At 73.5% G+C, this 55,296-nt stretch carries 57 protein-coding genes, 1 tRNA gene and 2 pseudogenes; 28 read left to right on the top strand and 32 right to left on the bottom strand.

Features of this window, described 5'->3' with window-relative positions:
• Positions 1-806: 806 nt before the first annotated feature.
• The 3 genes from ACFT41_RS16835 to ACFT41_RS16825 all read left to right on the top strand — a co-directional run bounded on the left by ACFT41_RS16835 (position 807) and on the right by ACFT41_RS16825 (position 4,167).
• The gene (locus ACFT41_RS16835; RefSeq protein WP_377588690.1) at positions 807-1,898 is read left to right on the top strand and encodes a mechanosensitive ion channel family protein; all 1,092 of its coding nucleotides are present in this window, start codon (positions 807-809) and stop codon (positions 1,896-1,898) included.
• A gap of 318 nt (positions 1,899-2,216) precedes the next feature.
• Entirely contained in the window at positions 2,217-3,608 is a 1,392-nt protein-coding gene (locus ACFT41_RS16830) for an MFS transporter (RefSeq protein ID WP_377588689.1), read from the top strand.
• A gap of 139 nt (positions 3,609-3,747) precedes the next feature.
• The gene (locus ACFT41_RS16825) at positions 3,748-4,167 is read left to right on the top strand and encodes a globin (protein WP_377588688.1); all 420 of its coding nucleotides are present in this window, start codon (positions 3,748-3,750) and stop codon (positions 4,165-4,167) included.
• Between the two features lie 48 nt (positions 4,168-4,215).
• Here ACFT41_RS16825 and ACFT41_RS16820 read toward each other — a convergent pair whose 3' ends face one another.
• From ACFT41_RS16820 to ettA, 4 genes are all read right to left on the bottom strand, one after another.
• Positions 4,216-4,800, bottom strand: a complete 585-nt coding sequence (locus ACFT41_RS16820) for a YbjN domain-containing protein (RefSeq protein ID WP_377588687.1) — start codon at positions 4,798-4,800, stop codon at positions 4,216-4,218.
• A gap of 131 nt (positions 4,801-4,931) precedes the next feature.
• Positions 4,932-5,747, bottom strand: a complete 816-nt coding sequence (locus ACFT41_RS16815) for a hypothetical protein (RefSeq protein ID WP_377588708.1) — start codon at positions 5,745-5,747, stop codon at positions 4,932-4,934.
• A gap of 92 nt (positions 5,748-5,839) precedes the next feature.
• The gene (locus tag ACFT41_RS16810; RefSeq protein WP_377586803.1) at positions 5,840-6,295 is read right to left on the bottom strand and encodes an acyl-CoA thioesterase; all 456 of its coding nucleotides are present in this window, start codon (positions 6,293-6,295) and stop codon (positions 5,840-5,842) included.
• A gap of 2 nt (positions 6,296-6,297) precedes the next feature.
• A complete protein-coding gene (ettA, locus tag ACFT41_RS16805; RefSeq protein ID WP_377586802.1) occupies positions 6,298-7,974 on the bottom strand; it encodes an energy-dependent translational throttle protein EttA in 1,677 nt (558 codons plus the stop codon).
• A gap of 216 nt (positions 7,975-8,190) precedes the next feature.
• Between ettA and ACFT41_RS16800 the strand changes: the two genes are divergently transcribed.
• The 4 genes from ACFT41_RS16800 (at position 8,191) to otsB (ending at position 12,997) form a co-directional block, all read left to right on the top strand.
• The gene (locus ACFT41_RS16800) at positions 8,191-8,469 is read left to right on the top strand and encodes a hypothetical protein (RefSeq protein ID WP_377586801.1); all 279 of its coding nucleotides are present in this window, start codon (positions 8,191-8,193) and stop codon (positions 8,467-8,469) included.
• Entirely contained in the window at positions 8,466-8,852 is a 387-nt protein-coding gene (locus ACFT41_RS16795; protein WP_377586800.1) for a hypothetical protein, read from the top strand. Before ACFT41_RS16800 ends, ACFT41_RS16795 begins: the two co-directional genes overlap by 4 nt.
• 141 nt (positions 8,853-8,993) lie before the next feature.
• Positions 8,994-10,394 carry a trehalose-6-phosphate synthase gene (locus tag ACFT41_RS16790; protein WP_377586799.1) on the top strand — a complete coding sequence of 467 codons (1,401 nt, stop codon included), beginning with the start codon at positions 8,994-8,996 and terminating at the stop codon, positions 10,392-10,394.
• Positions 10,391-12,997 (top strand): trehalose-phosphatase, encoded by a 2,607-nt coding sequence (otsB, locus tag ACFT41_RS16785; RefSeq protein WP_377586798.1) that lies wholly within the window; start codon positions 10,391-10,393, stop codon positions 12,995-12,997. The genes ACFT41_RS16790 and otsB overlap by 4 nt, the downstream gene beginning before the upstream one ends.
• 82 nt (positions 12,998-13,079) lie before the next feature.
• Here the strand turns inward: otsB and cobA are convergent, their stop codons facing one another.
• The 3 genes from cobA to cobC are packed head-to-tail and all read right to left on the bottom strand — an operon-like array spanning position 13,080 to position 16,692.
• Positions 13,080-14,348 carry a uroporphyrinogen-III C-methyltransferase gene (gene cobA, locus ACFT41_RS16780; protein ID WP_377586797.1) on the bottom strand — a complete coding sequence of 423 codons (1,269 nt, stop codon included), beginning with the start codon at positions 14,346-14,348 and terminating at the stop codon, positions 13,080-13,082.
• On the bottom strand, positions 14,345-15,496 hold the full coding sequence (locus ACFT41_RS16775; protein WP_377586807.1) for a nicotinate-nucleotide--dimethylbenzimidazole phosphoribosyltransferase: 1,152 nt from the start codon (positions 15,494-15,496) through the stop codon (positions 14,345-14,347). Before ACFT41_RS16775 ends, cobA begins: the two co-directional genes overlap by 4 nt.
• A complete protein-coding gene (gene cobC, locus ACFT41_RS16770) occupies positions 15,496-16,692 on the bottom strand; it encodes an Rv2231c family pyridoxal phosphate-dependent protein CobC (protein ID WP_377586796.1) in 1,197 nt (398 codons plus the stop codon). The genes ACFT41_RS16775 and cobC overlap by 1 nt, the downstream gene beginning before the upstream one ends.
• A gap of 121 nt (positions 16,693-16,813) precedes the next feature.
• Here cobC and ACFT41_RS16765 point away from each other — a divergent pair, with 121 nt between their 5' ends.
• Positions 16,814-18,946: a transglycosylase domain-containing protein gene (locus tag ACFT41_RS16765; RefSeq protein ID WP_377586795.1), complete on the top strand. Its 2,133-nt coding sequence runs from the start codon at positions 16,814-16,816 to the stop codon at positions 18,944-18,946.
• Positions 18,947-18,988: 42 nt separating this feature from the next.
• Here ACFT41_RS16765 and ACFT41_RS16760 read toward each other — a convergent pair whose 3' ends face one another.
• Positions 18,989-20,404, bottom strand: coding sequence for a cobyrinate a,c-diamide synthase (locus ACFT41_RS16760; protein WP_377586794.1), 1,416 nt, complete (start codon positions 20,402-20,404; stop codon positions 18,989-18,991).
• 212 nt (positions 20,405-20,616) lie between these two features.
• On the opposite strand from ACFT41_RS16760, the gene ACFT41_RS16755 reads away from it, so the two are divergent.
• On the top strand, positions 20,617-21,438 hold the full coding sequence (locus ACFT41_RS16755; RefSeq protein ID WP_377586793.1) for an SURF1 family protein: 822 nt from the start codon (positions 20,617-20,619) through the stop codon (positions 21,436-21,438).
• Between the two features lie 13 nt (positions 21,439-21,451).
• On the opposite strand, the gene ACFT41_RS16750 is transcribed toward ACFT41_RS16755, so the two are convergent.
• On the bottom strand, positions 21,452-22,042 hold the full coding sequence (locus ACFT41_RS16750) for a hypothetical protein (RefSeq protein WP_377613906.1): 591 nt from the start codon (positions 22,040-22,042) through the stop codon (positions 21,452-21,454).
• Between ACFT41_RS16750 and ACFT41_RS16745 the strand changes: the two genes are divergently transcribed.
• Positions 22,017-22,358 (top strand): hypothetical protein, encoded by a 342-nt coding sequence (locus ACFT41_RS16745; protein ID WP_377613905.1) that lies wholly within the window; start codon positions 22,017-22,019, stop codon positions 22,356-22,358. The two genes, ACFT41_RS16750 and ACFT41_RS16745, sit on opposite strands and share 26 nt — an antisense overlap.
• 340 nt (positions 22,359-22,698) lie before the next feature.
• On the opposite strand, the gene ACFT41_RS16740 is transcribed toward ACFT41_RS16745, so the two are convergent.
• From ACFT41_RS16740 to ACFT41_RS16730, 3 genes and pseudogenes are all read right to left on the bottom strand, one after another.
• Positions 22,699-22,905, bottom strand: a complete 207-nt coding sequence (locus ACFT41_RS16740; RefSeq protein ID WP_043966249.1) for a hypothetical protein — start codon at positions 22,903-22,905, stop codon at positions 22,699-22,701.
• A 77-nt stretch (positions 22,906-22,982) separates the two neighbouring features.
• The gene (locus ACFT41_RS16735; RefSeq protein ID WP_377586806.1) at positions 22,983-24,380 is read right to left on the bottom strand and encodes a dipeptidase; all 1,398 of its coding nucleotides are present in this window, start codon (positions 24,378-24,380) and stop codon (positions 22,983-22,985) included.
• Positions 24,373-25,220, bottom strand: a pseudogene (locus tag ACFT41_RS16730) (uridine kinase); the annotation flags it as partial. The pseudogene ACFT41_RS16730 and the gene ACFT41_RS16735, both read right to left, overlap by 8 nt.
• On the opposite strand from ACFT41_RS16730, the gene ACFT41_RS16725 reads away from it, so the two are divergent.
• Positions 25,155-25,556 carry a rhodanese-like domain-containing protein gene (locus ACFT41_RS16725; protein WP_377586805.1) on the top strand — a complete coding sequence of 134 codons (402 nt, stop codon included), beginning with the start codon at positions 25,155-25,157 and terminating at the stop codon, positions 25,554-25,556. The pseudogene ACFT41_RS16730 and the gene ACFT41_RS16725 overlap by 66 nt on opposite strands.
• A 68-nt stretch (positions 25,557-25,624) precedes the next feature.
• On the opposite strand, the gene ACFT41_RS16720 is transcribed toward ACFT41_RS16725, so the two are convergent.
• The 4 genes from ACFT41_RS16720 to ssb all read right to left on the bottom strand — a co-directional run bounded on the left by ACFT41_RS16720 (position 25,625) and on the right by ssb (position 30,672).
• Positions 25,625-26,689: a hypothetical protein gene (locus tag ACFT41_RS16720; protein ID WP_377586791.1), complete on the bottom strand. Its 1,065-nt coding sequence runs from the start codon at positions 26,687-26,689 to the stop codon at positions 25,625-25,627.
• Positions 26,690-26,864: 175 nt separating this feature from the next.
• On the bottom strand, positions 26,865-28,427 hold the full coding sequence (locus tag ACFT41_RS16715) for a cobyric acid synthase (RefSeq protein ID WP_377586790.1): 1,563 nt from the start codon (positions 28,425-28,427) through the stop codon (positions 26,865-26,867).
• A 13-nt stretch (positions 28,428-28,440) separates the two neighbouring features.
• Positions 28,441-29,568, bottom strand: a complete 1,128-nt coding sequence (locus ACFT41_RS16710) for a cobalamin biosynthesis protein (protein ID WP_377586789.1) — start codon at positions 29,566-29,568, stop codon at positions 28,441-28,443.
• 210 nt (positions 29,569-29,778) lie between these two features.
• Positions 29,779-30,672: a single-stranded DNA-binding protein gene (ssb, locus tag ACFT41_RS16705; RefSeq protein WP_377586788.1), complete on the bottom strand. Its 894-nt coding sequence runs from the start codon at positions 30,670-30,672 to the stop codon at positions 29,779-29,781.
• Positions 30,673-30,910: 238 nt separating this feature from the next.
• Here ssb and ACFT41_RS16700 point away from each other — a divergent pair, with 238 nt between their 5' ends.
• The 3 genes from ACFT41_RS16700 (at position 30,911) to ACFT41_RS16690 (ending at position 32,586) form a co-directional block, all read left to right on the top strand.
• Complete coding sequence (locus ACFT41_RS16700) at positions 30,911-31,186, top strand: hypothetical protein (RefSeq protein ID WP_377613904.1); 276 nt, start codon at positions 30,911-30,913, stop codon at positions 31,184-31,186.
• 98 nt (positions 31,187-31,284) lie between these two features.
• Entirely contained in the window at positions 31,285-32,388 is a 1,104-nt protein-coding gene (locus tag ACFT41_RS16695) for an alpha/beta hydrolase (RefSeq protein WP_377586787.1), read from the top strand.
• A 125-nt stretch (positions 32,389-32,513) separates the two neighbouring features.
• Positions 32,514-32,586: transfer RNA gene (locus tag ACFT41_RS16690), tRNA-Arg, on the top strand.
• A gap of 3 nt (positions 32,587-32,589) precedes the next feature.
• Here the strand turns inward: ACFT41_RS16690 and ACFT41_RS16685 are convergent.
• Positions 32,590-32,856 (bottom strand): hypothetical protein, encoded by a 267-nt coding sequence (locus tag ACFT41_RS16685; RefSeq protein WP_377586786.1) that lies wholly within the window; start codon positions 32,854-32,856, stop codon positions 32,590-32,592.
• On the opposite strand from ACFT41_RS16685, the gene ACFT41_RS16680 reads away from it, so the two are divergent.
• The 4 genes from ACFT41_RS16680 (at position 32,831) to ACFT41_RS16665 (ending at position 35,241) form a co-directional block, all read left to right on the top strand.
• Positions 32,831-33,169 (top strand): hypothetical protein, encoded by a 339-nt coding sequence (locus ACFT41_RS16680; RefSeq protein ID WP_377586785.1) that lies wholly within the window; start codon positions 32,831-32,833, stop codon positions 33,167-33,169. The genes ACFT41_RS16685 and ACFT41_RS16680 overlap by 26 nt on opposite strands.
• A 170-nt stretch (positions 33,170-33,339) precedes the next feature.
• Positions 33,340-33,912, top strand: coding sequence for a hypothetical protein (locus ACFT41_RS16675; RefSeq protein WP_377586784.1), 573 nt, complete (start codon positions 33,340-33,342; stop codon positions 33,910-33,912).
• Positions 33,878-34,270 (top strand): DUF4430 domain-containing protein, encoded by a 393-nt coding sequence (locus ACFT41_RS16670; RefSeq protein WP_377586783.1) that lies wholly within the window; start codon positions 33,878-33,880, stop codon positions 34,268-34,270. Before ACFT41_RS16675 ends, ACFT41_RS16670 begins: the two co-directional genes overlap by 35 nt.
• Before the next feature lie 515 nt (positions 34,271-34,785).
• The gene (locus tag ACFT41_RS16665; protein ID WP_377586782.1) at positions 34,786-35,241 is read left to right on the top strand and encodes a hypothetical protein; all 456 of its coding nucleotides are present in this window, start codon (positions 34,786-34,788) and stop codon (positions 35,239-35,241) included.
• A gap of 30 nt (positions 35,242-35,271) precedes the next feature.
• Here ACFT41_RS16665 and ACFT41_RS16660 read toward each other — a convergent pair whose 3' ends face one another.
• Positions 35,272-35,613: a hypothetical protein gene (locus ACFT41_RS16660; RefSeq protein ID WP_377586804.1), complete on the bottom strand. Its 342-nt coding sequence runs from the start codon at positions 35,611-35,613 to the stop codon at positions 35,272-35,274.
• A 35-nt stretch (positions 35,614-35,648) separates the two neighbouring features.
• Positions 35,649-35,903, bottom strand: a complete 255-nt coding sequence (locus ACFT41_RS16655; protein WP_377586781.1) for a hypothetical protein — start codon at positions 35,901-35,903, stop codon at positions 35,649-35,651.
• A gap of 43 nt (positions 35,904-35,946) precedes the next feature.
• On the opposite strand from ACFT41_RS16655, the pseudogene mprA reads away from it, so the two are divergent.
• From mprA to ACFT41_RS16640, 3 genes and pseudogenes are all read left to right on the top strand, one after another.
• Positions 35,947-35,991, top strand: a pseudogene (mprA, locus tag ACFT41_RS16650) (MprA protease, GlyGly-CTERM protein-sorting domain-containing form); the annotation flags it as partial.
• Positions 35,992-36,157: 166 nt separating this feature from the next.
• Positions 36,158-37,042 (top strand): helix-turn-helix domain-containing protein, encoded by an 885-nt coding sequence (locus ACFT41_RS16645; RefSeq protein ID WP_377586780.1) that lies wholly within the window; start codon positions 36,158-36,160, stop codon positions 37,040-37,042.
• The gene (locus ACFT41_RS16640; RefSeq protein WP_377586779.1) at positions 37,039-37,236 is read left to right on the top strand and encodes a DUF397 domain-containing protein; all 198 of its coding nucleotides are present in this window, start codon (positions 37,039-37,041) and stop codon (positions 37,234-37,236) included. The genes ACFT41_RS16645 and ACFT41_RS16640 overlap by 4 nt, the downstream gene beginning before the upstream one ends.
• A 179-nt stretch (positions 37,237-37,415) precedes the next feature.
• On the opposite strand, the gene ACFT41_RS16635 is transcribed toward ACFT41_RS16640, so the two are convergent.
• The gene (locus tag ACFT41_RS16635) at positions 37,416-38,837 is read right to left on the bottom strand and encodes a glycoside hydrolase (RefSeq protein WP_377586778.1); all 1,422 of its coding nucleotides are present in this window, start codon (positions 38,835-38,837) and stop codon (positions 37,416-37,418) included.
• Between the two features lie 97 nt (positions 38,838-38,934).
• Here ACFT41_RS16635 and ACFT41_RS16630 point away from each other — a divergent pair, with 97 nt between their 5' ends.
• Positions 38,935-39,363, top strand: coding sequence for a hypothetical protein (locus ACFT41_RS16630; protein ID WP_377586777.1), 429 nt, complete (start codon positions 38,935-38,937; stop codon positions 39,361-39,363).
• A 660-nt stretch (positions 39,364-40,023) separates the two neighbouring features.
• Here ACFT41_RS16630 and ACFT41_RS16625 read toward each other — a convergent pair.
• The 9 genes from ACFT41_RS16625 to ACFT41_RS16585 form a co-directional block, all read right to left on the bottom strand.
• Complete coding sequence (locus ACFT41_RS16625) at positions 40,024-40,788, bottom strand: dihydrofolate reductase family protein (protein WP_377586776.1); 765 nt, start codon at positions 40,786-40,788, stop codon at positions 40,024-40,026.
• A 109-nt stretch (positions 40,789-40,897) separates the two neighbouring features.
• Positions 40,898-41,368, bottom strand: coding sequence for a GNAT family N-acetyltransferase (locus ACFT41_RS16620; protein ID WP_377586775.1), 471 nt, complete (start codon positions 41,366-41,368; stop codon positions 40,898-40,900).
• 122 nt (positions 41,369-41,490) lie between these two features.
• Positions 41,491-42,237 carry a lysophospholipid acyltransferase family protein gene (locus ACFT41_RS16615; RefSeq protein ID WP_377586774.1) on the bottom strand — a complete coding sequence of 249 codons (747 nt, stop codon included), beginning with the start codon at positions 42,235-42,237 and terminating at the stop codon, positions 41,491-41,493.
• Positions 42,238-42,348: 111 nt separating this feature from the next.
• Positions 42,349-44,409, bottom strand: a complete 2,061-nt coding sequence (locus ACFT41_RS16610) for a glycogen debranching N-terminal domain-containing protein (RefSeq protein WP_377586773.1) — start codon at positions 44,407-44,409, stop codon at positions 42,349-42,351.
• Positions 44,409-44,783 (bottom strand): SCP2 sterol-binding domain-containing protein, encoded by a 375-nt coding sequence (locus ACFT41_RS16605; RefSeq protein WP_377586772.1) that lies wholly within the window; start codon positions 44,781-44,783, stop codon positions 44,409-44,411. Before ACFT41_RS16605 ends, ACFT41_RS16610 begins: the two co-directional genes overlap by 1 nt.
• A 166-nt stretch (positions 44,784-44,949) precedes the next feature.
• A complete protein-coding gene (locus ACFT41_RS16600; RefSeq protein WP_377586771.1) occupies positions 44,950-45,366 on the bottom strand; it encodes a CBS domain-containing protein in 417 nt (138 codons plus the stop codon).
• A 91-nt stretch (positions 45,367-45,457) separates the two neighbouring features.
• Positions 45,458-46,483, bottom strand: coding sequence for an aspartate-semialdehyde dehydrogenase (locus ACFT41_RS16595; protein ID WP_377586770.1), 1,026 nt, complete (start codon positions 46,481-46,483; stop codon positions 45,458-45,460).
• Positions 46,484-46,561: 78 nt separating this feature from the next.
• The gene (locus tag ACFT41_RS16590) at positions 46,562-47,908 is read right to left on the bottom strand and encodes a M16 family metallopeptidase (RefSeq protein WP_377586769.1); all 1,347 of its coding nucleotides are present in this window, start codon (positions 47,906-47,908) and stop codon (positions 46,562-46,564) included.
• Positions 47,905-49,197 (bottom strand): M16 family metallopeptidase, encoded by a 1,293-nt coding sequence (locus ACFT41_RS16585; protein ID WP_377586768.1) that lies wholly within the window; start codon positions 49,195-49,197, stop codon positions 47,905-47,907. Before ACFT41_RS16585 ends, ACFT41_RS16590 begins: the two co-directional genes overlap by 4 nt.
• Positions 49,198-49,749: 552 nt before the next feature.
• Between ACFT41_RS16585 and ACFT41_RS16580 the strand changes: the two genes are divergently transcribed.
• The 3 genes from ACFT41_RS16580 to ACFT41_RS16570 all read left to right on the top strand — a co-directional run bounded on the left by ACFT41_RS16580 (position 49,750) and on the right by ACFT41_RS16570 (position 51,819).
• A complete protein-coding gene (locus tag ACFT41_RS16580) occupies positions 49,750-50,877 on the top strand; it encodes a 3-deoxy-7-phosphoheptulonate synthase (RefSeq protein ID WP_377586767.1) in 1,128 nt (375 codons plus the stop codon).
• A gap of 378 nt (positions 50,878-51,255) precedes the next feature.
• Positions 51,256-51,510, top strand: coding sequence for a hypothetical protein (locus tag ACFT41_RS16575; protein ID WP_377586766.1), 255 nt, complete (start codon positions 51,256-51,258; stop codon positions 51,508-51,510).
• Between the two features lie 111 nt (positions 51,511-51,621).
• Positions 51,622-51,819 (top strand): hypothetical protein, encoded by a 198-nt coding sequence (locus ACFT41_RS16570; protein WP_377586765.1) that lies wholly within the window; start codon positions 51,622-51,624, stop codon positions 51,817-51,819.
• A gap of 86 nt (positions 51,820-51,905) precedes the next feature.
• Here ACFT41_RS16570 and ACFT41_RS16565 read toward each other — a convergent pair whose 3' ends face one another.
• From ACFT41_RS16565 to ACFT41_RS16555, 3 genes are all read right to left on the bottom strand, one after another.
• On the bottom strand, positions 51,906-52,445 hold the full coding sequence (locus ACFT41_RS16565) for a DUF1360 domain-containing protein (RefSeq protein ID WP_377586764.1): 540 nt from the start codon (positions 52,443-52,445) through the stop codon (positions 51,906-51,908).
• 71 nt (positions 52,446-52,516) lie between these two features.
• On the bottom strand, positions 52,517-52,852 hold the full coding sequence (locus ACFT41_RS16560; RefSeq protein WP_377586763.1) for a hypothetical protein: 336 nt from the start codon (positions 52,850-52,852) through the stop codon (positions 52,517-52,519).
• Positions 52,852-53,163, bottom strand: coding sequence for a DUF6158 family protein (locus tag ACFT41_RS16555; protein WP_377586762.1), 312 nt, complete (start codon positions 53,161-53,163; stop codon positions 52,852-52,854). Before ACFT41_RS16555 ends, ACFT41_RS16560 begins: the two co-directional genes overlap by 1 nt.
• 121 nt (positions 53,164-53,284) lie before the next feature.
• Here ACFT41_RS16555 and ACFT41_RS16550 point away from each other — a divergent pair, with 121 nt between their 5' ends.
• From ACFT41_RS16550 to ACFT41_RS16540, 3 genes are all read left to right on the top strand, one after another.
• Entirely contained in the window at positions 53,285-53,713 is a 429-nt protein-coding gene (locus tag ACFT41_RS16550; RefSeq protein ID WP_377586761.1) for a hypothetical protein, read from the top strand.
• 50 nt (positions 53,714-53,763) lie between these two features.
• Positions 53,764-54,090, top strand: a complete 327-nt coding sequence (locus tag ACFT41_RS16545; protein ID WP_377586760.1) for a DUF3817 domain-containing protein — start codon at positions 53,764-53,766, stop codon at positions 54,088-54,090.
• A gap of 191 nt (positions 54,091-54,281) precedes the next feature.
• Positions 54,282-55,265, top strand: coding sequence for an NlpC/P60 family protein (locus ACFT41_RS16540; RefSeq protein ID WP_377586759.1), 984 nt, complete (start codon positions 54,282-54,284; stop codon positions 55,263-55,265).
• The last annotated feature ends 31 nt before the right edge of the window (positions 55,266-55,296 follow it).

Here is a 55,296-nt window from a genome sequence, read left to right as displayed (position 1 = left end):
ACGCCGGCGTCGGCGGGATCACCGACGTCCGTTGCGCCAATCGTCCCTGATAAGGCCCCGGATTGCACGTACTAATGTCTGACACCGCCCAGGCATCACCCGGAAACGGACAGATCCGGTCCCTGAGCAGGGCGGGAGCCCTCAACATCTCTCGATGTTCTACGCCCCTTTTCACGCTCGGTTGGGCCGGATCCGCGCCCGATGATCATGCACTCACATTGAAGCCGATTGCTGGATTTGATCAAGTCGACCCAAGATCACTAGGGTGCCTGCCGTGAAGCGGGAAGCCACCTCGAAGCGCTGGCCGCGGATCCCCCTGCCCCTCGCCGTGATGGCGTGCTCAGGAACGCTGGCCGCCCCTGCGGCACGGGCGGTGAAGATCCAGGTTCAGGCGGACTCGGGACAGCCCGCCCCGGACGCTGCGGCAGTGGTCCACCTGCTACGGCTGAGCAGCGGAGATGACGCAAGGCTTCGCCGAACGCCGCGATGACCTGGTCGACTGGTCGGCGGCGGCTGCTGTCATCGGTTCTCTCGGTACGCCGTGCGCCGGGGCCTGACCGGCCGAAGGCCGCACGCGCGCCCCGGCGCACGGCGGCGGGCCGCAGGCCCGCCCTTGACCGGGAAGCTGATCACCGATCGGTACTAGCCTGAGCTGTGGGAGACCTGGCGGTCGGCTGCGGGCTGGGCTGGCCCAAGGGAAGGAACCTTCCACTACCTGCGCCACTTCTTCGCCACGACGCTGACAGCAACGGCGTCGAGCGCGCCCCGCCGCCGGCCGGTCGCGGGCGGTGAGGTACGAAGGCAGGGTGAGCGCCCCCAGCCTGTTCCTCGCCGCCCTCCCCGCCGCCGTGGCCGACACTGTGCCCGCCGCCGTGGCCCCCGGCGCTTCCCCGAGCGCCTCGCCGGGCGCGGACTGCCAGGGCAGCACCTCCTGCGAGTGGCTGTACGAGACGAGTGGCTCGGCCTGGTTCGCGGAGGGCAGCTACTGGATCCTGCTCAAGCCGCTGCGGGTGCTGCTGATCCTCGCGTTGGCCTTCCTCGCCCGGTGGGCGCTGCACCGGATGATCAAGCGACTGGTCCGGACCACCGCCGACGGGGTGCCCACACTGCTGCGCCCGCTGCGCGAACGGGTGCCGACCACCGCCCACGAGCCCGGGGAATTCATCCCCGAGCGGCGCCGGCAGCGGGCCGAGGCCATCGGCTCGGTGCTGCGCAGCATGGTCACGGCGTTCGTCTTCGGCATCGCGCTGCTGATGATCCTGCGGGAGTTCAGCTTCGACCTGGCGCCGCTGCTGGCCAGCGCGGGCATCGCCGGCGTGGCGCTCGGCTTCGGCGCGCAGAGCCTGGTCAAGGACCTGATCGCCGGCCTGTTCATGCTGGTCGAGGACCAGTACGGCGTGGGCGACACGGTGGACCTGGGCGAGGCGACGGGCGTGGTGGAGTCGGTCGGCCTGCGGGTCACCACGGTCCGCGACGGCCGGGGCGTGCTCTGGTACATCCGCAACGGCGAGATCGTCCGGGTGGGCAACAAGAGCCAGGGGTGGGCGCTGGTCGTGGTGGACCTGCCGATCGGGTTCGCCGGCACCGAGGAGGCAACGGCGGTGCTGCGGACGGCCGCCGCGTCGGTGGCCCTGGACCCGGAGCTGGCGCCGGAGATCGTGGACGAGCCCGACGTGCTGGGCGTCGAGCAGATGACCGTGGACGGCGCGGTGATCCGTACGGTGGTGAAGACCACCGCGGACGGGCAGTTCGCGGTGGGCCGGGAGCTGCGCCGGCGGCTCGCGGAGGCGCTGGAGAACTCGGGCATCACCGCCAAGATCGCCGCCGCCCGCCTCTACCCGGGCATCCCGCTGCGGGCCACGGACGACACGGCGACCGGCCAGGGCGGGGCCACCTGATCCTCTTCCACCACCACCGCTGCCGGGTGACCACCACCGCAGCCAGCTGCGCCGCCGCCGCAGCCACCGAGAACCGTCGATGACCTGTGGTTTCGCTGGCCGAGAATCCAGGGGTCGCGGACCGCGCAGCCCCTCGGGTATCGTCCGTTCGTTCAGTCGGAGATGCGACGATCAATCCGTTCGCCCTAGCTAGTTGTCAGACGATCGGGCAGAATCCGGTACGCACGCCACCTGCCGGAGCGTGATCACGTCTCGCTGATCCGTAGATCTGACGACGGTTCCCGGTCAGGCCATCACGAGTGGCCAACCGTGGGAACGATGGAGGCCACGGTGTCCGACGAGCGACCCTCCCAGGAAGGGCCGGCCACCTTCCGCGAGGTGTTCGCCCAGCAGGAGTACAGGGCGGTCTTCACCGCCAGCGCGCTCTCCTGGATCGGCGACTTCATCGCCAAGGCCGCTGTCACGGTTCTGGTCTACCGCGAGACGCACTCCGTGGCCTATTCCGCCGCCGCGTTCGCGGTCAGCTTCCTGCCCTGGTTGATCGGCGGCCCGCTGCTGGCCACGCTGGCCGAGCGCTACCGCTACCGCTCGGTGATGGTGGCGTGTGACCTGATCCGGATGGTCCTGATGGTGCTGGTCGCCATCCCGGGCAACGAGCCGTGGCTGATCCTCTGCCTGCTCTTCGCGACCACCCTGGCCAACCCGCCCAGCCAGGCCGCCCGGTCGGCGCTGATGCCGCTCATCCTGACCGGCGACCGACTGGTGGTCGGGCTCTCGCTCAACAGCAGCACCGGCCAGGCCGCCCAGGTGCTCGGCTATCTCATCGGCGCGGCCCTCGCCGCGTTCGACCCGACCCTCGCCCTGCTGGTCAACGCGGCCACGTTCGCCCTCTCGGCGGTCCTGGTCCGCTTCGGCGTCCAGGATCGGCCGCCGGCGATGACCAGCGCCCACCGCAGCCACCTGCTGCGGGAGACCGGCGACGGCTTCCGGATCGTCTTCGGCACCCCGGTGCTGCGGGCGATCGCCCTGCTGGTCTTCAGCGCCATGCTCTTCTCCATCGTGCCGGAGGGGCTGGCCGCCGCCTGGGCCCGCGAGGGCGTCGACGACGGCCTGGACAGCGGCGCCGCCCAGGCCGTGATCATGGCCGCCAACCCCGTCGGCTTCATCCTGGGTGGGCTGTTGGTCGGCAGGGCGGTCGCCCCGGCCCGCCGGCTCGTGCTGATCCGGCCGCTGGCGGTGCTCGCCCCGCTCGTCCTGGTGCCGTCGCTGCTCGACCCGCCGCCGCTGGTGGTGGCGCTGCTCGCCGGCCTGTGCGGCTTCGCGGTCGCCGGGCTGCTCCCGGTCGCCAACGGCCTCTTCGTCCGCGCGCTGCCCAACGGCTACCGGGCCAGGGCGTTCGGCGTGATGGCCACCGGTGTCCAGGTGATCCAGGGCCTCGCGGTGCTGGCCACCGGCCTGCTCGCCGAGCGCTTCCCGATCCCGGTGGTGGTCGGCGGGTGGAGCGCGGCCGGCGTACTGCTGATGCTGCTCACCGCCGCAGCCTGGCCGACGCGGGCGGCGATCGACGCGGCGGTCGAGGCCGCCGGCAACGCCGATGCGACGGCACCGGCCGGCCCCGGCGAGCCCCGGCCCCGGCCCGCCGCCCCGGGCGACGGACCCGAGGGGGGCACGCCCGGCGAACGCGGCCGGGCCAGCCAGGCGGTGAGCTGACCCACCCACAGCCCTCGCGACCCACCCACAGCCCCCGCGACCCGCGCCGGACCGCCGCGACCCGCGCTGTGACGAGGTCGGCAGCGTACCCGGCCGGTACGCCCCCGTCGGTTCCGGCCACACCTGGCAGGATGGAACGGTGAATCCCACCGGTGAGTCCGAGCGTGCCGCGACCCTCTTCGAGGCCGTCGGCGGCGAACCCACCTTCCGCAAGCTGGTGGACGAGTTCTATGCCGGGGTCGCCACCGATCCGCTGCTGCGGCCGATGTATCCGGAGGAGGACCTGGGCCCCGCCGCCGACCGGCTGACGCTGTTCCTCATGCAGTACTGGGGCGGCCCCAACACCTACTCCGCCCAGCGGGGGCATCCCCGGCTGCGGATGCGGCACGCCCCGTTCCGGATCGGTGCCGCCGAGCGGGACGCCTGGCTGCACCACATGCGCCGGGCCGTGGACCGGCTGGAGCTGTCGCCGGAGATCGCCACCGCGCTCTGGGACTATCTGGAGCGGGCCGCGTACTTCATGGTGAACGTCATGGAGGACCCGGCCGGCCCGGCCTGACGCCGCCGCCCGGGTCGCCGTCGGCGGCCCGGGCGGGGATCGCCCGGATCAGAGCAGGGCGCCCTCGTCGTGCAGCCAGTCCACGAAGGTGGTGGCCACCGCGGCCCCGCAGTCGAGCATCTCCACCAGCAGCGCGTCGTGCGCCCCGGCCCCGAGCGGCACCTGGAGCTCCGCGTAGATGGGCAGCTGCCCCCGCTCGGTGGGGTCGCCGATGTAGGCCTTGCAGAACCGGCGGGTGTGGTTCCACTCGTTGACCACCCGGTAGGCCCGGTCGGCCCAGTCCGGTGGGACCGTCGCGTGCGGACGGGCCCGCATCACCAGGATCTCGTCCTCGGGCCCCTCCAGGGTGACCAGCACCGCGTGCCGCTCCCACATGGCCAGCAGGTTGCCGTCGCCGTCGGCCAGGTAGCGCACGTCCAGCAGATCGAGCGCGTCGCAGACCCGGCGAAGGGTGACCGGCACGATGGTGGCCGACATGTCGGCGATCATCGGCCGGTCGACGGACGGGCAGTCGTCGCCCGGTTGACGTGGGGCCGGTGGTCCGACCCGGACGGTGCTGTCCACTGTGATCCCGCTTCGAGTTTCCGGTTCGCCGCCAATGGCGGGACCGGGGCGCCATGACCACCACGGCATCGCTCGCGCACCTCACTCCCCAGCGGATCCAGCCGCCTACGGTGCGTTGGATCCGAGGATGGACGGTACCCGGACAGCCGGGTTGTGGCATCCCCCCAACGACAGCCCCGGCCCAGAAGAATGACCACCGGTCATACTTTCGGATGACTCCCGAGCGGCATAATGCCGAGATCCGCGACCTTCTGCGACCACACGGCTCCGTATGGTCCCACCAGACCGACCCATCGGCCGGCCGTCCTCACCTGAACATCGCCGTCCCCGGAACCCGCACCGGGGCTCACGGCGGCCCCGCTGGCGCTGCCGCGGCGGCCCAGGAAGCCCATCCGCACCAGCCCCTGGACCAGCCGCTGGGCGATCTCGACCGGGGGGCCGGGCGGGTCGTCCGGGGTGACCATCACCGCGACGTGGTCGAGCAGCGCGTCCCGCAGCGCCCGCTGCCCCACCGCCCGGCCGGCCACCCCGTGCGCGGCGGCCTCCCGCAGCGTGCCGGCCGCCGCCTCGGCGATCCGCCACAGTTCCCCGGCCGGCAGCAGCTCCACCGACCGGCTCGCCGGCGGCGGCAGCGGCCAGCGCCACTGCGCGTCCCGCCGCGTGGGCAGGTCGCCCACGCCGGACGACAGCGCGGCCAGCAGGTCCCGGGCGGCCACCGTGACGTCACCGCAGCCCGTCCCGGCCACCGTCCGCACGGCCAGCACGCCCCACGGCAGCCGGGCCCAGAGCGCCGTCCGGCCGGCCGCCGCGCCCGGCTCACCCACCGGCGTGGGAGCCGACCCGTCGCCGGCTGCGGGCCGATCCCCGGCGGGGGAACCGGGCGGGGTCGCCGGTCCAGCCGGGCGCAGCCGGACCGGCGCGGCCGGGTCGAGCCGCACCAGCCGGGCCAGGAACGCGCCCGCGTCGGCCACCCCGGTCAGCCCGTGCCCGCCGGCCGGGCCAGAGCCGCCGGTCAGCCCGTGCCCGCCGGCCGGGCCAGGGCCCGTAGCGGCCGGATCAGGGCCGCCGGCGGCCGGGCCGGGGCGCTGTGGGCGCGCCGGGGCGTCGCTCACGCCGGCCCCCCGGCCGCGCCGCCGGGGGCGTACGACAGCAGGAAGGCCCGCTCCTCGTCGGTGATCCGCCGGGGCCGCTGCGCGGTCAGGTCGAACGGGACCAGCACCGAGCGGGCGGTGCTGGCGAGGGTGTCGCCGTCGTACAGCTCGTAGGCGACGGTGAACCGGGACGCCCGGATCTCCTCCACCCACAGCTCGATCCGGACGGTGGGGGCGGCCTCGGCCGTGGCGCGGCCCAGCGCGTAGTCGACCGGGCGCAGGTAGTCGACCTCGTGCCGGCGGATGACGACCCCGTCGGCGAACGAGCCCACCCCCCACGCCCGGCCGCCGGCGAACATCAACGCCACCCGCGCCTCCTCGTAGAGGGTGAGGAAGCGCGAGTTGTTGACGTGGCCGTACGCGTCCAGGTCGGACCAGCGCAGGGTGCAGTGGTAGACGAAGCGGTCCGCCATGTTCAGTCGCGGGTGAGCTTGCGGTACGTCACCCGGTGCGGGCGGGCCGCCTCGGCCCCGAGCCGGTCGACCTTGTTCTTCTCGTACGCGTCGAAGTTGCCCTCGAACCAGAACCACTTCGCCGGGTTCTCGTCGTCGCCCTCCCAGGCCAGGATGTGGGTGGCGACCCGGTCCAGGAACATCCGGTCGTGGGAGATGACCACGGCGCAGCCGGGGAACTCCAGCAGCGCGTTCTCCAGGCTGGACAGCGTCTCGACGTCCAGGTCGTTGGTCGGCTCGTCGAGCAGGATGACGTTGCCGCCGATCTTCAGGGTCAGCGCCAGGTTGAGCCGGTTGCGCTCGCCACCGGAGAGCACCTTGGTCGGCTTCTGCTGGTCGGGCCCCTTGAACCCGAACGCGGCGATGTAGGCCCGGGACGGCATCTCGACCTTGCCGACCATCAGGTAGTCGAGCCCGTCGGAGACGACCTCCCAGACCGTCTTGTCGCCGTCCAGGCCCTGCCGGTTCTGGTCGACGTACGACAGCGAGACGGTGGGGCCCACCCGGACCTCGCCGCCGGTCGGCTGCTCCAGCCCGACGATGGTCTTGAACAGGGTGGTCTTGCCGACGCCGTTGGGGCCGATGATGCCGACGATGCCGTTGCGCGGCAGCGAGAAGGACAGATCGTCGATCAGCAGCCGGTCGCCGAAGCCCTTGCTGAGGTGGTTGGCCTCGATCACCGTGCTGCCCAGGCGCGGGCCCGGCGGGATCTGGATCTCCTCGAAGTCCAGCTTGCGGGTCTTCTCCGCCTCGGTGGCCATCTCGTCGTACCGGTCGAGGCGGGCCTTGGACTTGGTCTGCCGGGCCTTGGCGTTGGAGCGGACCCACTCCAGTTCCTCGGTGAGCCGCTTCTTCATCTTGGCGTCGCGGCGGCCCTCGACGGCCAGCCGGGCGGCCTTCTTCTCCAGGTAGGTGGAGTAGTTGCCCTCGTACGGGTAGGTCCGGCCGCGGTCCAGCTCCAGGATCCAGTTCGCCACGTTGTCGAGGAAGTACCGGTCGTGGGTGATCGCCATGACGGTGCCGGCGTACTTGGCCAGGTGCTGTTCCAGCCAGGAGACGCTCTCCGCGTCCAGGTGGTTGGTGGGCTCGTCGAGCAGCAGCAGGTCGGGGGCCTCCAGCAGCAGCTTGCACAGCGCGACCCGGCGCCGCTCGCCACCGGAGAGCTGGGTGACGTCGGCCTCCGGCGGCGGGCAGCGCAGCGCGTCCATGGCCAGTTCGAGCTTGGAGTCGATGTCCCAGGCGTCGAGGTGGTCCAGCTCCTCCTGGAGCCGGCCCATCTCCTCCATCAGCGCGTCGGAGTAGTCGGTGGCCATCTGCTCGGCGATGGCGTTGAACCGGTCCAGTTTGGCCTTGGTCTCGGCGACCGCCTCCTCGACGTTGCCGAGCACGGTCTTGCTGTCGTTGAGCGGGGGCTCCTGGGCGAGCATGCCGACGGTGTAGCCGGGCATCAGCCGGGCATCGCCGTTGCTCGGCTTGTCCAGCCCTGCCATGATCTTGAGGAGGCTGGACTTGCCGGCACCGTTCGGGCCGACCACACCGATCTTGGCCCCCGGCAGGAAGTTCAGCGTCACGTTGTCGAGCACGACCTTGTCGCCGTGCGCCTTGCGCGCCTTTTCCAGGACGTAGATGAACTGGGCCACGGTGCGGGCTACCTCCGTTGGTTGCTGATCTCGACGCTTCAGGGATGCGGGCGCGGGCTCCGTGGGCCGCTCGCCGCCGCCGGCCGGGAGCCGGCCACGACGCACGCCACCGGCAATCCTGACAGGTACGCCGGGCTGCGCCCACATCACCCCGCCCGGGCAGTACGTCGGCGCGCCACCTTGCCCCAACCGGTATAACCAGCTAGCTTTCGCGGTATGACCAAGAAGATCGCCATCAGCGTCCCCGACGACGTGGCGGAGCGACTGGCCGAGGAGCCGAACGTCTCGGCGTTCATCACCGAGAGCGTCCGGCAACGGATGGCCGGGGAGCGCACCCGTCGGGCACTGCGGCAGGTCGGCTTCCGGCTGACCGAGGCGGGCCTCACCCAGGCCGGGCAGCGGCTCGACGAGGCACAGGCGAAGATCACGCCCGAGCTGCGGGCCAAGGCGGCGGCGCTGCTGGGCGAGGCTTCGCGCGGACGGCTGGCCTCGTGAGCGAGGCCGGCCTGGTGCTCGACACGCCCTGCCTCCTCGCCTACTCCGAAGGGACCGAGGCGGTCGGCGAGCAGATCGCCAAGGTCGCGGACAAGCTCCAGGTCGTGGTCGTCCCCGCCCTCTGCCTGGCCGCCGCGTACCGGCAGGTGACCAGCGACGGCTGGCCGCTCCTGGACATCCTCGGCGACCTCGAACAGGTGGTCGTCACGCCCGTCGAGCACGACATGTGCGCGGTCCTCGGGGGCTGGTCGCGAGCCCTGGGAAGCATGGACCTGGCGCAGGCGGCGATGGAGGCCGCCCGCGCGACGACGCCGATCATGACGGACCGGCGCGAACCCCTGGGCGAGATCCTGCCCAAGGAGTGGCCGATCATCGATCTGTGAGCCGGGCGGGGCGACGTGATCACCTTCACGGTTCGGCCTGCGGGGGAAGGGTAGGTAACTCCGGCACGGGGCCCCAGACGCCGCAGCTACGCTCAGTACGCTCATCGCGGTGGACCCGTCAGCACCCGGAGGTGGCCGAACGTGACCGTCCGTAGTTCCTTTGTCGTAGTGGCGAACCGACTACCGGTCGACGAGGTGAACACCCCCGAGGGGCGGCAGTGGCGACGCAGCCCCGGTGGCCTCGTCACCGCCCTGCACCCCGTCCTCGCCGAGCACCAGGGGACCTGGGTCGGCTGGGCCGGCGGCACCGGCCCCGCCCCCGAGCCGTTCGACCTGGAGGGCATCGGGCTGCACCCGGTGCCGCTGAGCGCCGACGAACTGGAGCGCTACTACGAGGGCCAGTCGAACGCGACGATCTGGCCGCTCTACCACGACGCGGTGGAGACACCGGCGTACAAGCGGCGCTGGCGCGAGGCGTACCGGCTGGTCAACGCGCGGTTCGCGGAGGCCGCAGCGGAGGTCGCGGCCGACGGCGCGACGGTCTGGGTGCAGGACTACCAGCTCCAGCTCGTCCCCGCGATGCTCCGTGAGCTGCGCCCCGACCTGCGGATCGGCTTCTTCCTGCACATCCCGTTCCCGCCGATCGAGTTGTTCATGCAGATGCCGTTCCGCACCGAGATCCTGCGCGGGCTGCTCGGGGCGGACCTGATCGGCTTCCAGCAGCGGCTGGCCGCGCAGAACTTCGTCCGGCTGGCCCGGCACCTGCTCGGGCTGCGCTACGAGGGGCAGATGATCCAGGTCGACGGCCGCCAGGTGAAGGCGGGCGCGTTCCCCATCTCCATCGACACCAAGGAGATGGAGCGGCTGGCCGAGGACCCGGCGATCCAGGCCCGGGCCAAGCAGATCCGCGAGGAGCTGGGCAACCCGAAGACGATCATTCTGGGCGTCGACCGGCTCGACTACACGAAGGGCATCGAGCTCCGGCTCAAGGCCTTCCGCGAACTTCTTGCTGACGGAAAGTTGACAGTTCCGGACGCGGTTATGGTGCAAGTGGCCACGCCGAGCCGGGAACGGGTGGAGCACTACCAGGCCCTACGGGTCAAGGTCGAGCGCGAGGTTGGCCGGATTAATGGCGAATTCGGCAGGGTCGGCGTGCCGGCGGTGCATTATCTGCATCAGTCGTACAGTCGCAGTGAGTTGGCGGCGATGTACGTGGCCGCCGACGTGATGATGGTGACCCCGCTGCGAGACGGAATGAATCTGGTGGCCAAGGAGTACGTGGCATCGCGCGCCGACCAGGGCGGCGCGCTCGTGCTCAGTGAGTTCGCCGGCGCCGCGACAGAGCTGCGCCAGGCGTTCCTGTGTAACCCGCACGACCCGGACGCGGTCAAGGACGCGTTGCTCAAGGCCGTGCACGTGGAGAAGCCCGAGGCCCGTCGCCGCATGCGGGTCATGCAGCGCCACCTACGTACCCACGACGTGGGGCACTGGGCGAAGTCGTTCCTCACCGAGCTCGGTGTGCCTGATTCGGAGGTTGCGTGAACACGTCCGTCCACGACGGGGCGGCCCCGGCCGCGGGAGTGCTGGATCCGGAGCTGCGGTCGGCCATCGGGCGGATAGCCCGCGTTCCGCAGCTCCTCGTCGCCTGTGACTACGACGGCACCCTCGCGCCGATCGTGGAGGACCCGAGCAAGGCCGTGCCGCTGCCCGAGTCGGTCGCCGCCGTCCGCGCGCTCGCCGCGCTGCCGCAGACCACCGTCGCCGTGGTCTCCGGCCGGGCGCTGCGCGACCTGGCCGCGCTCTCCCGGCTGCCCAGCGAGGTGCACCTGGTCGGCAGCCACGGCTCCGAGTTCGACATCGGCTTCGTCGAGCGGCTCTCCCCCGAGCTGATCGCCGTGCGCACCCGGCTGCGCGACGCGCTGCGCGAAGTCGCCGCCGCCCACCCGGGCGTCCGGCTGGAGCGCAAACCCGCCAGCGTCGCCGTGCACACCCGCGGGGTCGACCCGCAGATCGCCGCCGCGGCGATCGACGCGGTCCGCACCGGCCCCGCCACCTGGGACGGCGTCACCGTCACCCAGGGCAAGGAGGTCATCGAGCTGTCCGTGGTGGCGACCCACAAGGGCACCGCCGTCGACCAGCTCCGCACCCAGCTCTCGGCCAGCGCCGTGCTGTTCATCGGCGACGACGTCACCGACGAGAACGCGTTCGGCAACCTGCACGGCCCCGACATGGGCATCAAGATCGGCCCTGGCGAGACGAAGGCGGACTACCGGGTCGGCGAGCCGATCGAGGCCGCCCGGGCGCTGGGCCTGCTGCTGGAGACCCGGCGGCACTGGCTGTTCGGGGAACGGGCCGTCCCGATCGAGCGGCACTCGATGCTCGCCAACGGGCGTACGGTCGCGTTGCTCACCCCCGAGGCCAAGGTCACCTGGCTCTGCCACCCCAAGCCCGACTCGGCGGCGATCTTCGCCGACCTGGTCGGCGGCGGGCCCGCCGGGCACTTCAGCGTCGCCCCCGAGCGCGGCGGCATCCCGCTCGGCCAGCGCTACCGCTCCGGCACGATGACCGTGGAGACCCGCTGGTCGGGCCTCACCGTCACCGACTGGCTGGACAAGCCGGCCCGGGAGACCACCCCCGACGGCCCGGCCGTCGTCACCGGCGACTCCGCCCTGGTGCGGGTGCTCACCGGCGCCGGGAAGGTCCGGGTGGAGTTCGCCCCTCGGCCCGAGTTCGGCCAGGTCGCCACGCAGCTCCAGCCGGTCGGCGACGGGCTGCTGGTGCTCGGCTCCAACGAGCCCATCGCGCTCTACTCCCCCGGCGTGGAGTGGACGGTCAGCAACGACGGCGGGTACGAGACGGCGAAGGCCGTCGTCGACCTCTCCGCCGCCGGCGGTCAGGTGGTGCTGGAGCTGCGCTTCGGCACGCACAGCCTGGAGCACCACCGGCTGACGGTCCACGAGCGGCAGGCCGCCGCCGAGCAGCCGTGGAAGGACTGGGTGGCCTCGCTGCGGCTGCCCACCACCGCCCGCGACCTGGTCGCCCGCAGCGCGCTGACCCTGCGTGGCCTCTGCCACGAGGCCACCGGCTCGATCCTCGCGGCGGCCACCACGTCACTGCCCGAGGAGCTGGGCGGCGTCCGCAACTGGGACTACCGATACTGCTGGCTGCGCGACGCGGCGATGACCGCGCGGGCGCTGGTCGACCTCGGCTCCACCGAGGAGGCCGAGGGGCTGCTGCGCTGGGTGGACGGCTGCATCGAGCGCACCGGCGGGCACCCGGAGCGGCTGCACCCGCTCTACACCGTCGACGGCTACGAGCTGGGCGCCGAGGCGGTCATCGACACCCTGCCCGGCTACGCCGGCTCCCGGCCGGTGCGGGTCGGCAACCTCGCCAACCACCAGCTCCAGCTCGACGTGTTCGGCCCGATCGCCGACCTCATCGCCGCGGTCGCCGATGCCCGAGGCTCCGTCCGCGAGGACGAGTGGCGGGTGCTGGAGAACATGGTCGAGGCGGTCCGCCGCCGCTGGCACGAGCCCGACCACGGCATCTGGGAGGCCCGCCTCCCCCCTCGGCACCACATCTTCTCGAAGGTGATGTGCTGGATGACCGTCGACCGGGCGCTGCACGTGGTCCGGCAGCACGGCGGCGAGGACCGGCCGGAGTGGGTGGAGCTGCGCGACCGGATCGGCGCCAACGTGCTGGAGTACGGCTGGCACGCCGACGTGGAGGCCTACAGCGTCGCGTACGGCGACGAGGACATGGACGCCTCCTCGCTGTGGATCGGCCTGTCGGGCCTGCTCCCCGGCGACGACCCGCGCTTCCTGTCCACCGTGCTGCGCATCGAGGCCGACCTGCGCAGCGGCCCGGTCGTCTACCGCTACCACTGGGACGACGGCCTGCCCGGGCGCGAGGGCGGCTTCCACATCTGCACGGCGTGGCTGATCGAGGCGTACCTGCGCACCGGCCGCCGCACCGACGCGGAGGAGCTGTTCGCCCAGATGGTCGACACGGCGGGCCCGACGGGGCTGCTTCCCGAGCAGTACGACCCGCTGGCCGAGCGCGGGCTGGGCAACCACCCGCAGGCGTACAGCCACCTCGGCCTGATCCGCTGCGCCCTGCTGCTGGACAACATGCTCAAGCAGTGACCGCTGAGTTAGGAAGGGCCCCCTGTTAACGCTTTCGGCATAGCAGGGGGCCCTTCCTAACGCCCGGCACGTGTGGGCCCGGTCAGGCGCCGGGCGGGAGCCAGCCGTCGAGCGCGCCCACCACGTCGCCGACGACCACCACTGCCGGCGGCCGGAACCCTTCGGCGACCACGTCGGCGGCCACCGCCCCGAGCGTGGAACGGAGCACCCGCTGGCCGCCGGTCGTGCCCTCCTGCACGACGGCTGCCGGCGTGTCGGCGGGGCGGCCGTGGGCCAGCAGGGTCGCGGTGATCGCGGCCAGATTCTTCAGCCCCATCAGGATCACCAGCGTGCCGCGCAGGCCCGCGAGGGCGTCCCAGCGCACCAGCGAGGCCGGCGAGTCGGGCGCGACGTGCCCCGACACGACGGTGAACTCGTGCGCGACCGCCCGGTGGGTCACCGGGACGCCGGCCGCCGCCGGCGCGGCGATCGAGCTGGTCACCCCGGGCACCACGGTCACCGGCACCCCGGCCGCCGCGCAGGCCAGCAGCTCCTCACCGCCCCGACCGAAGACGTACGGGTCGCCGCCCTTGAGCCGCACCACGAAAGCCCCGGTCAGGGCGCGGTCGACGAGGATCCGGTTGATCTCCTCCTGGGCGCGCGACGGCCCGTACGGGATCTTCGACGCGTCCACCAGCTCGACGCCCGCGCGCAGCTCGTCGAGCAGGAGCCCCGGCACGAGGCGGTCGGCGACCACCACGTCGGCCTCGGTGAGCAGCCGCCACCCCTTCACGGTGATCAGCTCCGGGTCGCCCGGTCCGGCCCCGACGAGCGCCACCCGCCCGCGCCGCTGCACGGGGGTGGTGGTGTCAACAGGGCGCCCCTGCTCTACCGAATCCGTTAACAGGGGGCCCTTCCTTGCACCGAGGAGGGTGCGGATGGCGTCGCGGACCGTCATGGCGCGGCGGGGGTCGCCGCCGCCGAGGACGGCGACCGTGACCGGGCCGTGCCGGGTGACCGCCGGCGTCCACGCGGTGGCGGCGGCCCGGTCGTCGGCCCGGACGCAGAAGATCCGCCGCTCGGCCGCGGCGGCGCTGACCGCCGCGGCGGCCACCGGGTCGTCGACGGCCGCCTGCACCAGCCAGGCCCCGTCCAGGTCGGCGGGGGCGAAGCGGCGCGGCTCCCAGTGCAGCCGGCCGGCGTCGACGTGGGCGCGCAGCGCGGGGGTCAGCTCCGGCGAGACCAGCAGGACGTCCGCGCCGGCGTCGAGCAGCGCCGGCACCCGCCGGGTGGCGACCGCTCCCCCGCCCACCACGACCACCCGCCGGCCGGCCAGCCGCAACCCCAGGGGGTACGGGTTGGGTGCGCTCACTTCTCGGCCACCCCCGCCGCGTCGAAGGTGGCCACCTCGTGCAGCACCCGGACCGCGCCGGTGACCACGGGCAGGGCCAGCAGCGCGCCGGTGCCCTCGCCGAGGCGCAGCCCGAGATCGATGAGCGGGTCGAGCCCGAGGTGGCGCAGTCCCGCCGTGGCGCCCGGCTCGGCGGAGCGGTGCCCGGCGACCAGCGCGCCGACCGCGTCCGGGGCGAACGCGACGGCGGCGAGCGCCGCGCTGACCGCGATCACCCCGTCGAGGAGCACCGGCACCCGGCGGGCGGCGGCACCGAGGACCAGCCCGGCCAGGGCGGCGTGCTCCAGTCCGCCGACGGCGGCGAGGACGCCCAGCGGGTCGGCCGGGTCGGGGGCGTGCCGGGCCAGCGCCGCCCGCACCACCCCGATCTTGCGGGCGTACGTGGGGTCGTCCACGCCGGTGCCCCGGCCGGTGGCCTCGGCGGGGTCGACGCCGGTGAACGCGGCGACCAGGGCGGCGGCCGGGGTGGTGTTGCCGATGCCCATGTCCCCGGTCAGCAGGATGCCAGCCCCGGCGTCGATCAGCTCGCGGGCGACCCGGATGCCGGTCTCCACGGCGGCGAGCGCCTCGTCGCGGGTGAGGGCGGCGGTTACGGCAAGGTCGCGGGTGCCCCGGCGCACGTTCGCCGCCACGAGGCGGGGTGCGCCGCCGGGGCCGCCCGAGAGGCCGGGTGCGCCGCCCGGGTCGTGCCTGCCGGCGGGGCCGCCGTCGGGGCCGGGTGCGCCGTCCGGGCCGGCGGGGACGGCCGGCGGCAGCGGGGTGGCGACGCCGACGTCCACGACGGTGACCGAGGCGCCGACCTGCCGGGCGAACGCGTTGACCACCGCCCCGCCGGCCAGGAAGTTGCCGATCATCTGCGCGGTGACCTCCTGCGGCCAGGGGGTCACCCCCTGGGCGTGCACCCCGTGGTCGCCCGCGAAGATCGCCACGGCGGCCGGCTCGGGCAGCGGCGGCGGGCAGGCGCAGGCCAGGCCGGCGAGCCGGACGGAGAGCTCCTCCAGGACGCCGAGCGAACCGGCCGGCTTGGTGAGCCGGCCGTGGAGTTCACCGGCGGCGACCATCGCCGGCTCGTCGAGCGGTCGGATCGCCGCGATCGTGGTGTGCAGCATCATTCCTCCAGGATCTCCGCCAGCGCCTGCGCGAACGCGTCGGTGGTGACCCGGTCGCGCACGGCCACCCGCAGCCAGTCTGCGCCGAGGCCGGGGAACGTGTCGCCCCGGCGTACCGCCCAGCCGCGCTCGCGCAGGCGCTGCCGCACGCCGGCCGCGCCGGGCAGGTGGATCAGCACGAACGCGCTGGCCGGGCGGCCCGCGACGCGTACCCCGGGCAGCGCCGACAGGCAGGTCACCAGGTGGTCGCGGTCGGTGGCGAGCTCGGCGGCGATCGCGCGCTCGGCCGCGACGGCGGCCGGGGACGCGCAGGCGGTGGCGGCGGCGAGCGCCGGGGTGGAGACCGCCCACAGCGGTTGGGCGGCGGCGAGGCGGGCCAGCAGCGGGGCCTCGCCGAGCAGGTAGCCGATCCGCAGCCCGGCCAGCCCCCAGGTCTTGGTGAGGCTGCGCACGACGACCAGACCGGGCAGGTCCCGCCGGCCGGCGAGGGACTCCGGCTCGCCGTCGACGCCGGGCACGGTGGTGGTGTCGGCGAACGCCTCGTCGACGACGAGGACGCGGCCGGGGCGGGCCAGCGCGGCGAGGGCCGCGGCCGGGTGGAGCACGGAGGTGGGGTTGGTGGGGTTGCCGACCAGGACGAGGTCGGCGTCGGCGGGCACCCGGGCCGGGTCGAGCCGGAAGCCGTCGGCGGGGTCGAGCAGCACCCGCTCGACGGGGTGCCCGGCGGCCCGCAGCGCGGCCTCCGGCTCGGTGAACTGGGGGTGCACGACCACCGGCCGGCGCGCACCGGTCAGGGCGCGGGCGAGCAGCACGAAGCCCTCGGCCGCCCCGGCGGTGAGCAGCACCTCCTCCGGGGGACGGCCGTGCCGGGCCGCGACGGCCGCGCGGGCGGGCCGGGGGTCCGGATACGCGGCCAGCTCGCCGAGGGCGGCGGTGATCGGGTCGGCCAGCCAGTCCGGCATCAGGGCCCGGCGGACGTTGACGGCGAGGTCGACCAGGCCGTCGCCGACCTCGGCGTCCCCGTGGTGGCTGAGGTCCGGCCCATGGTGGCCGAGGCCGGGACCGTGGTGGCCGGGGTCCGGACCGTCCAGGCCGGGGTCCGGACCGTGGTGGCCGGGGTCGGGACCGGGGTCCTCCTCGACGGTGGCGTCCGGCTCGTCCCGGGTGGGTGGTGGCGGCACCAGGTGAGCACGCATGTCCGCGATCCTGCCGGGAAGCCGCCGCGCGGGACAGCGCATCCCGGCGTGGGCCACGTCACCTGGCGCCGGTTTATGAATTGTTCTCACAGATGAATCGGAAATGTCATAACTTGACCCCGTGAGCAACCGACCCCTTGCCTCCGCTGGCCGTCTCGTCCCTCTCCTGCGCGCCGGGCTGATCGCCGGCATCGTGATCGCCGCCGCGCTCTACCCGCTGGCCGCCGTCACCGGCCTCGGCGCCAAGGCCACCGCACACGCAGTGGAGCAGAAAGCCGACATCCTGCGCACCGCGCTGCCCGCCGAGACCTCCTACGTGTACGCGCCGGACGGCCGCACCGTGCTGACGATGTTCTACGAGGAGTACCGGCGCTACACCAAACTGTCCGACATGTCCCCGCACATCCAGCAGGCCATCGTGGCCGCCGAGGACAGCCGCTTCTACCAGCACCAGGGTGTCGACCCGAAGGGCGCCGTCCGCGCCTTCGTGGCCAACTCCCACTCCGGCGGGGTGTCCCAGGGCGCGTCGACCCTGACCATGCAGTTCGTCCGGATGACCCTGCGGGACAGCGCCAAGACCCCGCAGGATGTCCAGGCGGCCACCGAGCAGACCAGCCTGCGCAAGGTCAAGGAGATGCGGATGGCGATGGACATCGAGAAGGAGCTGACCAAGGAGCAGATCCTGGAGCGCTACCTCAACTCGGCGTACTTCGGCCACCGGGCGTACGGCATCTACGCCGCCGCGCAGATCTTCTTCTCCAAGACGCCGGCCACCCTCACCCCGGTCGAGGCGGCCACCCTCGCCGGCCTGGTCAAATCCCCCTCCGAGTACGACCCGGCCAGCTCCGACCAGAAGGGCGCCACGGATCGACGCAACTACGTGCTGGACCGGATGGCGCAGCTCGGCTATCTCAGCCCGGACGCCGCCACCGCCGCGAAGGCCGAACCGATCCGGCTCAAGCTCACCGACCCGCCCAACGACTGCGCCTCGCTGCCCGGGAACTACCAGACCTGGGGCTTCGCCTGCGACTACCTGAAGAACTGGTGGAGCGCCCAACCCGCGTTCGGGGAGAACCGGCTGGAACGGATGGACAAGCTACGCCGTGGCGGATACCGGATCGTGCTCAGCATCGACCCGAAGATCCAGGCGGCGGCCGAGAAGAACGTCGGGGCGAAGGAGAACACCGGCAGCCCGTTCGCCAACGGCGTCGTCGTCGCCGAACCGGGCACCGGGCGGATCAAGGCGATGGCGGTGAACCGCACCTTCTCGCTGGACGTCAGCGAGAACGGGCCCAGCTCCAACCCGGAGGCGTCGCCGAAGGTGAAGGCGAACTACCCGAACACCGTGGCGCCCCTGCTCGGCGGCGGCGACCTGCCCGGCTATCAGGCCGGATCGACGTTCAAGATGTTCCCGATGCTGGCCGCGCTCAACGCCGGGATGCCGCTGTCCACCGCGTACGACTCGCCGCACCGGTACCGCTCCGAGGTGTACGACGGGTGGGCCCCGTCCAACGCCAGCGGCGCGATGACCGGCCGGCAGACCATGTGGTCCGGGTTCGGCAAGTCGGTGAACACCTACTTCGTCCAGCTGGAGGAGCAGATCGGGGCGGACGCCGCCGTCCGGCTCGCCGAGCAGCTCGGGCTGCGCTGGCGCACCGACGTCGACCGGGAGCAGGCGTCGCCGGCCAAGGCCAGGAAGTGGGGCGCGTTCACCCTGGGCGTCTCCGACGCCACCCCGCTGGAGATGGCGAACGCCTACGCCACGATCGCCGCCGACGGGCGATACTGCGAGGCGATGCCCGTCCAGTCCATCAGCGAGCGGGACGGGACCCCGGCCACCTACACGACCGCCGGCGGGATCGAGCGGGAGGTCGCCAAGCCGCGCTGCCGGCAGGTGGTCAGCGCCGACGCGGCCCGCGCCGCCACCGACGCCGCCCGCTGCCCGACCGGCGACACCCCGGCGAAGGGCAGCTGCGGCGGCTGGTCGACCGCCGACAGCGTCCGGCGCACGGTGGGGCGGCCGGTGGCCGGCAAGACGGGTACGACCGACAGCACCCGGTCGGCCTGGTTCGTCGGCTACACGCCGGAGCTGGCGGCGGCGAGCTTCATCGCGGACCCGGACAACCCGTTCAACGCGGTCGGCGACGGTCAGTCCCAGATCCCGATCGCGGCGGTCGCGAACACCCTGCGCGACGCCCTCAAGGGCCAGCCCGCCCGCCAGTTCACCCCGCCCTCCGACGCCATCGTCGGCTGACGCCCCGGTCCACCGCAGGTCACCCGGGAGCCGCCGGACCGGTCACGCCGGAGCCTCGAGCACCGCGCCGGCCCGCGCCGCCGCGACGACCCGCGCCCCGACCCCCGGCTGCCCGGCCCAGTGCACCATCAGCTGGGAGGCGTGCACGCCCCGCCAGACGAACCCCTCGGGCGCGCCGCCGTCCCAGCTCCACGCCGGGGCCTGCCCCGCCCGGGGGGTGAGCACCGCCCGGTGCTCCTTGTAGCCGACCACCGTCGCCCCGGCCGGGGCGAGCACGCTGTCGGTGCGGGCGGTCGCCTCCCGGTAGCCGACCACCACGCCGTCGCGGCTGGCACCCACCGCGTCGAGCACGCCGCACATCGGCAGCCCGTCCAGCTCCCGGGCCAGCCAGAGCAGGCCGGCGCCCTCGGCGAGCACCGGCCGCCCGGTGCGGGCCAGCTCCGCCACCGCGATGCAGAGCCGGCGGTTGGCGGAGAGCTGCTCCGCGTACGACTCGGGGAGGCCGCCGCCGACGACCAGCGCGGCCGCCCCGGCGGGCAGCGCCTCGTCGCGCAGCGGATCGAAGCGGACCACCTCGGCGCCGGCCGCCCGCAGCAGCTCGGCCGTCTCGGCGGGGCCGTAGTCGCCGCCCGGCCCACCGGCCACCGCGATCACCGGGGGCACCGCCCCGCCGGCCGGCACCGACCCGGCCGAACCGGCTGGCTCGGCCACCCCGGGCGGGTCCGCCGGGTCCGGCGACCAGGGCTCGCCCGGCACCGGCGGGGCCGACCGGGCCAGCGTCAGCAGCCGCTCCAGGTCGAGCGTGGCGGCCACCGCCTCGCCGAGCCGGCGGATCGCCCGCAGCCCGTCGGCGTCCCGGCCGACCACCGGGGCCAGGCCGTGCCGCCGGGCCGGCAGCACCGGGGGCAGCTCGTGGCGGCGCACCGCGCCGTAGACCGGCACGCCGACGTCGTCGAGCGCCTCGCGCAGCATCGCCTCGTGCCGGGGCGAGGCCACCCGGTTGAGGATCACCCCGCCCAGCCAGAGCTGCTCGTCGTACGCCCGGAAGCCGTGCACCAGAGCGGCCACCGACTGCCCCATCGCCGCCACGTCGACCACCAGCACCACCGGGCTGCGCAGCGCGATCGCCACGGCGGCGGTGGACTCCGTCTCCGGCTGGCCGGCGACCGAGTCGTACAGCCCCATGGTGCCCTGCACCACGGCGAGCCCGGCGCCGGCGGCACCGTGGGCGAACAGCGCCGGGACGCGGCCCGGCCCGACCAGCCGGGCGTCGAGGGTGCGCCCCGGACGGCCGGCGGCGAGCCCCAGATAGCCGGCGTCGACCTGGTCCGGCCCGACCTTGAACCCGGCGACGTCGAGACCCCGCTCGGCGAAGGCGGCGAGCAGCCCGAGCGCCACCGCGCTCGTGCCGTGGCCCGAGGACGGCGCGCTGAGCACGAGGCGCGGCACGACGGTCATCAGCGACTCCTCCGGCGAGGGGTGGTACGCGGCGGCGGTCGGCCCCCCGATCCGCCCGCGTGACGATACCCGCCCGGACGGACACCCGGCGGCCGCCGAACGGGTCGCGTCGCACCGCCCTGCCGGACGCGTCGCGCCGCCCACCCACCCGCCCGACGATGGCCCCGGGGTCGCCCGCCTGGTGACGGCGGTCCTACGGGTAGCCTCGACCCGTGTACCGGTTCCTCCTGACGCCACGCTGGCTGGGCATCCTCGCGCTGACCCTGGTCGCCGCGGCCGTGATGGTGCTGCTCGGCAACTGGCAGCTGGACCGCTACCGGGGCCGCACCGCGATCAACGAGCGGATCGACGCCGGCGGCCGGATGGCGCCGGTGCCGCTGCGCGACGCCGTGCCCGCCCCCACCGGGGGAGGCGGCACGGCCGGCCCGGCCCCCGCCGAAGAGGCCACCTGGTCGCGGGTCACCGTGACCGGCCGGTACGACACGGCGAACATCGTCCTGGTCCGGGGCCGGACGGTCGACAACCGGGTCGGCTTCGAGGTGGTCACCCCGCTGATCCTCGCCGACGGCACGGCCGTGCTCGTGGACCAGGGCTGGGTGCCGCCCGCCCCCGGCGGGGCCCTGGCACAGCCGCAGCTGCCGCCGGTGCCGCAGGGCGAGGTGACCGTGGTGGGCCGGGTGCACCCGACCGAGAGCGGCACCGGGGCCGTGAACCGGCGCGACGGCCGGCTGGAGACCCGACGGATCGGGGTCCCCCGGCTGGCCCGGGAGCTGCCGTACCCGGTCCACGGCGCGTACGTCCTGCTCGACGAGCAGACGCCGGCCGCCGACCCGGTCTTCCAGGCGGTGCCGATCGGGCACACCAACAACTGGCAGAACTTCGGGTACGTCGTGCAGTGGTGGCTCTTCGCCGCCATGACGCTCTTCGGCTACGGCTGGGTGGCGCGGCGGGAGGCCCGGCGGGAGGCCGGGCTGGACGGGCCGGGCACGCCGCTCGACCGGGCCGTGGAGCCCTCTCCCAGCGCCCCCGCCTGACCGCCGCCCGGCCTTACCCGGTCATCTCGGCGCTCCCGTCCCCGGTCACCTTGCTGCGGAAACCGGACAGTCGGCGGGTCGCCGGGCGCGGCGGGAAGTTGTAGTGTCCGCCGGGTGATCGATTACCGTGGGGGGTCGCGGTGACCCCTGATCCCACGCCGCCACCACACCCGCCGGAGCCGCCCTCCTCGGAGCCGCCTCCCTCGGGCCCGCCCTCCTCGGAGCCGGTGACGGCGACGCACCCGTCGACCGATCCGTGGGCGGTCACGCCGCGTTCGACGACGTACTCGACCCCGCCGACGGGCTTCCCGGCCACGGCCGACCCGTTCGCTTCGCCGCCGGCCACCGCCCCGTTCTCGGTGCCGCCGGCCGCCGCGCCGTACTCGGCACCGCCGGCCGGCCAGTTCTCCGCGCCGCCCGCCACCGCCTCGTACTCCGCGCCGCCCGCCAGCAGCCCGTATTCCGCGCCGCCGGGCACCGGTCCGTACTCGGCACCGCCGGCCGGGCCGTACCCGCCGGCGCTGGCGGCCCCGCTCCCGGTCCCGTTCGGTGGCCCGCAGTACGGGGCGCCGTCTGTGGTGGCGGTGCAGATCGGCGAGATCATGGTCGCCCCGCCGGAGATCCGCACGCCGGCCGGCGTGCTGCCGTTGGCCGGAACCCAGTGGCACGTCGCCGACTACTGGCAGACGGAGCAGAAGGTCGCCACCTGGGCGATCGTCTGCGCCGTGCTCGGGTTCTTCTGCCTCACCATCTTCAGCCTGCTCTTCCTGCTGATCAAGGAGACCCGGCACTACGGCACCGTGCAGGTGACGGTCAGCAACGGCCCCCGCCAGTACGTGGCCCGAATCCCCGTCACCGACCAGGGGCAGGTCATGCACATCAACAACCAGGTCAACTACGCCCGGTCCTTCTCTGCCTGACCGGCCATGTCGGGCGGGTGGCGGTATCCGGAGCCCGGGATACCGCCACCTGCCCGACATCACACGGACGCTCAGGTCGGCTCGGCGGTCGGCCGGTGGTCACCCCCACGGCGGCGGAGGTGGCCGCCAGGTCGAGGAACCGCACGCACCTCATCCTGCCAGCCACCCCCGACACCGCTGGGGATACACGGGTCACCGCCGGAAGTTGCCGCTTCCGACGCCGCCGCGTCACCCCGGCCCGGCCCTGTGCCGGATGCCCGGTCCCCGACGCCCCCCAGCGTGCGGGGACCGGTGTCTCGGCTGAGCCCGCTCTGCGCCGACCGCGCCCGAAACGGGCCGGTCAGGCCGCGACGGGCTCCTCGATGCGCAGGCCGCGGGCGCGCACCTCGTCGGCGACGCGGGAGAGCAACGCGTCGAGCGTGACCAGGGCGGTGGAGAGGTCACCGAGCTGTTCCTTGAGCGTGTCCTCGGACCACGCGGAGACGTCCACGTCCCCCAGAGCGCTGACGGCGGCCCCGAGCCGCGCCATCACCTCGTTCGTACTCATGTTCGAAAGGCTATACCAGCCCGTCCCGCGACACGCCGAAAACACCCCGATGAACTGGGACGTTACGGTTCCGTCACCTAACTCCGGTTCGTGCCGGCGGCGTCACTGCCGCCCCGGCGGTCGAGCTGCACCACCTGCACCACCTGCGCCACCTTCGCCAGCAGCAGCGCCTCGGCCGCGCAGACCCGGGCGAACTCCCCGAGGTGCAGGCTCTCGTTCGGGCCGTGCGCCCGGGCGTGCGGGTCCTCGACCCCGGTCACCAGGATCGCCGCCTGCGGGAACATCTCCTGGAACGTGGCGATGAACGGGATCGAGCCGCCGATGCCGATGTCCACCGGCTCGGTGCCGTCCCAGGCCGTACGGAAGGCATCGCGGGCCGCGTCGAACATCGGGCCGGACGCGTCGATCACGCACGGGGCACCGTCGTGTTCGAGCGTCACCGTCACCTGGGCGCCCCACGGGGCGTGCTTCGTCAGGTGCTCGTGCAGCGCCGCGTACGCCCGCTTCGGGTCGTCGCCCGGCGCGAGCCGCACGCTCAGCTTGGCCTTCGCCGCCGGGACCAGGGCGTTCGGGGCCTCGCCGGTGGCCGGGGCGTCGATGCCGAGCACGGCCAGCGCCGGCTTGGTCCAGAGCCGGTCGGTGATCCGGCCCGTGCCGATGAGCGACACGCCCTCGGCCAGCCCGGCCTCGGCCCGGAACCGGTCCTGCGGATAGTCCACGGCCGCGCCCTCCCGGCCGACCAGCCCCGCGACCGCCACGTCACCGGCGTCGTCGTGCAGCGTGGCCAGCAGCCGGACCAGCGTCGTCAGCGCGTCGGGCACCGCGCCGCCGAACATGCCGCTGTGCACGGCGTGGTCCAGGGTGCGGACCTCGACGAAGCAGTTGACGACGCCGCGCAGCGAGGTGGTCAGCGCCGGCACGCCGACGTCCCAGTTCGCCGAGTCGGCGATCACGATCACGTCCGAGGCGAGCGCGTCGCGGTGCTCGGCGAGCAGCCGCTCCAGCGAGTCCGAGCCGTACTCCTCCTCGCCCTCGACGAAGAGCACCACGCCGACGGGGAGCCGGTCGCCGAACGCGCGCAGCGCCGCGACGTGCGCCATGATCCCGGCCTTGTCGTCGGCCGCGCCACGGGCGTAGAGGCGGCCGTCCCGCTCGACGGGCTCGAACGGGTCGGACTCCCACAGCGACAGGGCGCCGACGGGCTGCACGTCGTGGTGGGCGTAGAGCAGCACGGTCGGCGCGCCGGGCGGGGCGGCCCGCGTGCCGATCACCGCCGGCTGCCCGCCGGACCGCACGATCCGCACGTCGAGGCCGCAGCCGCGCAGCAGCTCCGCCACCGCCTCTGCGGACCGTTCGACGTGCGAGTGGTCGAAGCCGTCGAAGGCGACGCCGGGAATGCGGACGAGTCGTTCCAGGTCGGCGCGGACGCCGGGCAGATCCCGCGCGACGGCGGCCCGCACCTCGGCGTCGGACATGATCGGTGAGGTCATGACCGGCATCGTATGCCGGCCTTACCGGAGGCGGACGTACTCGGTGCCGGGGTCGTGCGGCAGGCCCGGCGCGCCGTCGACGACCAGGTCCGCCGCGTCGGCCGTGCCGTCGGCGGCGAAGTGCGCCCGCTCGCCGGCGTGCCAGCGACGCAGCTCGGGCAGGATCCCCGGCCCGTCCCGGGCGACGGCCCGGCTCAACCGCAGGTCGGCGGGCGCGGTGACCAGGACCGACAGGGTCAGCTCGGGACGGACGGCCGCCCGCGCCGCCGACATCCCCTCGACGATCACGACGGGGGCGGGCGGCACGGGCAGCTCGCGGGGCAGGAAGCGACGCCGCACCCAGCTGTACCGCCGGTAGGACCCGGGGCGGCCGGCCCGCAGCGGGGCGAGCACCCGCCGTTCCAGCCGGGGCCAGAAGGTGAGCTGGTCGGCCCAGCCGTCGAGCAGGTCGTCGGTGTGCACCACCGGTGGCCGCCCGCCGCCGGGCAGCGCCGCGAGGGCCTCCGCGAGGCGCGCCGCGAAGACGCTCTTGCCCGCGCCGCTCGGCCCGTCGACCGCCACCAGTCGGGTACGCCCCAACCGCGCCGGCCCGGCCAGCACCCGCCGGCCCAGCTCCGCGTACGTCTCGACGGCCGGCACCCCCACAGGCCCGACGCTAGCGGCCTCTCCCGGCGGGTACGTCGTCCGGTCGACCCGAGCCGTTTTCGGCACACGGACGCCCCACGCCACGGGCATGATCGTGCCGTGCGCCACAACGTGATGAGCCCGGGCATCGACGCCCTGCTGGAACAGGCCCGTTCGGGGGTCCGCCGGCTGACCCCGCACGAGACGGTCGAGGCGGTACGCCTCGGCGCGCTGCTCGTCGACACCCGCACCGACGCGCAGCGCCGGGAACAGGGCGACCTGCCCGGCGCGGTCGTCATCGACCGGACGGTGCTGGAATGGCGGCTGGATCCGGCCAGCGAGTGGCGCATCCCCGAGGCCACCGGCTACGACCGGGAGATCGTGGTGGTGTGCCGGCAGGGCTACAGCTCCAGCCTCGCCGTGGCGAGCCTGCGGACGCTCGGCCTGCACCGCGCGACCGACCTGGTCGGCGGGGTCGAGGCGTGGCGGGAGGCGGGGCTGCCGATGTCCGACCGCCCCGCCGACGTCCGCTACTGACACCGCCGGCCGCACTCCGGTCGTGGCCCTGCGGTCGGGCCGGCCGGCGGTGCTGAGGCGGGCTGCGGTCAGGCCGGCTCGGCCACCCGGCCCAGCCAGTCCGCCGCCTCGGCCCCGGTGAGCGCCCCGTCGACCGTCAGGGCCGCCGACATCAGCGGGAACCGCCGGATGTTGTTCCAGCTCCGCTGGTACGGCGGCGGGTCGAGCACCACGACGCGGGAGCCCTCGAAGAGCGGGATGTCCGCCGGGGCGCCCTCGTTCCAGATCCACTTGCCGTGCCCGTCGACCAGGTTGAAGCTGCCCACCACCGTGCCGCCGAACCGGTCCTCGGGCGCGTCGGTGGCCACGTCGACCCAGGCCGGATCGACGGTCAGCCCCTCGATCAACCCCCGCTCGGCCGGCCCGGCGAGCGCCCCGGCCAGCAGGGTGTGCAGCTGGAAGTTGTCGGCCACCCCGTCGATGGTGACCCGCCAGCCCCGGCCCGTGGCCCGGTGCAGCACGAGCAGCCGCTCGCCGTCGAGCACCCGCAGCAGCCCCAGGACGCACTCCAGATCGGGCCGGTCCCCGGCCAGCTCCGTTCCGACCTCCAGCAGCCGCTCCCGGTGCGGGAACGAGGCGCGCACCGATGCGGACTGCTGCAACAGGGTGATCGCGGGCATCGCCCAGGCGCCGGCCGCGTACCAGCACTGGACCGCGTCCTCGTCACCGCACGCCTCGTCACCGCACGCCTCTGCCAGGGCGGCGCTCGCGCCGTCCATGGTGGAAGGGTCGTCGGGGTCGGGCGGGGCGTCGTCGCCGCGTACCCGCTGCCAGCCGGCGCGGAAGCGGTGCGCGCCGGCCAGCGCGGCGGCGAGCCCGTCGGCCACGGGTGCGACCAGCGCGTCGGGGCGGGCCCCCAGCTCGACGAGCGCGCCGCAGAGGACGGAGAACTGACCGCCCGCACCGGTGCCGAGCTGTGGCAGCAGCGCCACGCACCGGGGCAGCACCGCGTCCAGCTCCGCGCCGGACGCCTGCTGCGCCGCCTGCCAGACCCGCGCTACGGCCCTGCTCATGGCGTCGCCGTCACGTCCGCGCACGGCCGCCTCGACGGCGGCGACCCGGTCCGCCAGCTTCCCCCTGCGATTGAAGATCATCGGCGCAGCCTAGCGAGCGCGCCCGCCCCGCACGGCCGCCGTCGCGGGCGGTGGCGACCCGGGATCCGACTCGCGGTCGCCGACCTGCGCGTGTCCGGACATGTGCGACACGTCACTGCCGGTGCGTCATGGAGACTCGGGTCGGCGCGGCGCCCCGGGTGGGACGAGACCCGGGTCAGCGCGGCGCTCCGGGTGGGACGAACGGCAGCCCGGCGGGCGGGCCGGACTCGATCAGCCGCCACAGGGCGGCCGTGTCCAGGTGCTCCTCGACCAGATCGCCGAGCAGGTCCAGGGAACGCTCGCGGGCGGCGGCGAAGCTGGTGTCCGGGGCGACCCGGAAGCCGGTACGGCCGGCGAGGCGGGCCGCCTCCGTGAGGAACCGGCGGCGGAACGCGTCGGATTCGAAGGCCCCGTGCCAGTGGGTGCCGCACACCGCGCCGAGCACGGCCCCCTCGCCGGTGCCGTCGTCGTACGCCAGCAGGGGCGGCAGCCCCGGGTCGGCCGACGAGACGTGCCCGTGGTGGATCTCGTACCCCCGGACCGGGACGCCCGGGTCGGCGGCGGCGGTGCCGGCCGCCTGCCGGACGGTCTTGCGCCCGGCGAAGGTGACCTCGACCGGCAACAGGCCCAGCCCCGCGACGCTGCCCGCACGGCTCTCCACCTCGTCGTGCACGGCCCGGCCGAGCATCTGGAAGCCGCCGCAGATGCCCAGCAGCGGCTTCCCGGCCGCCGCGTGCGCCGCCACGGCGTCGGCCAGCCCCGTGCGACGCAGCCAGGCCAGGTCGGCCACGGTGGACTTCGAGCCGGGCAGCACGACCAGGTCGGCGGCGGCCAGCTCGGCCGGCTCCACGGTCAGCCGGACCCGGACGCCGGGCTCGGTGGCCAGCGCCTCCACGTCGGTGGCGTTGCTGATCCGGGGCAGCCGGACGACCGCCACGTCCAGCCAGTCCGTGCCGTGCGGGGCCGCCGGCCGGCCGAGCACCCGGCCGTACGCGAGCGAGTCCTCCGCGTCCAGCCACAGGTCCAGGTGCCAGGGCAGCACCCCGTACGTGGGGCGGCCGGTGACCTGGGCCAGCATGTCCAGCCCCGGCCGGAGCAGCCCGATGTCACCCCGGAACTTGTTGATCACGAAGCCGGCGATCAGCGCCTGGTCGGCCGCGTCGAGCAGGGCGATCGTGCCGAGCATAGAGGCGAACACCCCGCCCCGGTCGATGTCGCCCACCACGATCGTGGGCAGGCCGGCGTGCCGGGCCAGCCCCATGTTCACGTAGTCGCCGGCCCGCAGGTTGATCTCCGCAGGGCTGCCGGCCCCCTCGCAGACCACCACCTCGTACGCCTCGCGCAGCTCGGCCAGCGCGCCGAAGGCCGCCTCGGCGAGCCGGGGCCGCAGGGCGTGGTAGTTGCCGGCGGTGACCGTGTCGACGGCCTCGCCGAGCAGCACCACCTGGCTGGACCGGTCGCTGCCCGGCTTGAGCAGCACCGGGTTGAACCGCAGGTCGGGGGCGATGCCACAGGCCGCCGCCTGCATCGCCTGGGCCCGGCCGATCTCGCCGCCCCAGCCGATCTCGCCGCCCCGGCCGTCCGGGCCGACCACGACGGCCGAGTTGTTCGACATGTTCTGCGCCTTGAACGGCGCGACCTTCACCCCGCGCCGGTGCAGCCACCGGCAGATCCCGGCGGTGAGCACGCTCTTGCCCGCGTCGGAGGTGGTGCCGGCGACCAGCAGCCCCCCGCTCACCGGCCCGCCGCCCTCACCGGCCGGCCCCGGCGGAGGGGTGCTCGGACCCCCCGGCGGGCCCTAGGGAGTTGCCCGCACGAACGGGGCGGCCGGCGACGCACACAGTCCTGCCGCGCGCAGTCCCGCCGCGCGCTGCGGTGGTGCGGCCCCACCGGCCGGTCCCCGCCAGCGCGGTCCTCGCCAGCGCGCCGACCAGCCGGCCGACCGTCACCGGGTACGCGGCGGCCAACCCGAGCGCGGCCAACCCCACGGCGCCGGAGATCCTCGCCGCCCGCTTCAGGTGCCGCGCCTCCGGGCGGGGCCCGTCGCCGAGGTACGGCCGCACCTCCGACCGCCCGAAGTAGACGTTGCGCCCACCCAGCCGTACGCCCAGCGCGCCCGCCATCGCCGCCTCGCACTGCCCGGCGTTCGGGCTGGGATGGTCGTCACGGTCGCGCAGCCACACCCGCCAGGCCCGCCCCCGGTCGCCGTGCGCCGTCGGGGCCACCGCGACGGTGAGCAGCCCGGTCAGCCGGGACGGCACGAGGTTGAGCAGGTCGTCGAGGCGGGCGGCCGGGGTGCCGAAGCGGGCGTACCGGGGCGACCGGTGACCGACCATCGCGTCGAGCGTGTTCGCCGCGCGATAGCCGAGCAGGCCGGGCAGCCCGGCGACCGCCCCCCACAACAGCGGGGCGACGACCGCGTCGGAGGTGTTCTCGGCGACGGACTCGACGGTGGCGCGGGCCAGCTCGGGCCCGTCCAGCGTCGACGGGTCCCGCCCGCACAGGTGCCCCAGCCGACGGCGGGCCGCCGGCACGTCCCCGCCGCGCAGCGCGCGACCCATCACCGTCGCCTCGTGGCGCAGGGCACGCCCGCCGAGCACCGTCCAGGTGGCGGCGGCCATCAACACGGCCCGACCGACGGGCCGGTGCCGGGTGGCCACCGTCGCCGCCGCCCCGACCAGGACCGGTACGCCCACGGCCAGTGCCGTGAACGTCGCGCCGGCGGCCCGGTCCGGCCGGTAGACGTGCCGCTCCAGCGCCCCGGCCGTCCGGCCGAACCCGGCCACGGGATGCCAGCGGCGCGGGTCGCCGAGAAGGGAGTCCAGAGCGTACCCCGCCACCAGCCCTGCCGCGTTAGCCGCGGCGACCGACCGTCGCACCTGCCACCACCCCCGGCCGGCAGCCTAGCCGCCCCTCCCCAGCGGGGCGGAGCCATGTCGGCTGGGCGGGGGCCGCTGAGGCGGCTGGGCGGGGCCATGTCGGCGACATGGGGGTATCCCGGCGCCAGGACACCGCTATATCCCCGACATGATCACTCCTCCGCCGGGGCCCGCCCCGTGTCGGACCCCGGTGAGCGTCCGCGCCGGCCGTCAGGCCGGCACGCCGACCCGGCCTCGGCCCCGTCGGCCACGCCGGGCCGGGGTAACCCCGTCGGGCTCCCCGCCGGACGGCTCGGGATCGTCGGGTCCGGCCCCAACGGCCAGCTCGGCCTGCCCGGCCAGGATCGGCCCGGCGCCGGCAGGGGACGGGTCGACCCCGGCCGTGCCCCGCCCGGTCAACTCCTCGTCGTCGCCGAACCCGCCGACCGCACCGGAATCACCGTCGAGCCCGCCGTCATCGACGGAATCACCATCGAGCCCGTCATCGTCGGCGGAATCGTCGTCGAGCCCGCCGTCATCGGCGGAGCCGTCGCCCAGGTCGTCCCGTTCGCCGAGGTCGCCCAAGCCGTGGGGGTCGAAGGAGGCACGGGCCGGGCCGAAGTCGCCCGGCTCGAAGTCTTCGTCGTAGGGGCGGTCCTCCAGGCCGCTTGGGGCCTGCCCGCGCGGGACCCGCTCGGTCGGCTCGCCGTGCACCCGGCTCTCTGCCTCGGCGTCCTCGACCGTGCTGGTGGCCACGTTCGGCCGGTTGCGCAGGAACCGGCCCCGCCCTCGGGACAGGTCGTGGCCGACGGCGACCGCCTCCAACTCGTACACCGTGCGGTGGTTGCCGGCGTCGTCGGTCCAGTCGCGGGTGTAGAGCCGGCCGGCGACCACCACCGGGTCGCCGACCATCACGGAGGCGGCCACCCCCTCGGCCAGCTTCCGCCAGCAGTTGACGCGGACGCGGAGGCTGTTGCCGTCGACCCACCGGCCGCTGCCCCGGTCGAGCCGGCGGGCGGTGGAGGCCACCTTGAAGTTGGCCACGAGCGTGCCGCTCTGGGTGGTGCGCCGCCACTCCGGCGCCGTCAAGACGTTACCGACGATCGTGACGTAGGTGTCGAACATCGTCCCTCCAGGGGAGATCGGTGGCTTGCCGTGGTGAGTCGACTCGCCGCCGACACTGGCCGCCCCGGCCCGCCCGCCGCCACTGCAAGGCCGCCGCCTGTGGACAAACTGGCGGCCTGTGGACAAAGACCTGATCAAGCCCGGATGTGCTAGGCCCCGGCCGGAAAGCGGCACGGGCGACCCGCCGGAGGCGTTTCCGGACGGACGGTGACTGGGTTCAGCTTTGATCACCCGAACCGTGCAACAACAAGCGGTTGCGCGACACCGGCCAGCCCGAGGAGCCCTGCCGGAGGCGGAGCTGGACGACAGTACGGGGCCGAACGACAGTACGGGGCCGAACGACAGCACCGGGCCGAACGACAGCACCGGGCCGAACGACAGCACCGGGCCGAACGACAGCACCGGGCCGAACGACAGCACCGGGCCGAACGACAGCACGGGGCCGGACGGGGCAGCGCCGGACGGGGTCGACACCGACGTCGACGCGCCCCGGGCCGACGCCGCGACCGCCTGATCCGACCCCCCGCGTGGGGAGATGGTGTCCGCCACGGCAGGCCGCCATCTCCCCGTCGGGGCTACCGTCGGGTAGCTTGCGGGCGTACCGTCGCGGTCGTGGAACCGGATGTGCTGGGGCCGCCGTACGAGCGGCAGACGATCGACCTGGGCACCGACGACGAGGGCCCGGTCGTCGCGACCCTGGTCCGCCGCCGGGCCGACCGGCCGACCCGCCGCGCGGTGCTCTACGTGCACGGCTACGTCGACTACTTCTTCCAGACCCACGTGGCCGACTTCTTCGCCGAGCGGGGCTGGGACTTCTACGCCCTCGACCTGCGAAAATACGGCCGCAGCCTGCTCGCGCACCAGACCCCGAACTTCTGCCGCGACCTCGGCGACTACTTCCCCGAGCTGGACGCCGCCGCGAAGATCGTCCGCACCGACGACGGCCACGACACGCTGCTGGTCATGGGCCACTCGACCGGCGGCCTCGTCATCTCCCTCTGGGCGCACGCCCGACGCGACGCCGGCATCGTCGACGGGCTCGTCCTCAACAGCCCCTTCTTCGACATCAACGCCCCCTGGGTGGTCCGCAGGCCCCTCGCGGCCGCCGTCTCGCGCCTGGGCCGCAGCGCGCCGCGCCGCCCGCTCCCCTTCGGCCTCGGCACGGTGTACGGCGAGAGCCTGCACGCCGAGCATCGGGGCGAGTGGACGTACGACCTGGCGTGGAAGCCGCTCGCCGGGTTCCCGGTCCGGGTCGGCTGGCTCAACGCGGTCCGCGCCGGCCAGCGGCAGCTCCGCGCCGGCCTCGACATCCCGGTGCCGGTGCTGCTGGCCTGCTCCACCCGCAGCTTCCGGGGCACGAGGTGGCACGACTCGGCGGCGCTCGCCGACGCCGTCCTGGACGTGGAGCACATGGTCCGCTGGGCGCCCCGCCTCGGCCGGCACGTGACCCTGGCCCGCTTCGACGGCGGCATGCACGACCTGACCCTCTCCGGCCCCGCCGTACGGGAGAAGGTCTTCGTCGAAGTGGGCCGGTGGGCGGAGGCGTTCCTCGCCGCCGGCCCGACGCCTGAGGAGCCGACCGCCCCGCCGTCGGCCGAGTCAACCAACCGGCCGTCGCCCGAGGAGTCGAGCGGCACACCGTCGCCCGAGGTGCCGGTCAGCCGGCCGCCCGCGGAAGCGAACGCGTCGAGCGCGGAGGCCGCCGCAGCGAGCTGACCGGGCGTAACAGGGGTGCCCGGCGGGGGCGGGCCGTGCGACGCTGAACGGGCGTCGACGGGCTGCCCCGTCGCGCCGGACCCCCTCGGCGCGGCGGTACCCTCTTGGCGCGAGACCACCAGCGCGCGCCCGTAGCTCAGCGGATAGAGCAGGGGACTTCTAATCCCAAGGCCGCAGGTTCGAATCCTGCCGGGCGCACCCTCACACAGCAGGGCTGACCTGCCGTTTCTTGCTCTTCTTGCGATCTTTCTCAGCGCCACCCTTCGATGGATTGGCCCCACGTGAGCCCGAGGCGGGCCCGGCGGTGCCCTTGGTGCGCCGACGCGGCACGAGGCGGGCCGTCGCCTCGGCAGCTTCCATGGCAAGCTCCGGCAAGACGCACACGTAGGTGTTCGCCATCAGCGAGTAGGAGGGACGCCCAAGCAATTCCTGAACCACCTTTTTGTCGATACCGGCCAAGAGCGCCATTGACGAGTTCCTCCGTGCCCTGGGCCTGTTCCCCGTTGACCAGCACCAGCGGCTCATCGACCTGGAACACTACCTGCGCAACTGCGACTGTGACGCCTGCCGGCGGATAGGCGACGACGTCAGAGCGGCGTTCGAGGCGGCTCGGTACGACGAGACGAGCGCGGCCGACGAGCGCCTCGACACCGCCGAGCGCCTCGCGGTGGAGCACGGGGTCCACCGTCGGTCCAGCGACGACCCAGGTCGCAGCCGTGGTCAGGCCACCCGGTGGGCAACCCGGTCCGGGCCCCCGGTCGCGGCGACCAACGCGAGCTAAAAGGGACGGGTCGGCGGGATCGGGTACGTCGTCACCGACGGCCGGTACGGGCTACGCGGCCGGGGCACCGGCCGGCTCGATCCGACCGACCCGTCCCGGGTCCTCATCAACGAGCTGCGCGCGGTCGAGTATCTGCTGACGCGTACGACGAACCGCCGGTCGGGCTGACGGTGCTGTTCGACAATCTGAGCGCGGTGGAGTGGCTGGACCGCTGGCAGGCCGGCGTCGTCGACGAGATGCCGGCCGGCTACCGGCTCCGGGTACGCCGTTTCGGCGCCCAGCCCACGCTGGTCCGGCTCGCCACCCGGGTGGCCGCCCATCCGGACCTGACCTTCGGACACGTCAAGGGCCACCGCAACCACCCGCTCAACGAGGCTGGGGAGGCGCTGGCGCACATGGCCCGCCGCCAGGAGGAGTCCTTCGATCTGCGGCCCCGCGCGTACGCCCTGGTCGACACGTTCCTGCGGGACTGGCACACCAGCCGCACCCGTGACCTGGCACCGCCTTCTCCCCGTCCACCTGGCCGGTCCCCGTGGGGACGACGCGCGCCGGGCCGAACGGCGGCACCGGTCGACCGCGCCGCCCGCAGGGCGGCGTTTCCCGTCTCGGTTGAATCCGAGACGGGAAACCCGGCGCGGGACATAATCGTATGGCCGGTCCGGATGCGACCAGGCGGTCAGACTATCGGGGGAAACCATGTCGGTCAGAATGCGGCTACAGGTCTTCGACAACACGGTCGGTAAGATCGACAATATTCCGTACGCGTCCGGGTTGACAGTGCACCAGGCGATGGAGCAGGCGTTCGACCAGCACACCGCCAAGGCGTACAGTTTCGTCATCCGGTACTACGGGCGGAATCTCGGCTATTTCGTCAGCATGATCGACGAACTTTCCAACCAGACGGGAAGCGATCCGAACACGTTCGTGTTCTGGGAGCTCTCGGTGAACGGCAAGATCGCTGACTCCGGGGCGGACACCACCGTTCTGCACGATGGCGACGAGATCGGCTGGAACTATCTCGGCTATGCCCCGGGCCGGCACGATGGCACGGTGTACGAGCGGGTCCGTGACCGGCACCTGACGCCAGTCGGCGTCAGGTAGCCGCGTTGTTCCCAACGCGGACAACACCGGGCAGGTAAGCCCCTCCGATGACACCGGTCGGACAGTCCCGAATAGGCGCATTGAGGGCGGCTGCTCAAGCTCCCGACGCCGCCGCAGATCTCTAGCACGCTGGTTCTTCCTACGCAAACGCGCGGATGTTCTACGCTTCACCCCGAAGGTGCCGTTCCCCTGGATGGTCAGTGATCTTGACAATCTAGATCATCCAGGCCAGGACGGCACTTTCCTTACTCCCCAGGGGTATCCTGGACTACCTACTGCAAAGCCCGTGAATTCTTGAGGTCAGCACGATCTACTCGCTGATGGACAGCGGCTACACCGGTAGCGCGACCTTCCGGATCATCACCGGCACCAACGGCTGACCATGCGTGCTTGGCCGTCACCTGCGGCCGTCACCTGCTGACGGCCAGCACGCTCAGCAATACAGTCAAGCGGCCCGTCAACAAGGAGGACCGGCCATGACTGCATTCAGGATGCGACTCGCGACAGTCTTCGTCGTGACTCTGGTCCTCGTAGGGACGCTCAGCTGGACAGCCGGGCTGTGGCCCGACGACGAGTCCCGCGCGACTGTCGACCATTGCTACGTCACCTACGACCGGCTGGAGGTCATGCACAGCCGTTGCGTCGGCAACTGGACCCGGGGCGGCCGTGGGCATCAAGGGCCGATCCACGGTGTCGAGGTCGAGGAATCCTGGAAGGTCGTCAATGAGGACGCCAGCAACGCATACGAATGGGAAGTCGTCGTCCCGGCCTCGGCCAAGCAGCCGTGGGTGCTCGCCGACAGCCGGCAGGCCCGGACGCCTTCGTCGCGGGCCCTGCCATGGGGCCTGATTCCCGCTTCCCTCGCGGCACTGCTGGTTGCGCTGACGTGGTCGGTCACCGCGACAGTCGAGGCCCGCAGGCGTGCACCAAGCTGTGTGAGTGAGTCGGCCGGCTCGACAGCCACGGTCTGACGGGCCACTTCCCTTCTACCGACTTCCCTGTCACCCGCCACCAGCAGTACCCCGCACCTGCATCGCCCGGTGCGGCACTTCGGCGGCCGGGGCCCCAGCAGGGCCGCTCTGTCGTGCGGTCGGAACGGCAGCCGGGCGGGTGGGCTTACGGGTCGCGGGCGCGGGGCGCTGCAGCCGTAGCCCGGCCGGCTGGACGAAGATCGACCGGCGGGCGACCGCATCCCCCTTGTCGTTGAGCTGGTAGACGTCGAGCCAGCACCACTGGTCGTACGTGATCCAGTCGAGCACCCGGATGACCCGGCACATGATCGGCTCCACGAACTGCACGCTGGCCGCCCGGGTCACCTGCACCAAGTCACCCGCCTTTAGCAGCGATGCGCCCGTGGCCGGCGCCTTGCGACCGCCGGTCACGACTCCTCCCCCGACCCGCGCCGAAGGCCCTCCCCGGGCCGGCGCCGACTGCCTTCTCCCGACCCGCGCCGACTGTCGTGCTCCCCGGGCCAGTGCACGCGGCCGATCGGGATGCGGTGGCGGGCCCGGCAGGGCAGTTCCGCGCCGCAGCGGCACACCCTGCGCCAGCGCTTCCAGCTCCAGACCGGCCGATGCCGGCGGGCCAGCGTCAGGGCGACGGCGACCACGTATTCCTCGTACGTCACGCGCATCGGGCGTCCTTTCCGAGAATAGCGCCGGCCCGCCCGCGCGTGACTCGCAGCGAGCGGGACAGCAGGCTATTGCCGACGCCATTCCTGACGCCCCTCAGCACCTGCCGACATTTGACAGCATGTGACGCCACAACCACCTTGCGCAACGCTCCCCACCCCCTCTAATCTCAATTCGTCTTGACACCCGAGGAATGGAGGAGAGAAATGCGCGGGAAAAGGCGCGGCATGTTGCACGAGAGGCACGGTGATGTTGCATGACGGATGAAACAAGCGGGTCGACGGTCCCCCGGCGGCAGCTCGGCAGGCTGCTCACGCAGCTCCGCGAGGACGCCTCAGTCTCGCTGGACGGCGCCGCCGAGGGGCTGGACTGCTCGCGGCAGAAGGTGTGGCGCATCGAGAAGGGCCTCGTGCCGGTGCGGCTGGTAGACGCCCGCGCCATGTGCGAGATATACCGCGCGCCGGAGGACATGAAGGCGATCGTCACCGGCCTGGCGAAGGAGACCCGGGCCAAGGGCTGGTGGCACTCGTACGGCGAAATTGTCCCGCCCTGGTTCTCCCTCTACGTAGGCCTGGAAAGCACCGCCGCAAAAATGCGCCACTACGACGCCGAGCTGATCCCGGGACTACTCCAGACCCGCGAATACGCCGCCGAACTCTTCCGCCGCAAAAATCCCACGATGACCGAGGCCGAGCGGGAGAAGCTCGTCGAGGTGCGGATGCACCGCCAGCACGTCCTGACCCGGCGGCTGCCCAGCGCACCCACGCTGAAGGCGGTGCTGAGCGAGGCCGTGCTGCGGCGCACCATCCCCGACCGGCGGGCGATGGCCGGGCAACTGCGGCACCTGCTCGACATGGCCGCGCTGCCCAACGTGAGCCTGCGCATCCTCCCGCTGGCCGCCGGCCCGCCGCTGGCCAGCGAGACGGGCACCTTCGTGGTGCTGGACTTCCCGCAGGCGTTCGGCCGGGCCTCGACCGAGCCGACGACCGTCTACCTGGAGAACATCACCGGCGCGCTCTATCTCGACCGGCAGGCCGAGGTGGCCGCCTACGAGCACGTCTGGTCCGACCTGGAAACGCTCGCCTCCGATGAGGCAGAATCAGAGAAAATGATCAACATGATCATCGAGGAGCGCGCATGAGTGAACTTGCCGGTTCCGTCTGGCGCAAGAGCACCCGCAGCGGCGGGAGCGGCGGCAACTGCGTCGAGGTGGCCGCCAACCTGCCGGGCCTCGTCGGCGTACGGGACAGCAAGGACCCGGCCGGGCCGGCGCTGCGCTTCGCCCCGACGGCCTGGTCGACCTTCGTCGGCCAGGTACGACGCGCACCGCGCTGACCGAACCCGGAACCGGGACCACAACCAGGACCCAAACCGGGACCGCGACCGAACCCGCAACCAGGACCGGGACCGGGACCGCAACCGGGGCAGAACCCGCGACCGGGGCCGCCCACCGGCAAGGTGGGCGGCCCCGAAGCCCGCCAACGGGCCACGATCGAAGGGAAACGACCGGCAGGTCAGCCCCGGCCAGGGTGGCCGCCGACCAGGGTGGTCAACGAGCGCGGCGGCAACTCGACCGTCGGGTGCCCGCCGGGCCCGGAGACGAGCCCGCCGACCTTCTCCAGCTTGTGCGTCGAGTCGGTGAGATAGGCGGTCGGCCTCCACAGGTCGACGGTGGTCCGCACGGTCTCGGTCGAGGTGTTGATGATCTGCACGACCTCGGTGCCGTCGGCGTTGCGGTAGGCCGACACCGCCAGGCCCGCCGGCGCGCCGTCGACGCCGATCCGCACCGCGCCGGGCCGGACGAACCGGCTGTACGCGGCGAAGGCGTACAACCGGGAGGACACCCGGTAGCTGTCGGTGGCGTTGTCGACCTGCACGAGGGCCGCCGTCGCGCCCCGGGAGGACCCCAGCCAGTAGACGAAGGCACTGGCGTCGGCCTTCGCGAGGGTGTCGTGGATACGCTGGGCGACCGCGATGCCGTCGGTGCCCTTGCCGCTGTCCCACGCCTCGTTCCAGCCGTCGGCGGTGCTCGACGGGGCCCACTCCGTCATCCAGACCGGCTCCGTGGTCGGCAGCGGGCGATCCGAGGGGCTGGCGTAGCCGTGCCCGGTGAACAGGTCCAGGTGGCGGCGGGCCTCCGGGTCCGCCTCGATCGCCTGGGCGTACGCGTCCGACTGCTGCCAGCCGAACGAGTCGCAGCAGGCCAGCTTCACCCCGGCCTGCTCGGCGACGGGGCCGAGGACCTTCACGAACTCGGCGGCCTGCGCCGGGGTGAAGCGCATCGAGGCGTACGGGGCGGTCCAGTCGGGCTCGTTGGTGAACCCGATCTCGTCGATCCGGATGCCCTCCTGCCGGTAGAACGTGGCGTACTGCACGAGATAGCGCGCGTACGCCTCCCGCCAGTCACCGCTGGCGCAGGTGACACCGGCCAGGCCGCAGAGGCTGCCGCCGTTGGCGTCGGTCCCGTTGTCCTTCATGTATCCCGGGGCGCTCCACGCGTCGGCGTAGAACCGGTTGATCCCGTGCTTGCGCGCCTCCTTGGCGTACCACACCTGGCCGCCGTCCCAGCCGTCCCACCGGTAGTTCGGGGTGGCCGCCGGCCCGCCCGGGTCGGTCGGCTGGATGGACAGCATGTTGTCGTACACGTCGGTGGTCGACGAGCCGATGCCGAGCCGCAGGATCGTCGGCGCGGCACCCGTCTTCCGGTCGAGGAGCAGGTCGAGGACCTCCGCGCGCTTCGCCTCGGACAGGTCATGGACCAGCGTGGCGCGCTGGAAGGCGATGGAGTAGCCGAAGCCGTCGATGCTCTGGTGGATCTCGGCGCGATCGAGGTCGAGGCCCGGCGGGGGACCAGGGCGGAGGCCGGCGTGGGCAGGCGTGCCGGCCAGGACGGTGACGGCCGCGACAGCGGTGACGAGAATGCGGGATCGAAGCACGAATCTCTCCTTGACGTCGCGCGGGAGACACTCCGGGCATACTATAGACATTGATGCTCGTCGTCGGGCAGCGATTCTTCCGAGAAGGGGGCAGGAAATGCGAACGACCACGCACGGGAATATCGGAAGGCTGGCGGGGGGCCTGGTTTCCGTGGCCGTCCTCGCCATCGCCACGGCCACGCCGGCTCAGGCCGCAGCGCCGGCTCAGGCCGACACGCCGGCCCGCGTCCACGTGGCCACGATCATGGTGGCAGACTCGTCTACCCAACCCTTCCGCATCACCTACGGCGCGTCGATCGCCGAAGGCACCGTCACCTTCTACAACCGCAGCCTGGACATCACCGGCTACGTGAAGGCGGTCAGCGCCTCGCGGACGGTGGAGTTCATCGGCTACAACGGCGACCTCAGCTGCTACTTCGACGAGACGCGCACCGCCTCCGCCGGCACCACCCGCACGTTCGGATTCGGCGAGACGTGCGACGTAGCTGGCGGATTCGCCGCGGTCGACGTCTATTTCCCGGTCTAGCCGCCGCTCACCGCCCGCCGACCGCGCCTCACCCACACGGATCTTGGACAGTTTCCGTCAGCTGCGAACAACAAGTGTCCAAGGTCCAGAGAAATGCGGCAGCGACCGACCGGCGTCCCGTCAACGAAGGTGTTCGCAGGGCACTTCCGCCCCCTGGTGCCAGACACTGCCCCTCACCGCAACGGGGTAGGTGACCCCCCTGGTCCGCCGGTCGGCGGTCTCGACCGATAATCGCACCACCAGCGGCTCGCTCCCGAAGGCGCTCGCACATTCGAGGCGGAGCTTGACGTCGATCCACCCGACGCCGCCAGACCTCAGCAGCCGCGGCTGGCCGGTGTCCCGGAGCACCACCCCCGGCTCCTGCCCGGTCACCGCACGAAGCGTGACCGGCCCAGGGCCGGCGTTGACCACAGCCAGTTGCCCGCCCATCTGCAGAACGGTCAGGGACGACGCCGCCCGCCTCCGTCGGCTCGCGACCGCCCTCGTCCAGATCGATCACGTCCCGCTGCCCCGACACGCCACGAGCCTAGACCCGCTTGCCGCCACGCCAGCGGGCGAGCGGAGACCAGGGAGATCTTGGAAGAATTCGGCCCCTGGAGGGGCCACCAGCTTCCAATATCTCCTGGGGTTGATCCGCAGCCACCGCCGGGCCAGCGGCCGTCAGCCGACGGGGGCGGTCGGGCCGCCGCCGCGGCCCCGGTCGTCGAGCACGAGGGGGGCGCGACCGCGCACCGCGTACCGGATGTGGGTGACCTCCGGCGTGGCGACGACCCGCGTCGGGGTCAGCTCGATGGCCTCCCTCTCCCCGAGCCCGAGCCCGGCTTCGGGTCCGGCGTCGGTGCCACCGCCGAGGCCACCACCGGAGCCGCTGCCGGGGCCGGCGTCGAACAGCCGCAGCCCCGCGCCGAGCACGACCGGCACGACGTGCAGCTCCAGCTCGTCGAGCAGGCCGGCCCTGAGCACCTGCCGGACGAGGCTGCCGCCGCCGGCCACGGCGACGTCCCGGCCGCCGGCCGCCGCGCGGGCCTGCTCGACGGCGCTGGCCACGCCGTCGGTGACGTACGTGAAGCTGGTGCCGCCCCCGCGCACCAGGGTCTGGCGGGGGCGGTGGGTGACGACGAAGACGGGCGCGCGGAACGGCGGCTCCTCGCCCCACGGCACCTCGCCACCGTCGGCCATCCGCCGCCCCATCACGTACGCGCCGGCCGCGCCGAAGGACTCGGCGACGATGTCGGAGTTGGTGTCCTGCTCGCCGCCGGCGAAGCCCTGCCGTTCGCGCCACGACATCGCGTTGGTCGCCCAGCGGGTGACGCGGAAGAAGGCGGCGCTCTCGGCCGAGTCCATCCAGTCGCCGTCGCCGGTGTGCCGGGGGCCGGCGTAGCACCCGTCCAGCGACACGGACAGCTGCGCGGTCACCTTCGTCATCTCGCGGTGTTCCTCTCCGTCGGGCGGGCTCCGGTTCCGGCACCCCTCAGGAAACGGACGGAGCCGGCAGAGGAACACCGACACGACACCTGGGTGACGAGCGTCACAGCTACGAGGGGCGCAGTGCGAGTTCGCCGACGGTCTGGCCGCCGCTGCGTTCCCCCGTCGGGCGGAACCCGAGCCGCAGGTAGAACTCCTCCGGCCCGTCCGCGCCCGGCTCCCAGGTGGTGTAGATGCGCCGTTCGCCGCGCCGCTGGGCCTCCTCGGCCACGGCCCGGACGGCGAAGCGCCCGTACCCGCGCCCCTGCCGCTCGGCGGCGATGTTCAGCCGCCACAGCCCGGAGCGCAGGTCGGCCGGGGTGTCCTCGCGCCACGGGATGCGGAAGAAACCCATCAGGAAGCCGACGAGGTCGTCGCCGTCATAGACGAGCTGGGGCCAGGCGACGTCCGGCCAGGCGTACGCCTCCGCCAGCGACCGGGCGACCGGCTCGACCAGGTGCTCCTGGTCGGGCCGCACCCGCAGGTCGCAGGCGGCGTCGACGTTGGCCGGCGTGATCTTCTCCAGGCGGGGGGAGGACATCGGGGCACTCTACCCAGCGCGCCGCCGCACCCCCACCGGGTTTCCGCCGTCGAGCCCGGCCGCCGAGCAGGGCCAGGGCGACCAGCAGCAGGGGCCCGCCGGTGCGGCGTGCCCGGGGCAGGTCAGGCGGCGGAGGTACGCCGGCCGCCCCGGTCGAGCGCGAGGGCCTCCTCCGGCGTCGGCGCGGTGCCGCCGAGGTGGGCCGGCTGCCACCACGTGTCGTCTCCGGCCGGGGTGTCCGGGTACGACCGCTGGACCCGGTCGACGAGGGCGGTCAGCCGGGTCTTCAGCTCGGCGCTCAGCGCGTTCGCGTCGGCGTGGTCGGCCGGATCGATCGGCTCGCCGACCAGGATGGTGATCGGGGTGTGCCGGCGGGTCAGCGTCCTCGGCCGGCCCTTCGTCCACAGTCGCTGGGTGCCCCAGAGCGCGACCGGCAGCAGCGGCACGGCGGCCTCCTGCGCCATCCGGGCCGCCCCGTTCTTGAGGTCCTTCACGGTGAACGAGCGGCTGATGGTGGCCTCGGGGAAGACGCCCACCACCTCGCCGCGGCGCAGCGCGTCCACGGCCGTGCTGTAGGAGCCGGCGCCGGCCCGCCGGTTGACCGGGATGTGCTTCATGCCGCGCATCAGCGGGCCGGAGACCTTGTGCGCGAACACCTCGTGCTTGGCCATGAACCGCACCAGCCGGCCGGACTCGTGCGCGCCGTAGCCGCAGAAGATGAAGTCCAGGTAGCTCACGTGGTTGCTGGCCAGCACCGCGCCGCCGGTGCGCGGCACGTGGTGGCTGCCCTCCACGGTCAGGCGCAGGTCGAGGACCCGGAACATCGTCTTGGCGGCGGCGATCACGGGCGGGTACACGAGTTCCGGCATCCGGCGACTTTACCCTGATGGGGGTAGGGACACGCCAGGGCCGGAGGCCCCGTCCCACGGCGTGCCGCCACCCAGCGCCACCCCCGCCGGCCGACCGGAACCGGCCGTCGCTCAGTCGGCCAGCCGGTGCAGGTCCAGCCGGCCCCGGGCGAACGCGTCGACCTTGCCCCACCGGCCCGGAATGTCCAGCACCTCGATCCGGCCCATGCCGATGGGCAGGCGCGGCTCGACCGACAGGTGCTCCTCGTACGGCTCGATGCCGAGCATGGTGCGCAACAGCAGCATCGGGGCGCCCGTCGACCAGGCCTGCGGGCTGCACGCCGTCGGATACTCCACCGGGAACTTGGTCAGCTCCCGCCGGTAGCCGCCGAACGCCTCCGGCAGCCGCCCGTCGAAGTAGCGGGCCGCGTCGATGATCCCGTTGGCGATGACGGCGGCCTCCTCGGCGAAGCCGTACCGGCGCAGCCCCCACGCGATGAACGAGTTGTCGAACGGCCAGATCGTGCCGTTGTGATAGCCGATGGGGTTGTAGCGGACCTCCCCCTCGGCCAGGGTCCGCACCCCCCAGCCGGAGAACAGCCTCGGCCCGACCAGGTGCTCGGCGATCCGTTCCGCCCGGTCGTTGTCGACGATGCCGCTCCACAGCAGGTGGCCGATGTTGGAGCTGAGCACCTCCGCCCGGCCGCCGTCGGGGTCGAGGGCGAGGGCGTAGTACTGGCCGTCGTCGACCCACCAGTCCCGGTTGAACCGTTCCTTGAGCTGCGCGGCCTCCCGCTCCAGCCGGTCGGCGTACGCGGCGTCGTCCCAGAACTCGCGCGCCAGCCGGGCGGCCCGGATCTTCGCGTCGTACGCGTACCCCTGCACCTCGCAGGTGGCGCGGGGGAAGGGCAGCAGAGTGCCGTCGCGGTACGAGATCGAGTCCCAGGAGTCCTTCCAGCACTGGTTCTCCAGGCCGGTGTCGGTGTTGCGCCGCTCGTACCAGATGTAGCCGTTGCCGACGAGGTCGGCGTAGTCGTCGATCCACCTCAGCGCGGCCCGGCACTCCTGCTCCAGCTCCCGCACCAGCGACACGTCCCCGCTCCACCGCTCGTACTCGTCGAGCAGCACCACGAACAGCGGCGTCGCGTCGACCGAGCCGTAGTACGGCGAGTGCGGCTGCTCCTCGAACGCGGCCGTCTCGCCGTAGCGCATCTCGTGCAGGATGCGCCCGGGGTCCTCGTCGCGGAAGTCGTCGAACCGGGTGCCCTGCAACGAGGCGAGGATGCGCAGCGTCGTCTTGGACAGCGCCGGGGCGAACGGCAGCACCTGGAGACAGGTCAGGATGCTGTCCCGGCCGAACATCGTCATGAACCAGGGCAGGCCGGCGGCTGGCAGGGTGGTGCCGCCGAGCGACAGGGGCGAGAAGCGCAGCGCGGCGAGGTCGACCAGGCTCCGCTGGTAGGTGCGGGCCAGGTGCTCGCACTCGCTGTTCACCTTCGGCGCGGCGGCGATCCACTCCTGGAGGTCCTGCTGGAGGGCGAGCCGTTCGGTGCCGTGCGCCCGCACGCCCATCCGCAGGTCCCGCCCGCCCGGCCCGAGGGCGAAGGTCTGCACGTCGATGTCGGTGCTCCACTGCTCGTTGGGTTCGAGGTGGACGCTGAACGAGAAGCCGTTGCGGTCGTACGTGGCGGTCCGCGAGCAGGAGATGACGGTCTCCCGCCGGAAGTTGCCCCGGCGGTAGCCCAGGCGCAGCCGGTCGGCCTCGGCCTCGGCGTACAGCTCGCCCTTCTTGTTCACGATCTCGTCCTTGACCTGGAAGAGGTCGGCGAAGTCGGCGCCGGCGTCCATCCGGACCCGCAGGTCGACGGGCTTCTCGTCGTGGTTGAGGATGGTGACCTGCTCCCGGAAGCTGCCGCCGACGGTCCGCTCGCGGATGATCGACAGCTTCGCGTCGACGTAGTGGGTGGCCATCCCCGGCACCAGGAAGAACCGCGCCTCGAAGTACTGGAGGTCGTCGTAGGACAGGGCGTTGAGCCGCTCGCCGTCGACGGTCAGCACCCACCGGGACAGGAACCGGGTGTCGAGGGAGAACATGCCGGTGGGTTCGCTCGGTGTCGCCTCGATGTCGCCGGTGTCCTCGGAGACGACGAAGGTGCTGCCGTCGAGGATCCGGACCGTGTTGCTCTCCGCCATCAGCACGCCTCCTTCTGCTGGAACAGCCGGTGCGGGCCCTGGCTGGTCGGCGGGCCGGGGAAGAGCCGCTCCAGTTGCACCAGCAACCGGGCGTCGCCGCTGACCGTGATGTCCCCGCGCAGGATCGCCGCGATGCCGTGCTCCCGGCCGGCGGCGAGGTCCTCGAAGAGGGTGGGACTGGTGTTGACGACCGTGTCCGCCTCCCGGTCCTCCCGGCTGACGCTCATCCGGCCCCGGTCGACCGCGACCAGCCAGTGGGTGGTCTGCGGCCCCTCGTGCAGGTCGAAGCGGATGGTTCCGGACGTCTTGACCAGCAGCGGTTCGTACCCCCGCCGGTCCAGGTCCTCGAAGAATCCGGTGGTCGCTTCCAGCATCGGGCCCCTCCCCTCCCGCCGACCCGCGGCGTTCGACGTCGCGGAGGGGGTCCCCGTCCGGTACGGGGTCAACCTCACCCGGATCGGGTGAGGCGGCGCGGCGGCGCGGCGGGCACGACGCGACGCCGGCCCCCGACGTCGGGGGCCGGCGTGCCGCGGCGGACGGTCAGTTGTTGGGGTCGTCGGCGCTGATGTCCGCCAGCACCGACTGCGGTTCCCGCTCGACCGCGAGGTCACCCATGGAGATCAGGCCGACCAGCCGGCCGTCGTCGATCACCGGCAGCCGGCGTACGGCGTAGGTGCGCATCAGATCGGCGGCGGCCACGGCGTCGTCGTACTGGCTCACCGTGATCACGTCGCGGCTGGTGATCTCGTTGAGCCGGGTCGTACGGGGGTCCCGCTCGTCGGCGACGCCCCGGACCGCGATGTCCCGGTCCGTGACGATGCCGACCACGTCGTCACCAGCGGTGACCACCACGTCGCCGATAGAGCTGTCGCGCATCTCCCGCGCGGCGGCGGTGAGCGTCTCGTGGCCGTCCATCGTCACCAACCGGGTCGTCATGAACTCTCCGACCGTTGTCATGGTGCTCCTCTCTCGTGTCGGCACCGCCGTCTACCCGCCGCCCCGACGGGGTAACGCCACGCCACCGCACCGGCAGGGGTGCGCCCGGCGGTCAGCGCAGGTCGGCGGCGACGAGTTCGGCGAGCTGGACGGCGTTGAGGGCGGCGCCCTTGCGGAGGTTGTCGTTGGAGCAGAACAGGGCGAGGCCGTGCTCCACCGTCTCGTCGGCGCGGATCCGGCCCACGTACGTCGGGTCGTGGCCGGCGGCCTGCAACGGGGTCGGCACGTCGGACAGGGCCACGCCGGGGGCGCCGTCGAGCAGTTCCCGGGCCCGCTGCGGGGTGACGGGGCGGGCGAACCGGGCGTTGATCTGGAGCGAGTGGCCGGTGAAGACCGGCACCCGGACGCAGGTGCCGGACACCTTCAGCCCGGGGATCTCCAGGATCTTGCGGCTCTCGTTGCGCAGCTTCTGCTCCTCGTCGGTCTCCGCCGAGCCGTCGTCGACGATCGAGCCGGCGAGCGGGAGCACGTTGAACGCGATGGTCCGGGCGAAGGCCCGGGGGGCGGGGAACTCCACGGCCGCACCGTCGAAGGCCAGCCCGGCGGCCTGCTCGGCGACCTTGCGGACCTGCTCCTCCAGCTCGGCCACGCCGGCCAGGCCGGCCCCGGAGACCGCCTGGTAGGTGGAGACGACGAGGCTCACCAGTTCCGCCTCGGCGTGCAGCGGGCGCAGCACCGGCATCGCGGCCATGGTGGTGCAGTTCGGGTTGGCGATGATGCCCTTCGGGCGGTTCGCGGCGGCGTGCGGGTTGACCTCGGCGACGACCAGCGGCACGTCCGGGTCCATCCGGAACGCCGACGAGTTGTCGATCACCACCGCGCCGGCCTCGGCGACCCGGGGGGCCAGCTCCAGGGCGGTGCCCTTGCCGGCGGAGAAGAGCACGATGTCGAGGCCCGCGTAGTCGGCCGTGGCCGCGTCCTCGATCGTCACCTCGCCGCCGCGCCACGGCACGGCCCGCCCGGCCGACCGGGCGGAGGCGAACAACCGCACCTGCTCCGCCGGGAACTCGCGCTCCGCCAGCACCTGCCGCATCACGCCACCGACCTGGCCGGTGGCCCCCACAATGCCGATCCTCATGCCCGCGAGGCTACCCAGGTCGGCGCCCGGGCCGGGAACGCTTTCCCACCGCCCGGGCGGCGACGCGGATCACACCTCCTACGGCCGGCCGTCGATGATCTCCCCGAGGTCGGTGGCCGCCAACTCGTCGCGGATGAGCGCGGCGTCGCCCTCGACCACCAGCGTCAGCGACTCCGGGTGCAGATGGGTCGCGGCGGCGGCCGACACCTCGGCCACGTCGGCGGCGAGCAGGGACTCACGCAGCCGGGCGTGGTAGTCGTCCGGCAGGTCGTGCACGACCAGGGTGGTCAGCGCCGACGCGATCGCCCGGGGGCTCTGCAACTCGACCGAGAGCTGCCCGGCCCGCCACGACCGGGCCACCGCCAGCTCGTCCTCGGTCACCCCGCCGACCCGGGTACGGGTGATCTCCCCGACCGCCTCGACCAGGGCCGGCGCGGTGACGGCCGTCTGCACCCCGGAGCTGACCGCGAACCGGCCGAACCGGCGCGACGAGGCGAAGTCGCCCCGGATGCCGTACGTGTAGCCGCGCACCTCGCGGATCAGGTGGTTGAGCCGGGAGGTGAACGCGCCGCCGAGCACCGTGCCGGCCAGGGTCGTCGGCACGTGGTCGGGGTGCGCCCGGTGCGGGGCGGTGTGGCCCAGCCGCAGCGTGGACTGCACCGACCCGGGCCGGTCGACCAGGATGATCCGCCGGCCGGCGCGCAGCGGCACGTCGAGCGGGCCCTCCGGCGCGACCGGGCCGCCGCCGGTGCCGGCGAAGGCCGCCGCGCCCAGCGCGTCCAGGTCGAGCCGGTCCAGGTCACCGGCGACGATCAGGGTGCCAGGGCGCAGGAACCACTCGGAGTGGAAGACGGTGACGTCCTCCGGGTCCAGGGCCGCCACCGAGTCCGGGTCGCCGTACATGGGTCGGCCCCAGCGGTTCTGGGCACCGAACAGGTCGGCCCGCAGCGCCGCCTCGGCCCGAGGGCCGGGGTTGGCCCAGTCCATCCGCAGGGCGGTCGCCTCGTCGTCGCGGACCCGCCGCACGTCCTCCGGGTCCAGCTTCGGCGTGCGGACGGCCTCGGCGAGCAGCCCGACGGCGGCGCCGAGCCGCTCCACCGGCACCTGGACGCCGACCTGGAAAGAGTCCCAGTCCAGCCCGGTCACCAGCTCGGTGCCGAGCGCCTCGATGGCGAGCGCGTACGCGGTGGCGTCCCGCTGCGCGGTGCCCTCCTCCAGTGCCTTGGCCAGCACCGCGCCGAGCCCCTCCCGGCCGGCCGGCTCGCGGCTGGCCCCGGCGTCGAGCAGCAGCAGCGCCACGGCCAGGTTCTGCCCGGGCAGGTGCGCGGCGACGACCCGGCCGCCGGCCACGTCGCGGCGCACCACCTGCGGGAACCGGTACGGCCGGGCCAGCCCCGGCCCGGGACGGTCGGCGATCAGGCTCATGCGGTCTCCTCGGGCAGGTAGGTCAGGGTGACCCGGTCCTCGGCGCGCAGCACCTCGGCGGCGAGTTCGGCGATCTGGTCGGCGGTGACCGCGAGCCAGGCGGGCAGCCGCTCGGCGGCCTTCGCCGGGTCGCCGAACTGGGTGGCGTACCGGCCGAGGGCGTCGGCGCGGCCGTCGACCGTGGACATCTGCCGCCACCACGCGGTGCTGAGCAGCGCCTTGGCCCGGTCCAGCTCGGTGGCGGTGACCGGCACGGTGGCCAACTCGTCGACGACCTCGGCCACCCCGGCGGCCAGCCGCTCGCCGGTCACCCCGGGGCGGGCGGTGGCGGTGACGATCAGCGGGGCCGGCGCGTGCCGCAGGTCCACCCCGTACGCGCCGACCAGGTCGGGCTGGGCGAGCCGCTCGCCGTCGGCGAGGCGCTGGTAGAGCCGGCTGCCCCGGCCGCTGCCCAGCACGGTGGCGAGGACGGTCAGCACGTCGTACCCGGCGGTGCCGAACGGGTGGGTGCGGTGCGCGACGAACACGCGGGGCGCGGGCACGGCGGCGGTGACGGTCTCCGCGACCGGCGCGCCGGTGGCGCTCACGTGCCGGCCGTCCGGCGCGGCCGGGATCGACTCACGGGCCGGGATCGCGCCGAAGTACTTGTCGGCCAGCGCGAACACCTCGGTCGCCGCGGCGTCGCCGACCACGGTCAGCACGGCGTTGTTCGGCGCGTAGTACGTGCGGTGGAAGGCCTGGAAGGTGGCCAGGTCGGCGGCGTTCAGGTCGGCCATCGACCCGATCGTCGCGTGGTGGTAGGGGTGCCCGGGCGGATAGAGCAGCGGCAGCAGCCGCAACCACGCGTCGCCGTACGGGACGTTCTCGTAGCGCTGGCGGCGCTCGTTCTTGACCACGTCGCGCTGGTTGTCCAGGGTCTCCTGGGTCAGCGCCGGCACCAGGCCGCCCATCCGGTCGGCCTCCAGCCAGAGCGCCAGCTCCAGGTGTTCGGCCGGGACGGTCTCGAAATAGTTCGTCCGGTCCGGGTTGGTGGTGGCGTTCAGCGAGCCGCCCGCGCCCTGGACGAGCTTCATGTGCTCGGTCTTCGCCACGTTCACCGAGCCCTCGAACATCAGGTGCTCGAAGAGGTGGGCGAACCCGGTCTGCCCGTCCGGCTCGTGTCGGGAGCCCACGTCGTACCAGAGGTTCACCGCGACCGCGGGCGCGGTGCGGTCCTCGCTCACCACCACACGCAGGCCGTTGTCCAGTCGGGTCGTTTCGATCGGCCAGGGGTAACCGCTGTCGGGCATGGCCCGACGCTATCCGATCTCGCGGGCGGAGACGTGACGCGCACGGGTCGGCGCGGCGCACCACGGGGCCGCTGGCGTCAACCCCGGCGGCGGCGCGCACCGCCGGGCCGGCGTCGTGGCGGGGTAGGGGCCCAGTCCGGGGGCTCGATCGTGGTCGCCGTCTCGTCGGAGGTGCGCTGCTCCAGCACCGTGTCGGGGCGGCGTTGCGGTCGGCCTCCCGCAGGTCGGACTCGGCGAGGATCGCCTCGGCCTGGGCCCGGGCGTCGTCGCTGCCGACCGCCGCCTCCTCGGGCAGCAGGTGCGCGCGGGAGGAGATCCGGTCGGCGACGGGGTGAGCCTTTCCCGCCGCGTCGGGTAGGCTGGTCGGCGTGACGCGGTCGTATCGATGGTTTAGACAGCCGGCTGGAGGAGCCGGTGACTTCACCATGATCTGACGTCACTCCTCTTCGAGCCGGCTGGGCAGGGGCCTGATTCCCTGCCCTTTTGCGTACGAGCAGCCGGCTCGACCTCGGGCGCCGGCCCCGGGGCACGGTCGGCGGAAGGAACCCCACCGTGACGTCCCCGGACAGCCACCGCGTGATCGACCAGCGGATCGACCGAGTCGTGCCGTTGACCACCCCTGCCCTGCTGCACCACCACCTGCCCCTGGACGCCGCGCTCACCGAGGCCGTGCTCGACGGCCGCCACGCGGTCGCCCGGGTGCTGGACGGCGCCGACGACCGGCTGCTGGTCGTGGTCGGCCCGTGCTCGGTGCACGACCCGGCCGCCGCCCTGGAGTACGCGGCCCGGCTGCGCGCCGCCGCCGACCGGCTCGCCGACGACCTGCTGATCGTGATGCGGGTCTACTTCGAGAAGCCGCGTTCCACCGTGGGCTGGAAGGGCCTGATCAACGACCCGGCGCTGGACGGCTCCGGTGACGTGAACACCGGCCTGCGCACCGCGCGGGCGCTGCTGCTGGACGTGCTGCGGCTGGGCCTGCCGGTGGGCTGCGAGTTCCTCGACCCGATCACCCCGCAGTACATCGCCGACACGGTGGCCTGGGGCGCGATCGGCGCCCGCACCGTGGAGAGCCAGGTGCACCGGCAGCTCGCCTCCGGGCTGTCCATGCCGATCGGCATGAAGAACCGCCCCGACGGCAGCATCGGCACGGCCGTGGACGCCATCCGCGCGGCGGGCGTCCCGCATGTCTTCCCCGGCATCGACGTCTCCGGCACCCCGGCGATCATGCACACCCGGGGCAACGCCGACGGCCACCTGGTGCTGCGGGGCGGCAACGACGGTCCGAACTACGACGCCGCCTCCATCGCCGCGGCGCTGGCGCAGCTGCGGGCGGCCGGCCTGCCGGAGCGGGTCGTGGTCGATGCGAGCCACGCCAACAGCGGCAAGGACCACCGCCGCCAGCCGCTGGTCGTCGCCGACGTCGCGGCCCAGCTCGCCGCCGGCCAGCGCGGCATCGTCGGGGTCATGCTGGAGAGCTTCCTGCTCCCCGGCCGGCAGGACCTGGACCCGACGCGGGAGCTGGAGTACGGTCGCTCGATCACCGACGCCTGCCTGGGCTGGGACGACACCGGGGAGGTCCTCGACACCCTGGCCACCGCCGTCCGCACCCGCCGCACCACCCCGGACCCCACCCCGGACCCCACCCACCCGGCCCCGGCCCGCCCCGGTTCGGCTCGGTGATCAAGAGGTTTGCGTCAGGAGTGCACCGAATCCTGACGCAAACCTCTTGATCACGCCGGGCGGGGGCGGGGGAGGATGAGAACAGTGGCGCCCCGGCCGGAGGCCTGGGCGCCACTGGTGTCGGTGTGCAGGTCGCCTCTCGGCGCGTGGCGCGACGCGGCTCCAGCCGGACGGTATTCCGCGAAGGCATTTCAGGTGAGGCCCGGGGACACTGGGCACACCGACACACGTCACAACCGGCGGGGGCAGGCCGATGTTCCGGCCCCCGACGTGACGGGCGTCACGCCGCCGGTGCGGCCCGGCAGGCGCGACGCGGGACCGTCTCCGCGCTCGACCCGTTCCGGGTTTGACCGTTTCCGCCCCGGGTAGCTGGTCGTCGTGACCGACGAAGCACCCGTGACGACAGCGCCCGTGAGCGACGCCGGGCCGATCGGCGAGCCGGACACCCGGCCGCTCGACGAACTGCTCGACGACGTCTACCGCGGCCAGGAGCGGATCAGCCAGGCGGACATCTACCGCCGGGCGGTCGCCGCCGAGCTTCCCGCGGTTCTGCTCACCCGGATCGCCGCCCTCCCCCAGGGCGAGTACGCGGTGGACGAGGCGGCCGACCTGCTGGGCGGGTCGGCGCCCTGACGCCGCACCCCGACGCCGCACCCTGACGCCCCGGCCGCACCCTGACGCCCCGACGCCGCACCCTGACGCCCCGGCCGCGCAACCGAGCCGCGCAACCGAGAGGACAGCGAGATGACCGATCGCCAGGAGCAGCACCACGAGCACATCGAGGCGCTCGGCCAGCCACCGGAGGGCCTGGACACCACGCCCGAGCCGGACTTCGCCAACGAACACGACACCACGGCCGTCGACGCGGACGTGATCACCGGCGAGGACGAGGACGAGCGCGAGCCGGAGTCGCCGCACGGCTGGTCCGGCATGCAGCGCTGACGCCGGCGAGCACGGCGAACCCGAAGCCCGAAGGGGACGGAGCGGACCGGCAACGGTCCGCTCCCCTTCGGGCGTACGGGACCAGGTCAGTCCTTGTGGTGGCCGCCCTCGGCCGCCTGCTGGGCCACGGCGTAGCCCATCTGGAGGAAGTCGGAGGCGGCGACCGCGGTCAGGGCGGTGGCCACCAGCCGGGTCAGCCGGGGGGCCAGGACGAGGCCGCCGGTGAGCCCGGTGGCCACCCAGACGGCCAGGCAGAACGGGCAGCTCAGCAGCTCGCCGATGGCGTGCCGGGTGGGGCTGCCCGAGTCGCGGACCTGCTCCATCACCTCGCCGCTGCCGATCGGGTGGTCATAGCGGGTGAACGGGGCGCGCAGCGGGCTGGTGACCGCGTCCTTGGACAGCAGCCGGCTGAGTTTGTGGGTGGCGATGGCGAGCAGCACCACGTCGGCGGTGGCCGGCCGCTCGGGCACGGGCCGGCCGGTCGCCCTGACCAGGCCCGCGATCGTGGCGGTCACGCCCACGTACGTGCCCATCGCCGCCAGGTAGCCGCCCAGCGGGCGGTACTCGTGCGGCGCGTACGCCTGGCGCAGTCGCGCCACCTTCTGCTTCAGGCTGCTCTCGCTCAACCCGCTCTCCTCATCGTGTGCGCGTCGCGGCCCCGCCACGGGGTCCGCCAGAGGGCCCGCCCGCCGGCCGCTCAGCCGGCGGTCAGGTTGTCGGCCACCTCGCGGGCGAGGTTGGCCAGGATCTCGTCGGCGAGCCCGGCCTCCGCCCCGCCGGCCGCGTCGGCGAGATCGAGACACACCCGCGCGCCCCCGGCATCGGCCGGCTCGACCCGGATCTCGGCCGACCAGCCGGGCGCGGAGGTGCTGCGCCACCAGGCCCGCAGGTCCCCCGCGTCGACCTCGGGGCGGCTGTCGCCGTCGGAACGCAGCGGCTCGGGCAGCCAGGCGGCGACGCGATCCGGGTCGGTCGCCGTGCTGAACACCACCTCGGGCGGCGCGGACATGCCGCGCTGGGCGCGTGCGGTCATCACTCGTCCCGCAGCCGGGCCGGGTCGATCTCCCGCCCCGGATGCCGGGCCAGGTACTCGGTCTCCAGCTCCGCCGTGCGGCGCAGGTGGTTGGCGAGCGCCGAGTCCGACGCGTGCCGCAGCGTGTCGAGCCGGGTGCGGTGCAGGCTGCGCATCTCGCGGATCAGGTCGTCGTCGGCGAGTTCGGCGGGGTCGATCCCGGGTTCCTCGTCGGTGGCCGGGTCGCGCAGGTGGTCCCCGTCCCATTCGGGCATCCGCTGCTCCGGGCTGGCCTCCGCCGGGCTGGCGGTCCGCCGTGGTGATTCGGTCATGTCGCCCCCCTCGTCTCGTCTGGGCTGGCGTCTAGACGGATGCCCAGCCGCGCCCCGGGCAAACCACCGGCGCTACGACGCCGCGTCGGAGACGGCGCCGCCGCCCGGTACCCTCGATGCCATGAAACGGCTCTGGACACCGGCGTGGATCGCCCGCCACGTGGCCATGGTCGTGCTGGTCGTCGGCTTCCTCGGGCTGGGCTGGTGGCAGATCACCCGGGCCGCCGGGGGCAACGCGCTGAGCTGGGGGTACGCGGTCGAGTGGCCGGTCTTCGCCGCGTTCGTGCTCTTCGTCTGGTGGCGTGAGCTGCGGCACGCCCTGCGGTCGGCCCCCGGCGACGAACCGGCGGACCCGGCGGTGGCCGAGCCGGCCCCGGCGGACCGGGTCGCGGCGGCCACGCCTGCGGGGGCACGCCGGCCGGTGCGGGTGTCCCGCGCGCCGGCGGTCCCGGTCGACGGCGCGGACGACGCCGACCTGGCCGCCTACAACCGCTACCTGGCCTGGTTGAACGCCAATCCGGGCGCCCGGCCCGGTGACTATCCCGGCTGAGGCCGGTTCGCGACTATCCGGCGCAGGCCGGTTCGGAAGGACGGACGAAGGTGGGCGGAGCCCTTACCCGATACCGCGTGATCGCCTGGATCGTGGGCGTGGCGCTGGTCGTGCTGGTGCTGGTCGGCATGCCCCTGAAGTACGGCTTCGACGAGCCGACCGTGGTGGCGGTCGTCGGCACCGCGCACGGCTGGCTCTACATGGTCTACCTGGCCGCGACGTTCGACCTGTCCCGCCGGGCCGACTGGCCGCTGAAGCGGATGCTACTGGTGATGCTCGCCGGGACCGTCCCGTTCGTGTCCTTCTACGCCGAGCGTCGGGTCAGCGGCTGGCTCGCCCCGCAGCCCGCCCCGGCCGTGGAGCCGGTGGCCGGCTGAGCCTGCGCCCCGCGCGGCTCATCCGACCGTTTCGCCCCTTTCGCCCCTGCTTCACCTGCGGGTAACTTCCGTCCCGCGATAGGTTGATCAGGCCGGACCGGTCGACCGCCGTCCACCCGGACAGCCCCGGGCCGGTGCCGACGCGGCGTCCGCGACGTCGTGCCGGCTGGTGGGAGAGGAGCCCTCCGCTCTTGTCGTCCCTCAGGAATTCGCTGCGCGCACTGGTGACGGCCGGCCTCGTGGCCGTGCTGATCGCCCCGGCGTCGGTGGCTCGGGCCGAGCCGACCCCCGCCGAGTTGACGCGGCGGATCGAGAAGTCCTCGACCGAGCTGGAACGGGTCGTCGAGTCCTACAACAAGCTCACCGAGGACATCACGGCGAACAAGGCCACCGCGGCGAAGCTCGCGGCCCGGATCGGGCCGTTGGAGGCGCAGGCCGCGCAGAGCCGGGCGGACGTCGGCACGATCGCCGTCACCGCGTACAAGTCGGGCCGGCTGGACACCGCCAACGCGCTGCTGAGCCCGGGCGGGCCGAGCACCCTGCTGGACCGGCTCGACACCCTCGACCAGCTCAGCCGGCAGCGCCAGCAGCGGATCACCGGCTACACCGAGAACCAGCGCCGGCTGCTCGACCAGAAGGAGCGGCTGGACGCCACGCTGACGAAGCAGGCCGCGCAGGCGAAGCAACTCGTCGCCGGCCGCAAGCGGATCGAGAAGGACCTGGCCGAGCTGTACGAGATGCGCCGGCTGGCGTACGGCCGGGCCACCGAGCCGGCCCCGCCGAAGACGCGCTCGGGCGGGAAGTCCGGCGATCAGGCCCCCGCCGTCTCGGGCCGGGCCGGCACGGCCGTCCGGTACGCGTACGGCGCCCTCGGCAAGCCCTACGTCTGGGCCGCCGACGGTCCGAACGGATACGACTGCTCCGGGCTCACCTCCGCCGCCTGGCGGGCGGCCGGCAAGTCGCTGCCGCACAACACCCGGATGCAGTGGGGCGTGGTCAGCCACATCAGCCGCAGCGAGTTGCGCCCGGGCGACCTCGTCTTCTACAGCAGCCTGGGCCACGTGGCCATCTACGTCGGCGACGGCCAGGTGATCCACGCGCCGACCTTCGGCCGCAACGTGGAGAAGCGGGCCCTCGCCCTGATGCCGCCCTACGGGTACGGCCGGGTCCGCTGACCGGCTGTCTCCCCCGCACGACGGCGAACGG

The sequence above is a fragment of the Micromonospora sp. NPDC057141 genome, from assembly GCF_042670805.1.
In the GTDB taxonomy this organism is placed as follows: Bacteria; Actinomycetota; Actinomycetes; order Mycobacteriales; family Micromonosporaceae; genus Micromonospora.
This window is presented reverse-complemented; position numbering and strand designations above follow the sequence as displayed.

Bases quoted from the DNA above. Each gene is read 5' to 3' on its own strand.
- ACFT41_RS16685 (WP_377586786.1), bottom strand. From the start codon at position 32,856: ATGGCGCTCTTGGCCGGTATCGACAAAAAGGTGGTTCAGGAATTGCTT.
- ACFT41_RS16595 (WP_377586770.1), bottom strand. From the start codon at position 46,483: ATGAGGATCGGCATTGTGGGGGCCACCGGCCAGGTCGGTGGCGTGATG.
- ACFT41_RS16800 (WP_377586801.1), top strand. From the start codon at position 8,191: ATGACCAAGAAGATCGCCATCAGCGTCCCCGACGACGTGGCGGAGCGA.
- ACFT41_RS16645 (WP_377586780.1), top strand. From the start codon at position 36,158: ATGACGGATGAAACAAGCGGGTCGACGGTCCCCCGGCGGCAGCTCGGC.
- ACFT41_RS16620 (WP_377586775.1), bottom strand. From the start codon at position 41,368: ATGTCCTCCCCCCGCCTGGAGAAGATCACGCCGGCCAACGTCGACGCC.
- ACFT41_RS16600 (WP_377586771.1), bottom strand. From the start codon at position 45,366: ATGACAACGGTCGGAGAGTTCATGACGACCCGGTTGGTGACGATGGAC.
- cobC (WP_377586796.1), bottom strand. From the start codon at position 16,692: ATGCGTGCTCACCTGGTGCCGCCACCACCCACCCGGGACGAGCCGGAC.
- ACFT41_RS16590 (WP_377586769.1), bottom strand. From the start codon at position 47,908: ATGAGCCTGATCGCCGACCGTCCCGGGCCGGGGCTGGCCCGGCCGTAC.
- ACFT41_RS16810 (WP_377586803.1), bottom strand. From the start codon at position 6,295: ATGGCGGACCGCTTCGTCTACCACTGCACCCTGCGCTGGTCCGACCTG.
- ACFT41_RS16555 (WP_377586762.1), bottom strand. From the start codon at position 53,163: ATGACCGAATCACCACGGCGGACCGCCAGCCCGGCGGAGGCCAGCCCG.
- ssb (WP_377586788.1), bottom strand. From the start codon at position 30,672: ATGTTCGACACCTACGTCACGATCGTCGGTAACGTCTTGACGGCGCCG.
- ACFT41_RS16655 (WP_377586781.1), bottom strand. From the start codon at position 35,903: ATGCGCGTGACGTACGAGGAATACGTGGTCGCCGTCGCCCTGACGCTG.
- ACFT41_RS16630 (WP_377586777.1), top strand. From the start codon at position 38,935: ATGCGAACGACCACGCACGGGAATATCGGAAGGCTGGCGGGGGGCCTG.
- ACFT41_RS16570 (WP_377586765.1), top strand. From the start codon at position 51,622: ATGACCGATCGCCAGGAGCAGCACCACGAGCACATCGAGGCGCTCGGC.
- ACFT41_RS16720 (WP_377586791.1), bottom strand. From the start codon at position 26,689: ATGATCTTCAATCGCAGGGGGAAGCTGGCGGACCGGGTCGCCGCCGTC.
- ACFT41_RS16585 (WP_377586768.1), bottom strand. From the start codon at position 49,197: ATGCCCGACAGCGGTTACCCCTGGCCGATCGAAACGACCCGACTGGAC.
- ACFT41_RS16625 (WP_377586776.1), bottom strand. From the start codon at position 40,788: ATGACGAAGGTGACCGCGCAGCTGTCCGTGTCGCTGGACGGGTGCTAC.
- ACFT41_RS16735 (WP_377586806.1), bottom strand. From the start codon at position 24,380: ATGTCCGACGCCGAGGTGCGGGCCGCCGTCGCGCGGGATCTGCCCGGC.
- ACFT41_RS16750 (WP_377613906.1), bottom strand. From the start codon at position 22,042: ATGATCTCGCCGATCTGCACCGCCACCACAGACGGCGCCCCGTACTGC.
- ACFT41_RS16560 (WP_377586763.1), bottom strand. From the start codon at position 52,852: ATGACCGCACGCGCCCAGCGCGGCATGTCCGCGCCGCCCGAGGTGGTG.
- ACFT41_RS16775 (WP_377586807.1), bottom strand. From the start codon at position 15,496: ATGCTGCACACCACGATCGCGGCGATCCGACCGCTCGACGAGCCGGCG.
- ACFT41_RS16605 (WP_377586772.1), bottom strand. From the start codon at position 44,783: ATGCTGGAAGCGACCACCGGATTCTTCGAGGACCTGGACCGGCGGGGG.
- ACFT41_RS16820 (WP_377588687.1), bottom strand. From the start codon at position 4,800: ATGCCGTGGTGGTCATGGCGCCCCGGTCCCGCCATTGGCGGCGAACCG.
- ACFT41_RS16760 (WP_377586794.1), bottom strand. From the start codon at position 20,404: ATGACCGTCGTGCCGCGCCTCGTGCTCAGCGCGCCGTCCTCGGGCCAC.
- ACFT41_RS16725 (WP_377586805.1), top strand. From the start codon at position 25,155: ATGAGCCCGGGCATCGACGCCCTGCTGGAACAGGCCCGTTCGGGGGTC.
- ACFT41_RS16830 (WP_377588689.1), top strand. From the start codon at position 2,217: ATGGAGGCCACGGTGTCCGACGAGCGACCCTCCCAGGAAGGGCCGGCC.
- ACFT41_RS16610 (WP_377586773.1), bottom strand. From the start codon at position 44,409: ATGGCGGAGAGCAACACGGTCCGGATCCTCGACGGCAGCACCTTCGTC.
- ACFT41_RS16670 (WP_377586783.1), top strand. From the start codon at position 33,878: ATGCGGCTACAGGTCTTCGACAACACGGTCGGTAAGATCGACAATATT.
- ACFT41_RS16615 (WP_377586774.1), bottom strand. From the start codon at position 42,237: ATGCCGGAACTCGTGTACCCGCCCGTGATCGCCGCCGCCAAGACGATG.
- ACFT41_RS16740 (WP_043966249.1), bottom strand. From the start codon at position 22,905: ATGAGTACGAACGAGGTGATGGCGCGGCTCGGGGCCGCCGTCAGCGCT.
- ACFT41_RS16550 (WP_377586761.1), top strand. From the start codon at position 53,285: ATGAAACGGCTCTGGACACCGGCGTGGATCGCCCGCCACGTGGCCATG.
- ACFT41_RS16640 (WP_377586779.1), top strand. From the start codon at position 37,039: ATGAGTGAACTTGCCGGTTCCGTCTGGCGCAAGAGCACCCGCAGCGGC.